This window comes from Achromobacter sp. 1011811831 (assembly GCF_059760905.1).
Genome location: NZ_JCBANG010000056.1, coordinates 1 through 41,673, shown reverse-complemented (window position 1 = coordinate 41,673; position 41,673 = coordinate 1). Strand labels below are relative to the sequence as shown.

The 41,673-nt window shown below is 66.4% G+C and carries 39 protein-coding genes; 15 read left to right on the top strand and 24 right to left on the bottom strand.

From position 1 onward, the window contains the following. Window positions 1–77 precede the first annotated feature (77 nt). The 8 genes from AC6LJ9_RS19895 to AC6LJ9_RS19860 all read left to right on the top strand — a co-directional run bounded on the left by AC6LJ9_RS19895 (window position 78) and on the right by AC6LJ9_RS19860 (window position 14,097). Complete coding sequence (locus AC6LJ9_RS19895; protein WP_498148927.1) at window positions 78–8,063, top strand: hemagglutinin repeat-containing protein; 7,986 nt, start codon at window positions 78–80, stop codon at window positions 8,061–8,063. Further along, window positions 8,060–8,425: a putative toxin gene (locus AC6LJ9_RS19890; protein ID WP_498148926.1), complete on the top strand. Its 366-nt coding sequence runs from the start codon at window positions 8,060–8,062 to the stop codon at window positions 8,423–8,425. The genes AC6LJ9_RS19895 and AC6LJ9_RS19890 overlap by 4 nt, the downstream gene beginning before the upstream one ends. A gap of 4 nt (window positions 8,426–8,429) precedes the next feature. Next, window positions 8,430–9,158, top strand: a complete 729-nt coding sequence (locus tag AC6LJ9_RS19885; protein WP_498148925.1) for a hypothetical protein — start codon at window positions 8,430–8,432, stop codon at window positions 9,156–9,158. Between the two features lie 214 nt (window positions 9,159–9,372). Continuing rightward, window positions 9,373–9,666 carry a hypothetical protein gene (locus AC6LJ9_RS19880; RefSeq protein ID WP_498148924.1) on the top strand — a complete coding sequence of 98 codons (294 nt, stop codon included), beginning with the start codon at window positions 9,373–9,375 and terminating at the stop codon, window positions 9,664–9,666. A gap of 357 nt (window positions 9,667–10,023) precedes the next feature. Then, the gene (locus AC6LJ9_RS19875; RefSeq protein WP_498148923.1) at window positions 10,024–10,389 is read left to right on the top strand and encodes a hypothetical protein; all 366 of its coding nucleotides are present in this window, start codon (window positions 10,024–10,026) and stop codon (window positions 10,387–10,389) included. A 233-nt stretch (window positions 10,390–10,622) separates the two neighbouring features. Next, window positions 10,623–13,226 (top strand): hemagglutinin repeat-containing protein, encoded by a 2,604-nt coding sequence (locus AC6LJ9_RS19870; protein ID WP_498148929.1) that lies wholly within the window; start codon window positions 10,623–10,625, stop codon window positions 13,224–13,226. Next, window positions 13,223–13,429 carry a hypothetical protein gene (locus AC6LJ9_RS19865; RefSeq protein ID WP_498148922.1) on the top strand — a complete coding sequence of 69 codons (207 nt, stop codon included), beginning with the start codon at window positions 13,223–13,225 and terminating at the stop codon, window positions 13,427–13,429. Before AC6LJ9_RS19870 ends, AC6LJ9_RS19865 begins: the two co-directional genes overlap by 4 nt. Before the next feature lie 185 nt (window positions 13,430–13,614). After that, window positions 13,615–14,097, top strand: coding sequence for a pentapeptide repeat-containing protein (locus AC6LJ9_RS19860; RefSeq protein ID WP_498148921.1), 483 nt, complete (start codon window positions 13,615–13,617; stop codon window positions 14,095–14,097). A gap of 43 nt (window positions 14,098–14,140) precedes the next feature. Here the strand turns inward: AC6LJ9_RS19860 and AC6LJ9_RS19855 are convergent. Continuing rightward, a protein-coding gene (locus AC6LJ9_RS19855) for an IS3 family transposase (RefSeq protein ID WP_498148920.1) occupies window positions 14,141–15,282 on the bottom strand; the annotation gives its coding sequence in 2 pieces (ribosomal slippage) (window positions 14,141–15,030 and window positions 15,030–15,282; 1,143 coding nt in all). 178 nt (window positions 15,283–15,460) lie between these two features. On the opposite strand from AC6LJ9_RS19855, the gene AC6LJ9_RS19850 reads away from it, so the two are divergent. From AC6LJ9_RS19850 to AC6LJ9_RS19840, 3 genes are all read left to right on the top strand, one after another. Beyond that, entirely contained in the window at window positions 15,461–15,688 is a 228-nt protein-coding gene (locus tag AC6LJ9_RS19850) for a hypothetical protein (RefSeq protein ID WP_498148919.1), read from the top strand. 3 nt (window positions 15,689–15,691) lie between these two features. Then, on the top strand, window positions 15,692–15,922 hold the full coding sequence (locus AC6LJ9_RS19845; RefSeq protein ID WP_498148918.1) for a hypothetical protein: 231 nt from the start codon (window positions 15,692–15,694) through the stop codon (window positions 15,920–15,922). Window positions 15,923–16,319: 397 nt separating this feature from the next. After that, a complete protein-coding gene (locus AC6LJ9_RS19840; RefSeq protein WP_498148917.1) occupies window positions 16,320–17,111 on the top strand; it encodes a hypothetical protein in 792 nt (263 codons plus the stop codon). 52 nt (window positions 17,112–17,163) lie between these two features. Here AC6LJ9_RS19840 and AC6LJ9_RS19835 read toward each other — a convergent pair whose 3' ends face one another. The 10 genes from AC6LJ9_RS19835 to AC6LJ9_RS19790 form a co-directional block, all read right to left on the bottom strand. Beyond that, window positions 17,164–17,637 (bottom strand): DUF2000 domain-containing protein, encoded by a 474-nt coding sequence (locus AC6LJ9_RS19835; RefSeq protein ID WP_498148916.1) that lies wholly within the window; start codon window positions 17,635–17,637, stop codon window positions 17,164–17,166. A 77-nt stretch (window positions 17,638–17,714) separates the two neighbouring features. Continuing rightward, entirely contained in the window at window positions 17,715–18,092 is a 378-nt protein-coding gene (locus tag AC6LJ9_RS19830; RefSeq protein ID WP_498148915.1) for a VOC family protein, read from the bottom strand. A gap of 158 nt (window positions 18,093–18,250) precedes the next feature. Continuing rightward, window positions 18,251–18,958 (bottom strand): M24 family metallopeptidase, encoded by a 708-nt coding sequence (locus tag AC6LJ9_RS19825; RefSeq protein WP_498148914.1) that lies wholly within the window; start codon window positions 18,956–18,958, stop codon window positions 18,251–18,253. A 178-nt stretch (window positions 18,959–19,136) separates the two neighbouring features. Next, a complete protein-coding gene (locus tag AC6LJ9_RS19820; protein ID WP_498148913.1) occupies window positions 19,137–20,405 on the bottom strand; it encodes an FKBP-type peptidyl-prolyl cis-trans isomerase N-terminal domain-containing protein in 1,269 nt (422 codons plus the stop codon). Next, a complete protein-coding gene (locus tag AC6LJ9_RS19815) occupies window positions 20,402–20,926 on the bottom strand; it encodes a YuaE family lipoprotein (RefSeq protein WP_498148912.1) in 525 nt (174 codons plus the stop codon). Before AC6LJ9_RS19815 ends, AC6LJ9_RS19820 begins: the two co-directional genes overlap by 4 nt. Window positions 20,927–21,193: 267 nt before the next feature. Further along, window positions 21,194–21,997, bottom strand: coding sequence for an IclR family transcriptional regulator (locus tag AC6LJ9_RS19810; protein WP_498148911.1), 804 nt, complete (start codon window positions 21,995–21,997; stop codon window positions 21,194–21,196). A gap of 87 nt (window positions 21,998–22,084) precedes the next feature. Next, a complete protein-coding gene (locus AC6LJ9_RS19805; RefSeq protein WP_498139692.1) occupies window positions 22,085–22,855 on the bottom strand; it encodes an amino acid ABC transporter ATP-binding protein in 771 nt (256 codons plus the stop codon). 13 nt (window positions 22,856–22,868) lie between these two features. After that, window positions 22,869–23,528: an amino acid ABC transporter permease gene (locus AC6LJ9_RS19800; RefSeq protein WP_498148910.1), complete on the bottom strand. Its 660-nt coding sequence runs from the start codon at window positions 23,526–23,528 to the stop codon at window positions 22,869–22,871. Between the two features lie 5 nt (window positions 23,529–23,533). Next, complete coding sequence (locus AC6LJ9_RS19795; protein ID WP_498148909.1) at window positions 23,534–24,196, bottom strand: amino acid ABC transporter permease; 663 nt, start codon at window positions 24,194–24,196, stop codon at window positions 23,534–23,536. Window positions 24,197–24,250: 54 nt separating this feature from the next. Continuing rightward, window positions 24,251–25,087, bottom strand: coding sequence for a transporter substrate-binding protein (locus AC6LJ9_RS19790; RefSeq protein WP_498148908.1), 837 nt, complete (start codon window positions 25,085–25,087; stop codon window positions 24,251–24,253). Window positions 25,088–25,327: 240 nt separating this feature from the next. Here AC6LJ9_RS19790 and AC6LJ9_RS19785 point away from each other — a divergent pair, with 240 nt between their 5' ends. Further along, entirely contained in the window at window positions 25,328–26,656 is a 1,329-nt protein-coding gene (locus tag AC6LJ9_RS19785) for a DUF445 domain-containing protein (RefSeq protein ID WP_498148907.1), read from the top strand. A gap of 37 nt (window positions 26,657–26,693) precedes the next feature. On the opposite strand, the gene AC6LJ9_RS19780 is transcribed toward AC6LJ9_RS19785, so the two are convergent. The 12 genes from AC6LJ9_RS19780 to AC6LJ9_RS19725 all read right to left on the bottom strand — a co-directional run bounded on the left by AC6LJ9_RS19780 (window position 26,694) and on the right by AC6LJ9_RS19725 (window position 38,700). Beyond that, entirely contained in the window at window positions 26,694–27,317 is a 624-nt protein-coding gene (locus AC6LJ9_RS19780; protein ID WP_498148906.1) for a glutathione S-transferase family protein, read from the bottom strand. 171 nt (window positions 27,318–27,488) lie between these two features. Continuing rightward, window positions 27,489–28,712 (bottom strand): MFS transporter, encoded by a 1,224-nt coding sequence (locus tag AC6LJ9_RS19775; RefSeq protein WP_498148905.1) that lies wholly within the window; start codon window positions 28,710–28,712, stop codon window positions 27,489–27,491. A gap of 139 nt (window positions 28,713–28,851) precedes the next feature. Beyond that, window positions 28,852–29,643, bottom strand: a complete 792-nt coding sequence (map, locus tag AC6LJ9_RS19770) for a type I methionyl aminopeptidase (protein WP_498148904.1) — start codon at window positions 29,641–29,643, stop codon at window positions 28,852–28,854. Further along, window positions 29,643–29,888: a ParD-like family protein gene (locus AC6LJ9_RS19765; protein ID WP_212322480.1), complete on the bottom strand. Its 246-nt coding sequence runs from the start codon at window positions 29,886–29,888 to the stop codon at window positions 29,643–29,645. Before AC6LJ9_RS19765 ends, map begins: the two co-directional genes overlap by 1 nt. Before the next feature lie 78 nt (window positions 29,889–29,966). Next, window positions 29,967–30,794: a DUF2894 domain-containing protein gene (locus AC6LJ9_RS19760; protein ID WP_498148903.1), complete on the bottom strand. Its 828-nt coding sequence runs from the start codon at window positions 30,792–30,794 to the stop codon at window positions 29,967–29,969. Continuing rightward, window positions 30,787–31,437, bottom strand: coding sequence for an OmpA family protein (locus AC6LJ9_RS19755; RefSeq protein ID WP_498148902.1), 651 nt, complete (start codon window positions 31,435–31,437; stop codon window positions 30,787–30,789). The genes AC6LJ9_RS19760 and AC6LJ9_RS19755 overlap by 8 nt, the downstream gene beginning before the upstream one ends. After that, window positions 31,434–34,835 (bottom strand): DUF802 domain-containing protein, encoded by a 3,402-nt coding sequence (locus tag AC6LJ9_RS19750; RefSeq protein ID WP_498148901.1) that lies wholly within the window; start codon window positions 34,833–34,835, stop codon window positions 31,434–31,436. Before AC6LJ9_RS19750 ends, AC6LJ9_RS19755 begins: the two co-directional genes overlap by 4 nt. A 10-nt stretch (window positions 34,836–34,845) precedes the next feature. Beyond that, complete coding sequence (locus AC6LJ9_RS19745; protein ID WP_498148900.1) at window positions 34,846–35,595, bottom strand: DUF3348 domain-containing protein; 750 nt, start codon at window positions 35,593–35,595, stop codon at window positions 34,846–34,848. Window positions 35,596–35,738: 143 nt separating this feature from the next. Next, the gene (locus AC6LJ9_RS19740) at window positions 35,739–36,383 is read right to left on the bottom strand and encodes a Vgb family protein (RefSeq protein WP_498148899.1); all 645 of its coding nucleotides are present in this window, start codon (window positions 36,381–36,383) and stop codon (window positions 35,739–35,741) included. Window positions 36,384–36,416: 33 nt separating this feature from the next. Then, entirely contained in the window at window positions 36,417–37,637 is a 1,221-nt protein-coding gene (locus tag AC6LJ9_RS19735; RefSeq protein WP_498148898.1) for a helix-turn-helix domain-containing protein, read from the bottom strand. A 22-nt stretch (window positions 37,638–37,659) separates the two neighbouring features. Then, on the bottom strand, window positions 37,660–38,145 hold the full coding sequence (locus AC6LJ9_RS19730) for a DUF6882 domain-containing protein (RefSeq protein ID WP_498148897.1): 486 nt from the start codon (window positions 38,143–38,145) through the stop codon (window positions 37,660–37,662). A gap of 42 nt (window positions 38,146–38,187) precedes the next feature. Further along, on the bottom strand, window positions 38,188–38,700 hold the full coding sequence (locus AC6LJ9_RS19725; RefSeq protein ID WP_498148896.1) for a GNAT family N-acetyltransferase: 513 nt from the start codon (window positions 38,698–38,700) through the stop codon (window positions 38,188–38,190). A 146-nt stretch (window positions 38,701–38,846) separates the two neighbouring features. Here AC6LJ9_RS19725 and AC6LJ9_RS19720 point away from each other — a divergent pair, with 146 nt between their 5' ends. Then, entirely contained in the window at window positions 38,847–39,377 is a 531-nt protein-coding gene (locus AC6LJ9_RS19720) for a MarR family winged helix-turn-helix transcriptional regulator (RefSeq protein ID WP_498148895.1), read from the top strand. Further along, the gene (locus AC6LJ9_RS19715) at window positions 39,374–40,156 is read left to right on the top strand and encodes a DNA alkylation repair protein (RefSeq protein WP_498148894.1); all 783 of its coding nucleotides are present in this window, start codon (window positions 39,374–39,376) and stop codon (window positions 40,154–40,156) included. The genes AC6LJ9_RS19720 and AC6LJ9_RS19715 overlap by 4 nt, the downstream gene beginning before the upstream one ends. A gap of 29 nt (window positions 40,157–40,185) precedes the next feature. Here AC6LJ9_RS19715 and gstA read toward each other — a convergent pair whose 3' ends face one another. Beyond that, window positions 40,186–40,785, bottom strand: a complete 600-nt coding sequence (gene gstA / locus AC6LJ9_RS19710) for a glutathione transferase GstA (protein ID WP_498148928.1) — start codon at window positions 40,783–40,785, stop codon at window positions 40,186–40,188. A 128-nt stretch (window positions 40,786–40,913) separates the two neighbouring features. On the opposite strand from gstA, the gene AC6LJ9_RS19705 reads away from it, so the two are divergent. Beyond that, a partial coding sequence (locus AC6LJ9_RS19705) for a LysR family transcriptional regulator (RefSeq protein WP_498148893.1) occupies window positions 40,914–41,673 on the top strand: 760 nt, incomplete at its 3' end.

Here is a 41,673-nt window from a genome sequence, read left to right as displayed (position 1 = left end):
CCGGCGGCAAGCTGCAGGCGGACGGCACGATCTCGGGCGAGCAGGATATCCGCCTGTCGTCCAATGCCGACACCGTGGTGAACGGCAAGACGGTCGCCAATGGCCTCTTGAACATCAAGGCCGGCACAGACCTCGTCGTGGGCAAGAACGGCCTGGCGCAAGGCAGCGGCAAGCTGTTCCTCTTCGCCGGCCAGGACCTGCGCATCGCCGGCACGGCCGGCACCGCCGAGACGGCGGCCACGGGCGGCGGCACGCTGCGCGCCGAGGCCGGGCGCGACATCTTCGTGACGGGCACGGTCACGGCCAGCTCGCCGGCCAGCCTGTCGGCGCAGCGGCACATGAACGTGGACGGCACCGTCACCGCGCTGAGCGGCGATCTGACCACGCAAGCCGGCGGAGACCTGAAGGTGGCCGCGAGCGGGCGCTTGCAGTCCTCGGGCAAGCTGGACGCCAAGGCCGGCGGCGATATCGACTCGGACGGCACGCTGGCCGCCGGCGGCGCATTGGCGCTGGCGGCCACGGGCGACGCGCGGCTGGGCGGCACCATTGCCGCGCTGGGCACGAGCGTCCAGGGCACGCCGCCCGCGCCCGGCGGACGCAGCCTGTCCGCGCCGGCCAGCGGCGACCTGTCCATATCGGGCGGACGCGACCTGACCATCAAGCAAGGCGCCCAGGTGCAGGCAGCCGGCGCCTTGAACGCCAGCGCCGGCCGCGACCTGAGCGTCTCCGGCGCGCTGGCCTCGGTGCGCGACCTGACCCTGGCCGCCGCGCGCGACGCGCGCGTGGACGGCTCGGCCGCCAGCGACGCCAAGCTGACGCTGAACGGTCGGAACATCACCGTCGCGGACAAGGGCCTGGTGCAGGCCGCCGACACCTTGACCGCCACCGCCGCCGGTTCGATGCAGATCGCCGGCCGCGCGCTGGCCGGCCGCGACCAGACGCTGAGCGCCGGAGATGGCCTGTCGATCGACGGCACCGCCGCCGCCTTGAAGGGCGACCTGACCCTGACCGCCACGCGCGGCGACCTGATCCTGGGCGCGGCCTCGCGCCAACAGGCGGACGGCACGCTGACCGCCACTGCCGGCGGCGCGTTGCAGGCGCTGGGCTCGGCCTCGGCCGGCAAGGACCTGAGCCTGCGCGCCGGCACCGACGCGCGGCTGGGCGGCGTGATCGGCACGCAGACCGGCAAGCTCTCGGTCAATGCGGCGCACGACCTCTTCATCACCACCGATGGCCGGCTGCAATCCGGCGCGGCGCTGGCCCTGGACGCGGGCGACGCGCTGAACAACGCGGGCGTCGCCTTCGCCAGCGGACGGGCCGACCTCTACGCAGGCACCTCGCTGGCCAACACCGGCTCGGTGCTGGCGGGCGGCGACCTGCAAGCCCGCACGCCGGGCCTGCTGAACAACGCCGGCCGCTTCGTGGCGGGCGTGGACGCCGACGGCAAGCTGAGCCAGCCGGGCAGCCTGACGCTGACGGCCGGCACGCTGCAACACGCCGGCACCAGCCTGGCCGGCAAGGACATGACGCTGTCCGCGACGGGCCAGGATGCGCCCGGCGGCGCTTCGTCCTTCGTGGGGCTGAACCTCGCGGGCGGCGTCTTGTCGGCAGCCAGCAGGCTGACGCTGACCACCGCCAACGATATCGACATCTCCAACGCCACGCTGCATGGCGGCGAGCTGAACCTGTCCGCCGCCAAGCTGCGCAACCTGGGCGGCAAGCTCACATCCTCGGGCGATGCGACGATCCAGCTCGGCGGCATGCTGGACAACACCGGCGGCATGATCGCCGCGGCCGGCAAGGCCCGCATCGATGCCGCGAACCTGGTCAACCGCGACGGCACCGTGGCCGGCGGCAAGCTGACCGTCACCACCAGTGGTGCCATCGACAACCAGCGCGGCCTGCTGCAGGCCGACGACACGCTGACGCTGACGGCTTCAAGCCTGGACAACAGCAATACGCTGACCGCCAGCAACGCGCCCGCCAGGGGCGTGCTTGGCAAGCTGGTCAGCATCGTGGCCGGGCGCGTGAACAACCAGGGCGGCGCGATCAGCGCCGGCCAGGACCTCGGCATCAAGACCGGCGAGCTGGACAACACCGCCGGCGATATCGCCGCGCGAGGCGCGGCGCGCATTGACGCCGACACGCTGGACAACACGCGCGGCCAGATCGCGGCCGGCCAGGGCCTGAGGGTGCTGATCAAGACGTTGCAAGGCCTGGGCTCGCTGGCCTCGGGCGAGGACCTGGCGTTCGAGTACGCGGGTTCCTTGAACCAGGAAGGCAATCTGACGGCCGGGCGCGACCTGAACCTGAGCGTGGGTGGCCACATGAGCAACCGTGCGCGCGTCAGCGCGGGCCGTGACCTGAGCATCCGGGCGGATTCGCTGGAAAACCAGGTCACGGGGGAACTGCTGGCCGGGCGCAACAACACCATCGACGTGTCGCGAGGCCTGAGCAACGACGGCCTGATCGACGGCCAGTACACGCGCATCTCGGCCGCCAGCCTGAGCAATCGCGGCCGCATCTATGGCGACACCGTGGCGATCCGCGCGGGCGAGCTCGTCAATACCGCAGGCGCACAGGGTGGGGCGGTGATCGCCTCGCGCGGCAGCCTGGACCTGGGCATAGGCTCCCTGGTCAACGAGCAGCACGCGCTGATCTACTCGGCGGCGGACCTGCGCATCGGCGGCGCGCTGGATGCGGCGGGCAGGGCAGTGGGGCAGGCGCTGCGCCTGCTGAACACCGGGGCCACGATCGAGGCGGGCGGCGACGCGCGCATCGCCGTGACCCTGCTGGTGAACCTTAACGCCAACTACACCAGCGAGACGGTGACGCAGGCGCCCGTGGGCAAGCTGTTCCTGCGGCCGGACGGATCGAGCGCGCGCTATGACATGACGGACAACTGGTTCTGCGTCAATGACCGGCCGCGTTGCGGCAAGGAAGTCGCGCTGCTGGAGAACGACTCCCAGCATGGCTTCCTGATGCCGTCGGACGCGTATCCGGCCTCACGCTATGGCCCGCCTTTTGATTACGCGCCCTGGTACACGTCCAAGGACGGCGCGCGCGGCAAGGAAGTTCCGATTGCGCCGATCCGCATGCCGCAACTGACGGTGTGCCGGGAGGTCGAGGGTAGCCAGGTCTGCGGCGGGCAGAACGATACCGGCGAGACGCTGCCGTGGTATCGCCCTCTGGTCCACGACTATGCCGTCGACGCAAAGATCTGGAAGGTATTTGGCGTTACGCCGCCCTCGGATCCGGCGCCGCGGTGGGCGCCGCGCGATTGCGGACGTGACCGCCAGTGCATGGCCGCCGAGACCGTTCGCCGCCAGGAATACGAAACCGCCTTCGCCGCCTTCCAGGCGCCGTATGCGGAGCTGGACCGTCGCATCCGCGCGTTCAACGCGGACTACGCCCGGCGCATGTCGTATCGCTTCACAATCTACGAAGTCGACGAGCTCGTTACCGAGACGCGCACACTCACGTCCGACCCTGGCCGAATCCTGTCGGGTGGCGCGATGACGCTGGCCGGCGCGGTCACCAACGACAAGAGCCAGATCGCCGCCGGCGGCGCGCTCGTCGTGCAAGGCCCGGACATCGAGAACATCGGCGCGCAGGGCCGGCGCACCGTGGCGCTCGAAGGCACGTCCACGTACACCAAGCCCAGCGGCAGCAACCAGCGCCGCCGCTCCTGGGAGACTGAAGCCTTCAAGCGCACGGTATCGGACGACCCCATGGAGGTGCCGGTGGGCACCGCCGGCGGCAATACATCCGTGCCGCTCAGCGGCAAGACGCCCGGCGCCACCGGCATCGCCTCGCCCGGCCCCGTCCTGGTCGCCAGCGTCAGCCTGCCCGGCGGCACCGTGGTGCGCACCGTCTCCAACCCGGCCAGCATTCCCGACAGCCAGCTCTTCGCCGTCAACAACCGGCCGGACGCGCCCTATATCGTCGCCACCGACCCGCGCTTCACGGGCCAGCGGCCCTACGTGTCCAGCGACTACCTGTTCGACCTGCTGCGTCCGTCTGGCGGCATGCCGGGGGCTTCGACGGGCAACTCGGTCGGCGCCGGCGGCACGTTGGCCGGCTCGCGCCTGGGCAACTGGGATGCGCTGATCCCGCCGGGTGCGAAGTTCCTCACGCCCTCGGGCCAGCCCAAGCGCCTGGGCGACGGCTTCTATGAACAGAAGGCCGTGTCCGACCAGATCCTGGCCACCACCGGCCAGCGCTTCCTGGAGAAGTACAGCGACAACGACACGCAGTACAAGGCCTTGCTCGCGGCCGGCGCCAAGTTCGCGCAGGACAAGGGCATCAAGCTCGGCGTCGCGCTGACCGAAGCGCAGCAGCGCCAGCTGACCACCGACCTGGTCTGGCTGGTCGAACAGACCGTGACCCTGCCCGACGGCACCACCGAAACCGTGCTGGTGCCGCAGGTCTATCTGCTGGTGCGCGCGGGCGACCTGAAGGGCGACGGCACGCTGCTGGCGGGCCGCAGCGTCCATCTCGCCGTGGACGGCAATGCCGCCAACAGCGGCACCATCGGCGCGCGCGAGGCCACGGTCATCACCGCTGGCAACATCATCAGCCAGGCCGGCGGCACCATCCAGGGAGGCAGCGTCAACCTGGCCGCGCGCGAGGATCTGAGCAATCTGGTCTCGTCGATCAAGGGCGGCAAGGTCGTCTTGAGCGCCGGACGCGATATCGCGCTGACGTCGACCTCGGCGTCGGAGAACTACGGCAGCAGCTGGGGGTCGTACCTGACCGGCGTGGCGCGCGTGGATGCCGGCAGCCTCTCCATGCAGGCCGGCCGCGATCTGGCGCTGACCGCCGCGCAGGTGGCCGCCAAGGATGACGCACGCTTGCAGGCCGGGCGGGACATCGTCCTGGACACGCTCACGGAAAGCCACGGCGACCGCATCGCGCGCGGCTCGCGCAACCGTCATGAAACCCGCAACAGCCGGGAAATCGGCGTCGATATCGCAGCCGGCGGCAACCTGACGCTGGTCGCGGGCCAGGACATCGACGCGCGGGCGGCGAGTGTCACGGCGGACAAGCAACTGGCCGTGGGCGCCGGGCGCGACGTCAACCTCACGGCCGGCGTGGAAACGGCCTACGCCTACGACGAAAGCTATAGCAAGAAGCGGGGCTTCCTGTCGTCCAAGACCACGCACACCATCCAGTCCACGGACCAGACGCGGGCGCAGGCCTCGACCTTCACGGGCAACTCGACGGTCGTGATGGCCGGACGCGACGCCAATGTCACAGGCTCGAACGTGGGCGCACAGAAGGATCTGGTCCTTTCCGCTGGCCGGGACGTGAACATTCTGTCTGGCGAGAACACGTCGCAGGACTATGACTACAAGAGGGTCAAGAAGTCCGGCCTGGGCGCGATGGGCGGCCTGAGTATCGGCACGCGCAGGCAGACCGATTCCGTGGACGGCAAGCAGGTCTTCCATACCGCCAGCACCGTGGGCAGCGTGGAAGGCAATGTGCTGATCAACGCCGGCAACGGGCTGAACGTCGTGGGCAGCAATGTGATCGCGCGCCAGGGCGACGTGACGCTGATCGGCCAGCAGGTCAACATCGTGGCCACGCTCGACACCGCGCGCAGCAAGGAATTCCACGAGATCAAGCAAAGCGGCCTGTCCGTCACGGCCAGCAACCCCGTGGTCAGCGCGGTCCAGACCGGCGAGCGCATGGCCAGCGCGGCGAGCAAGGTCGATAACCCGGTGATGCAGGGCCTGGCGGCCGGCACGGCTGGCTTGGCGGCCTACAACGCCTACGATGCCGTGCAGAAGATGGGCAGCCTGGACAAGGCCACGTCCCTGGACAAGGTCGGCGGGGTCAGCGTCCAGATCAGCCTGGGCAGCAGCAAGAGCACCAGCACCACCGAACGCAACGCATCCAGCGCGGCGGGCTCCACCGTCGCGGCGGGCAAGGACCTGACCATCATCGCCCAGGGCGCGGGCCGGAACTCAGACATCACCGTCACGGGTTCGAATCTGTCGGCCGGCGGCAACGCCGTGCTCAAGGCAGAGGGCGACGTCCTGCTGCAGGCGGCGCGCAACTCCTTCGAACAGAAGACCGATAGCAAGAGCAGCAGCGCCAGCATCGGCGTGGGCTTCAACGTGGGCAGCGCGAACACGGGCGTCACGCTGGAGCTGGGCGTCTCGGCCAGCCGGGGCAAGGCCGACGGCAAGGACGAGAGCTGGACCAACAGCCACGTCACCGCCGGCAACGTGCTCGCGATTCAGTCGGGCGGCGACACCACCTTCAAGGGCGCCTCGGGCAAGGCCGAGCAGATCATCGCGTCGGTGGGCGGCAATCTGCTGCTGGAGAGCCTGCAGGACACCAGCAAGTACGACGCCAAGAACCAGAGCGCGGGGTTTGGTGCGTCGATCTGCCTGACTGGCACTTGCACGAGCAACATAAGCGCCAACGCGGGCCAAGGCCAGATGAAGAGCGACTTTAAGTCGGTGACCGAGCAGACCGGCCTGTGGGCCGGCGACGGCGGTTTCTTGATCGACGTGAAGAACAACACCACGTTGATCGCCAGCGTCATCGCCAGCAGCGACAAGGCGGTGGCCGACGGGTTGAATAAGCTGAGCACCGGCACGCTGGTGACGGAGGACGTCAAGAACAAGGCCAGCTACAGCGCCTATCAGGTCTCGGTGGGCGGCGGCATCGGCCTGGGCGGCGGCGACAAGAGCGGCGGCACGGGCTTGGGCACGACCAAGGACAACCAGGTCGCGGGCGGCGCGAGCAAGGAGGCGGGCACCTCGCTGCCCTCGTCGGGCAACCTGTCGTTCAAACCGCCCACGGTCGCGGCCGCCAGCGGCAGCGGCAGCTCGACCACGAGCAGCGCCATCAGCGGCGGCACGATCGTGATCCGCGACGAGGCGGGCCAGCAGGCGCTGACCGGCAAGACGGCGGCGGAGACGATTGCGTCGTTGAACCGGGATACGTCGGACACGTTGAACGCGCTCAAGCCGATCTTTGACAAGGAGAAGATCGAGGCGGGGTTCGACATCGTTTCGGAGGCTAGCCGGCAGACGGGGCAGTTCTTGGCGAATCGGGCGGAGGAACTGAAGAATGCGAAGGCGCGGTCTGAAGATAGCACTCTGTCTTACTCCGAGCGTATCCGAGCGGCGCAGGAATATGCCGAGTTGGAAAGCAAATGGGGCAATCAGGGCTCGTACCGCCTGTGGGGCACGGTCATCTTCGGAGCAATTCGTGGCAACGTGACGGGAGGAGCAAGCCAGTTCGTCCAAGCTGCCGCGGTCAACTATTTGCAAGCCTTGGGCGCAGCCAAGATCAAGGAAGTGAGTAGCGCGTTGGGAGGGGAGGGCTCGGTTGGGCACATTGCTCTGCACACGTTGCTGGGTTGCGCAGGCGCTGCCGCACAGGGTTCGGCGTGCGGTGCCGGCAGCGCAGGGGCGCTGTCTGGCGTGGTTCTGAGCAAGCTGTTGGAGAGTGTGGATGGCGACAAGGCCAAGAAACTGTCTCCTGAAGACGCAGAAGCGCGCGTCAATCTGATCAGCAGCATCGTCGCAGGCATCGCAGCCTCGATCGATCCCTCGTCTGTTGCGGCTGTAGAGATCGCGGCACGTATAGAGGCTGAAAATAACAGTCTCTACCGCAATCGCGACAAGGTCGCTCGTTTGAAGGCCGAACTCGTTGGGAGTTTGGAGAGGACCTGCGGTGATGACAATAGCTGCCTGCAAGCGGGATGGGCGGAAGCGGATCGAATGGCGGCGGCGTATGACGAAGTGATGACGCTCGCCCATTATCCGGCGCTAAGCAAGGAGGGAACAGACGCGCTTGCTCAAGCCGTACTGGACCTGGCTCCGGGAGTGTCTAATGCCAGTTCGCTGTATGAGCTTGTTACGGGGAAGACCGCGACTGGGGATGAGGCGAATCGGTACTTTTCGGCGCTTGGTCTGGTGCCGGTGGCTGGCGGCATGCTCAAGAAGGGGGGCAAGCTGTCCACGTATTCGCGGAGGGGGAGAAGGCCCTTGATGTGGGGAAGGTGGCGGGGAAGGCAGCTGAGGTTCCGCAAGTTATATTGAATCGCCAGAACGGTGCCGCATTTGAAAAGCAGGTGGTAGAAGCGTTCGGACATATTGGAGGGGTGAAGAACACAACTCCTGTAACAGTTACGCTGCCCAGCGGCATTCAAGTAACTACGATTCCTGATATGTGGGGGAAGTCTGTTGGCGGCATGCTGGAGGTCAAGAATGTTCAGAATCTATCTATGTCCAATCAATTGCGCGCCCAGATTCAGCATGCCACGAATTCTGGTCAACCCTTGAATCTCGTTGTAAGTCCCAGAACATATAACGTCTCTGAGGAACTCACAAAACAGGTGCGCATGACTGGCGGTGATATGTATAAGTACAATCCGGCAACAGGTGAATTAGCGAAATTCTAATGCTATGAGAGCGTATATTCAGATCGCGATAAGAACTAATATCGAAACCATTGGCTGGGGGGTTGGAAGTCGATTGTTCGATTCATTAAGCTCAAGTGGTGGGTTGCTTGCTCCAGAATTTGTTTCTCATAATGCTGACAAAGTAACGGAGATTTTTGATGGCCAAGAAAAAATGGAAAGATTTTGGGCAGAAAAGGCTTCAATACAAGCAAGTGGAACCATTTCGGATTTTTTTCTCGATTTTGCTTGGAAAAAAAGGAGTTTCCTTAAAAGTTCAGGTCGTGTCAGTCATACATTCCGGAATCTTAAAAATCAAATTGTTCCGGGGGATATTTGCCTAAAATCAGAGTATGGCGACAAAATAGACTGGTATGGTTTATTCAAGAATTGGTGTGACATATTTCCGCCTCAGCTCGGAATGTTGCATTTATTTTCTGACCCGGAGCTCGGGCCGCACGAGCGGAGAAATAGCTTTCAAATTGGCTCTTTCAATGCCGCGCTGAAGCCAGATATTCCGAACATTGGTTGGGCCATGTTTTATGGGAATGAGTTTGCTGAGAAGATTGATGCTGAGGGAATCTTCCGTGCAGGATTTCCTATTGAAAAGATGGGCGATGGTTATTTGGTGAGAGTTACGGAGAGTATTCAAGACGTCGCTCGAGATTTTGAGTTGTTCGCAGAGCGACGTATTGATCTTAAGGGGTTTTTTCCGAGTGAGTTCTTTATGGCGTAGATGTAGGGTTATATTGAAAATAAAATAAATACCGTCTTACTCGTCAAGATGTTGTGCGTAATCTGAACGATAGGCTTGAAATTCAGTCGCAGTGCTAATGTGCTGAGATAAATTCACTTGCCTTCAATAAAACAAGTTTTCACTAAAATAAAAAATTTAGAATGCATCGGACCATTTTCTGTGAAGGGTTTTGATCGCGTGTGAGGTGATCATCTTGAGCAACATCGTTGCTACGATTCGTTTGGCAGATGATGTGGGTGATCCAAAATTAAAAGGAGTGCGATCCGGATATTCCCCGCATCACAAGTTTGCAGCGATGGATTATCTAGTTAGTGGTGTGCACAGATATCAAGATGATCGTCTCCACTATCCTGGAGAAGTGCTGGAAACGAAGATCCGTTTTGTAAGTTGGGAGTTTTTCAAAGACATAATAAAGGTTGGGGATGTCTTCGAAATGCTTGAGCTTGATAGGTTGGTCGGGCATGGAAAGGTTGAGATAATTCTTTGATACCTATCGATCGTCGAATAGATCGTTCCAGACAACGGTTCGGATCGTGCGGTATGCAATTGGGCTATCCTCCTGTAAAAATAAGACCAAACGCCATATACAGCGCCTACGTCGCCACCCTAAGCTCACTCTGCTCATGAATCCTTATGAGTCCGGTTTGGCGATCGGAACTGCGTAAGTTGGACACCTCTACGAGGTATCTGCATCGGCGTGCTTAGCGGTTTCTACGGGCGGGCGATTGCAGGAAGGGGTTCATCCCCTGCCGGTTCCTTACGCATCGGTTCGCCAATCCTGCTTTCTGTCCGCCCACCTCATTTGGCGATGAGTAGCGGGTGGATCCAGCGTAAGGAGTTGGAATTGGCTACCCAATTGAACGAGCACCCCCTTTCCGAACGCCGTTGGCGCGTACCGGGTATGGAAGAGTTCGGCACAGTCGCAATGGCGCGTGTGCACGATGTGGAACGTACCCGCCACGCGATAGAAACCATCGTGCGGGTTGTAGGCAACGACGCGAGTGAGTCAACTGCAGGCGGTTCGCAGTCGTTGGACCGATGGACAGTCATCAGCCTGCTCGGCGGCGTTGAAAGCTTGTGCGACTACTTGGGCTATGTGACCGAGGCAATGCTCGAACAGGCAGATCACGCGTCGGTTTCGGAGCGCAAACGCGTCTGGCGGCGTCGGCTGCTGGCGAATGGCCTTCTCGACGAACTGCGAGCCACCTAGAAGGCATTGATCTTGGAAGAGAACGGGCGGCGGCTATAAGGTCGCTGTCTTCCGGCTGATGGTGATCGTCTTTGGGTGACGGCGCTGCCAATTGGACGCGTATTTGCCGGAGTGTCTTCAGCCCGGGAACTCGCTAGTAGGCGGGCGAGCGTATTGCCGGCGTGGCAGGCAAGGTCGGCAATCCGGTGGCAGGGCTTGGCTGACGACACTGCCAGGCTGGCGGCCTATAACGCATACGGCGCTGTGCGGAGGGGGGCCAGATCGACAAGGCCACGTCCCTGGACAAGGTCGGCGGGGTCAGCGTCCAGATCAGCCTGGGCAGCAGCAAGAGCACCAGTACCACCGAACGCAACGCATCCAGCGCGGCGGGCTCCACCGTCGCGGCGGGCAAGGACCTGACCATCATCGCCCAGGGCGCGGGCCGGAACTCGGACATCACCGTCACGGGTTCGAACCTGTCGGCCGGCGGCAACGCCGTACTCAAGGCCGAAGGCGACGTCCTGCTGCAGGCGGCGCGCAACTCCTTCGAACAGAAGACCAACAGCAAGAGCAGCAGCGCCAGTATCGGCGTGGGCTTCAACGTGGGCAGCGCGAACACGGGCGTCACGCTGGAGCTGGGCGTCTCGGCCAGCCGGGGCAAGGCCGACGGCAAGGACGAAAGCTGGACCAACAGCCACGTCACCGCCGGCAACGTGCTCGCGATCCGGTCGGGCGGCGACACCACCTTCAAGGGCGCCTCGGGCAAGGCCGAGCAGATCATCGCGTCGGTGGGCGGCAATCTGCTGCTGGAGAGCCTGCAGGACACCAGCAAGTACGACGCCAAGAACCAGAGCGCGGGTTTTGGTGCGTCGATCTGCCTGACTGGCACGTGCGTGAGCAGCGTAAGCGCCAACGCGGGCCAGGGCCAGATGAAGAGCGACTTCAAGTCGGTGACCGAGCAGACCGGCCTGTGGGCAGGCGATGGCGGTTTCTTGATCGACGTGAAGAACAACACCACGCTGATCGGCAGCGTCATCGCCAGCAGCGACAAGGCGGTAGCCGACGGGTTGAACAAGCTGAGCACCGGCACCTTGGTGACGGAGGACGTCAAGAACAAGGCCGACTACAGTGCCTATCAGGTTTCGGTGGGCGGCGGCATCGGCCTGGGCGGCGGCGACAAGAGCGGCGGCACGGGCTTGGGCACGACCAAGGACAACCAGGTCGCGGGCGGCGCGAGCAAGGAGGCGGGCACCTCGCTGCCCTCGTCGGGCAACCTGTCGTTCAAACCGCCCACGGTCGCGGCGGCGAGCGGCAGCGGCAGCTCGACCACGAGCAGCGCCATCAGCGGCGGCACGATTGTGATTCGGGATGAGGCAGGCCAGCAGGCGCTGACCGGCAAGACGGCGGCGGAGACGATCGCGTCGTTGAACCGGGATACGTCGGACACGTTGAACGCGCTCAAGCCGATCTTTGATAAGGAGAAGATCGAGGCGGGGTTCGAGATTGTTTCGGAGGCTAGCCGGCAGACGGGGCAGTTTTTGGCGAATCGTGCGCAGGAGATTGACGCTCTTAAGGCACAGGCCAAAGATCCAACACTATCTAAGATGGAGCGTGACCACGCTGCCGCAGCAGCGGAAAAACTGGAGAGTGAATGGGGGCAGTCGGGCTCATATCGCCGTATTGTTGGTGCGATAACGGCGGGAGCAGCGGGCAACCTAACAGGTAGTGTAGGCAGCTTCGCGCAAGCAGCAGCAGTGAGTTATTTCCAGGGATTGGGTGCGTCGCAAGTCAAGAAGATCGCGGATCAAATGGGCGAGGGAGTTGACTCAGACGCGACGCGCACCCTTTTGCATGGAATTGTGGGATGTACAGGGGCATTGGCTACTAGCGGCAATTGCTCGGCTGGTGCTTTGGGAGCTGCATCGAGTTCCGTGCTAGCGAAGCTTATTAGCATGGCGGCCGGAGATAATCTATCTGCAGAAGAGCGTGAGGCGCGAGGCAATTTGATAGCTAGTATCGTGGCTGGTATCTCTGAAGCGACTTCGGTGGACGCCACAACGAGCACTATTGCGGCAGTAGCCGAGTTGACAAATAATTCGCTCACTTTATCGGACATTAAGAAATTCGCGGCAGAGGCTTCTGTTTGCAAAGCGTTTGACAACTGTGATCAAGTAAAGGAGAAGTTCCGGAAGCTAAGCACTGAAACTCAAGAAACCATGATCGCCGTATGTGCAGCTGACGCTAGTGTTTGCAGGGAGCGGTACGGTGATTTTGTTGAACAAGTAACGGAATATCGACAAGAACTAGATAAGCTAAGCGGCATGGATCTCCCTGTCGCCCTTAAAAACGATCTGGCTGTATATTTTCTACGGCATGCTGACGCTGTCAGTATGGTCCTTCATACAGAAGTCGCTGCGGATCTAAAGAGCAGATTCGGCATGAGTGCCGAGACAGCCGCGGGGCTTGTGGCTGCAGCAATGGCAATAACCGGGTCGGTTAAGGGAGCGAAAGGCGGCAATGGTGCAGAAAATAATATCAATCGAGAAAAACTTCATTCTCAACTATTGGCTGAAGAGGTGGCAAATGGTCATGCGTTCCAGAAGCATGTTGTCGAACGAAAGGAGTTTGCCGATCTTGGTATTAGTACAAAAAGTCAATTTCAAGGTTTTGTAGAGAAAATCGTATCTAATCCGGCGGTCGAACGTCGTTATGCTGTTGATGGGACGGTCTACTATCTTGATAATTCGACAAAGACCATTATTATTCGAGGGCAAAGAGGTGAGGCTACGGCCTTTAGGCCCGATCAGGGTGGTGTGGGTTGGGAAAATTATATTAAATCGCAGGTGCCAAAAAAATGACTGAAAATAATGAGAGTTTGGAATCGATTCGTATCGAGGTTACGCATAAGGAGTTGCGATATTTTATTGCGTGCGGTTTTGCATTGCTGCAGAATGTTCCGGAAGAATCCCTTCCGACATACTGCGGGCTAAACAAAAATGAAATTTTGGAAGTTTCTTTGCGGTTGAGAGAATTGGCTGATCGATTTGGTATTGATATGTAGGGCGGCCGTAGGCAGAGTCGTGTCTGGTGAGCCGGATGGATGAGACTAAGTGCTAGAGCTGTTCTTCGAGCGGGAAACCCAGTCGTAGTGCCTTGAGTGTGCAGTGATGGATCTATTTGGTGTCGACCCAAGCTAGTGTTTTCTCAAATCAGAAACCATGGTGGATAGCTTTGACTGGGGCATAGATGATTATCTTGAGATTTGAAACGGGTGAAAGCGTGGAATTGCCTCTTGATGATCTTGAGGAGGCAGATTTTCAAGGGATGGATCTGCATAGGGCAATATTTGAGTCGCTATTTCTGGTTGGGGCGAAATTTAAGAATGCTCATTTGAGAAACGCAATCTTTGATCAAGCCGTGTTGAATAAGGCCGATATGTCTGGTGCTGCACTCATGAATGCGAGTCTTGCTTACGCGGAAATGAAAAGGGTAAATTTGTCTAAATCTGTGGCTTCGGGGGCTGATTTTCATAACGCAGATCTTGCAGAGGCAAATATGAAAGAAATGGATTTGTATTATGCAAATTTCTCCGAAGCTAATCTGCGAGGGGCTAATCTTGATGGGACCAGAAGAATTGAAACCGCCAAATTTTCAGGTGCGGTCTATGATGAAAAAACAGTGTGGCCAAAGGGTTTTGACCCAAAATTGTATGGTGCCACTAGGGGTTAAAGGCGAAAGTCCTTATTGTTTTTGACTTGACCCTAACCCCGAATTAGTCCGGATCGGAAGTAGAGATTTCCGGCTCATTGAGGTTGGCAATTTGGCCGTCGGCCAAGTGCTGGCACGCATATTCGGCAGGTGCCTGCCACTTCAGCGCAGAGTGGGGACGAACCTCGTTATAGTACGTCCGCCAGGCGTCGATTTTCTCCTTGGCGTCGGCAAATGACAAGAACCAGTGGCTGTTCAGGCATTCCTGACGGAAGCGGCCATTGAAGGATTCGCACTGCGCATTGTCCGTCGGCTTGCCGGGCCGGCTGAAGTCGATTTCCACGCCGTTTTCGTATGCCCATTTATCCATGGCTTTGGAGATGAACTCGCTGCCGTTATCAGTTTTGATGACGCGCGGTAAGCCACGCAGTGCGCATACACGCCCGAGCGTCGCCACCACGTCGTCACCCCGCAGGTTTTGCCCAATGTCGATGGCCAGGCACTCTCTGGTGTAATTGTCGACCAGGGTCAATGCACGCAAACGGCGACCATCGAACAATTGGTCCATGACGAAGTCCATGCTCCAGATGTCATTGATCGCTTGTGCGACCGCTTTGGGCTGGCGACGTTGCGCCGACTTATTGCGCTTGGGGCGCTTGTGCCGCAAAGACAAGCCTTGTTCGCGATACAAACGGTAGACCCGTTTGTGATTGTCCCGATAGCCTTCGCGGCGCAACATCACGTGTACACGCCGGTATCCGTAGTGAACCCGTGTATGCGCGATCTCGTGGATTCGCATGATCAAAGCGCCACTGTCGCGTCGGCACGATTCGTAGCGATACAACGACCGGGAAATCATGACTGCGGCGCATGCCTTGGTCACGCCGACGCCGTAGCGCTTCATCAGATCATTCACGAGTACGCGGCGCCGCGAAGGCTTCAGAGCTTTTTTGCCAAAACGTCCTGCAACATGGCCTTGTCCAGCGACAGGTCAGCGACCAGGCGCTTGAGGCGATTGCACTCCTCTTCAAGCTGGCGCAGCCGTCGCAACTCCGAGGGGCCAAGCCCGCCGAATTTCTTCTTCCAGTTGTAGAAGGTGGCTTCGCTCACGCCCATCTTGCGGCAGACCTCGGGTACGGCCGTTCCCAGTTCGGCCTGCTTCAGCGCAAAGGCGATTTGCTCTTCGGTGTATTTCGATCTCTTCACGGCATGGCTCCTATTCCATATGGTGAAATCATGCCGGATTTCTCTAATTTAGATCGGTACTAAAAACTGGGTTAGGGTCATCATAAAGTCGCTGAAGAGCTATGGGAAATCTACATTTGCCTCGTTGACGGATGAGCGGGGAAATTATGTTCAGGTGGCGGGCGGGGGAGCGAGTTGTATGCTAGAGCGCTTCGACGCAATTCACCACAGGCGCTATCGCGCTTTTCACGGAAAACCGCAATTGAGTCGTCCAGATGGAACCGTACTTGTTTTCGGCGCGGGGGAGTTTTCGATGAAATCCGACGAATGGTTTATGTCGGCGCAAGTAGCGGCTGTCTTTATTGCATTCCTAAATGGCGCAGATTTTCCCCCAAGCATTGGTTGGCGAGATGCTCCTGGGTTTTAGATATTGGGCGACATCGCACAGGATGCTTGGTACCCCAGTGTCGAGGGCAATACCCTGATCAATGCCGGCAATGCGTTGAACATCAACGGCAGCAACGTGATCGGGCATCAGGGCGATGTGACCCTGATCGGCAGGCAGGTCAATGTTGCCGCCGCGCAGTACACCCTGAGCGAGAATGAGTTCCACGAAGTCAAGCAGCGCGGGCGGGGTGAACATCAACCTGTACTGAGATGATATTGGCCAGACACTTCCGACGATGACGATGACTCTGCGCCTATGCTGTACGGATTCTGGCGGATATCGAAGGTTCGCGAAACGGATTGCTGGATTCCGTCGCGGGATTATTACCAGCGCGGACCCTGTTTGAGCGTTGCACGGAAGATTATTTCTGGCAGTGCGCCAAGCACGACCGGCTGCGCTTCACAGTGCCCGGCGCGCAGGGCAAGTAGACGGGCAGGAAAAACAGGCAGGCAAAAAGACGGGCCAGCGATTGGACAGGCCGGGCAAGGGCCGTGGGTCACCCCAGCAAGCCCGCTTTCGAGAATTCGTAGCCCTTTAAACAATTGGTGACGCCCCGCCGGAAAAACTGCGCCACAATGCGCCACCGTATTCCCGCCCACCAGGTACCACGATGAAGAAGACCCTTGCGCTGCTGATGTGCGCCGCCTTGCCCGCCATTGCCGCCGCGGCCCAGCCCGATGTCGAAGCGTTGCAGCTGAACCCGCAGAACAAGCTGTACTGCAATGAGCAGGCCGATTGGTGCGTCGGGATCAAGCTGGACGGCGGATTCGAGGACAACGGTCCCTTTGCGTCCAGCCGTAGCCTGCGCGCCGATTACCGCATCTGGGACCTGCCGGATATTCCTAACTTTTCCCACTTTACTGTCTGGCCGCACCTGATCCGCCTGAGCGAGGAGCGCGCCCTGGTTGGCGTGATCGGCCCCGCCGAGCCGGACTACAAGCAGGAGATCCAGTTTTCGGGCGGCAGTTTCTCGCGCAAGGACCTGTACCTGTTCATGGTTGATCTGGACCAGAAGGTCTCGGGCCTGGTGCATGTGATGCCTCTTAGCGCCCAGGCGTCGATCCGGTCCTGCTTCAACGAAGCGGACCAGCAGCGACGCGAGGCCAATTGCATGGATCAGTATCGCTACGACGCCCTGCTCAAGGCGGTGGCGGGCGGGCAGTCGTATCCGGACCTGCAGGTCACCACCCAGGCCACGCGCGCACCGGCGGGGGCCAGCCGCTATGCGGATTCGAGTAAGCTGCCGGCGCCGACGGCGGCGCAGTCGCGGCCGCAGGCCGACAAACAGTGCAGCTATACCGTGACCTACAAGTGGAAAGAGGACGGTTCGGTGTATCGGCCCGCCACGCCCATGCCGGACTGCGCCGAGTTCCTGGAAGCCCAGCCGCCGAAGAAGGGCTAGGACGTTCCGACGTTCTTGACGACCCTGCGCGGGCGCGTGCCATCGCGCCAGCCTAGCGCAGCATCGGCAGGCTGCCCGTCAGTCCATTGATCCAGCGCCGCGCGCCGGCCAGCCCGATGCCCAGCATGGGCAGGCCGCGATGCGCGGATTCCCGGTGGCGCGCCCAATAGGCATGGCAGTCGTGGATGCCTTGCGCATAGACGGGAAACAGCGCCAGCCTGCCGCCGGCCGGCGGCTCCATGGGCAGGCGGTCGCACAGCGCGGCCATCTGCGCGTTACTGGCGCTGAGGATGATGATGGGCAGGTGCGAGATGGCGGAAGATTGCAGCCCCTCCACATCCCGCAGCGGCCGCGCGGCCCAGCCTGGCAGGCCCGCGCCCAGGCCGGCGGCGATGCAGGCGGCGGCGTTGGCCGCCTGGCCCAGGGCCAGGCCGGCCGACACCACGATGACGACTTTTTCCGGTGGGACGGGCGTGGACGTGGCGGGCGATTCGATGGGGCCGCCGGCGGCGGTCGGGTCGTGCATGGCGCGGTTCCTGGCAAAGCCGCCATGCTGAGGCGTCCGTCGCGCCAGGTCTTGAACGCGCGTGAAGACGGCGACGTTCAGCGCGGGCAGACGCGGATGCGGTGGCCGTCGGGATCCAGGGCGACGAAGGTCAGTCCGAACACTTCGGCGACGGGCGGCTGTTCGATGGGCACGCCCAGCGCCTGCCAGTGCGCGTGGAGGTTGCGCACGGCTTCGTCGTCGTCGACCGTGAACGCGATTTCGCTGCGGTGGCCCGAGACGGGCGGCGGCGGGCTGACACGGTGCGAGGCCCACAGGCCCAGCATGTAGCCGCCGTCCAGGGCAAAGGCGGCATAGCTCGGAAAGGCATCCAGCGGGTCGCGGTCGAGCAGGCGCTGGTAGAAGGCCACGCTGGCCAGCGGGTCGGCGACGTACAGCAGGAACAGGTTGAGGCGGGCGGGGACGGGAGAGGGCAAGATGGGCTCCGGAAGCAACAAAAGGAGCCGTCATCCTAGAGGGTAATGCTGCCAGATTATGGCAGTAGACATGTGGGCGCCTGTTCGCGCGGAAGAGGCCGTCTGCGGCGCCCGGATAGCGCCGTCGGAGGGGGCGCGTCCGTTGGCAGGCGCCTGGTTCAAGCCGCCTGCGGCGCGCTGGTACAGGCCGCCGCGTCGTCGCGCACCAGGATGTCCTCATAGAACGCGCCGAAGGGCCGTTGCGGATGGGCGATCTGGATTTCCAGGATCCAGATGCCCGTGTCCGGACAGAGACCGAAGTCGCCCAGGCTGCCGGCCTTGTAGATGGCGTGCGGGAAGTCGCTGACGCGGTGGCCCTTGATGTCCAGGTTCAGGCGCCAGCCCAGCGCCTCGGCGCGTTGCGCGGCTTGCGCGTACAGGTCGGCGCCGTTCAGGCGCTGCGCGCGCCAGAGTTCGCTGACCTCGCGCCAGAGCTGGCGCGCGGCCAGGGCGGCGGCCTGCATGTCGCGATCCGAGCCGGTGACGAAGGTATCGCCTGCGTCGCCCTCGTGGCCGTCCCAGACCGGGCCGATGTCGACGAAGTAGATGTCGTCTGCGCCCAGCACGCGCCCGGGTTCGGAGGCCTGCTTGAAGGTTTTGAGCGTGGCGGGACCGAAGCGCACGATGGTGGGATGCCAGATCCGGTCGATGCCCATGGCGAGCAGGTGGGCGCTGGCGGCCTCGCGGGCCTGCTGTTCGGTCATGCCGGGGCGGATGAGCCGGCCGATTTCCTGGACGGCCTGCATGGAACGCTCGCGCGCGTGCAACATGGCCCGCGCGGAATAGGCCTGGCCCACGGCCTCGCGCGGGTCGATCGTCTTGGTCAAAGCCCTGCTCCCTGGCCGTTCGCGGCCGTCTTGTTTCCATGTCCCGGGGCCGGCGCCTGGATCAGGCTGCGGAGGGAACATCGAAATATAGTCATCTATATTGCGGCGGCATCATAGCGTGGATTTACGACGCGCCGGGGCAGGCCGGCGCGTCGCGGGGCAGGGTAGCGGAAGGGATCTACTTGATGCCGGCCAGCTTGATCGTGATGATCGAAACGGTGCCCGGCGGGATGCCCGATGCGGCATGGGCCTGCGTCACGGGGGTGAGGATCTTCGCCGAGCCGCCAAGCCCCAGCTGCTTGACGATGCTCTGGAACAGCGGCGGCAGGTCCTTGACGTGGCTGCTGCGCGTTTCCCGGACCAGTTCTTCGCCCGTGGAGAGCTGTTCTTCGATGTCGAACAGGATTTCGTTTTTGTCCGCTACGCTCGGCGACTTGCCCTTGTCGAGAATCCTGTAGATCACGCCGTCCGGCATCTTGACGGCGCCTTTTTCCTTCGCGGCCGCCGCCAGCAGGGCCTTGCTCTCCTTTTCATTCTTGGACAGCATGGCGGTTTCCAGCTGCTGCTGCGCGCCGTCGAGTTCGGCCGAGAGCTTGGCCTGGGGCAGCTGCAGGCGGTTGTTGATCTTGTCGGTGAATCCCTGCGAGAAGGCCTGCAGGTCGAGCTTCTTGCCGATGGAGGCGAACTTCTGGGTTTCCTGCGGCGCGCTTTCCGCGTACCAGGCGCCGACGGCATAGCTGACGCGCACGTCCTTGGGCGCCGCGTCGTTGATGACGATGCGCCCGGCGCTGTCCGTCTTGTCCGCCTTGGCCTGTTGCGTGGATTGCGCGGCCTGTTGATCCCTGAGTTGCTGATCCTTGAGCTGCTGGTTGGCGGCTTGCAGCTCCGCCGCCTGTTGTTTCAGGCCGGCGATTTCGGTTCGCGCCGTGCCCAGGGCGGCGCTGAGCGCGCTGTCTTGAGAGGCCTTGCCTGCCGTCGCCGTCCTGGCGCTGGCGAGTTCGGCCGCCAGGGCGTCTCTTTGCGCTTGCGCGCCCTCAAGCTGCTGGCCCAGTTCGCGGATGCGGGCCTGGTTCTGCGCCTGCTCGGCGGCCTGGGCGCTGGATTCCGGCGAGCTGTTTCCTTGAGCCTGCCGCTGCGCAAGTTGCTCGGTGAGCAGCGCGTTGCCCTGTTCCATCGCGGCCAGCTTCTGCTCCAGTTCCTTGAGCTGTTCGTTCGCCTGCCGCAATTGGCCGACGAGTTCCGCGTTGGCGCTCGGCGCCTGTGCCGGGCTGCCTGCGCGCGGCGAGCCGGGCTGTGAGGGAACGGGATAGGCCTGGGGGCGGGCCTGTCCGTCGCCGATGATGCGGTCCTGGGCCAGCCGGTCCAGCAGGCTGGTTTCGATGGCAAACGCCGCCTTGCCGGAGAACAGCAGCGTGCCGCAAAGCGTCGCGTAGGCGTACTTTCTCATAGCTTGTTCAGGCTTTGGGCGCGGGTCCTCATATTGGAATAGACCGCGCTGTTGATTCGAACGCAAACCAGGGAGAGCATTTTCTTCACTTCCGTCAGCATGATTTCGGAAGCGTTTGAATCGATGAGCGCTTCGTTGGATTTGTAGATCCGGAAGTTCTCGTCGATGGCATTCATTTGTTCGCGGTATTTTTCATAACTCGCCGGATCCAGTTTTTTCAGCGCGGAAAACTCCTGGTAGCACTTTTCTTCCTGGTTTTGCGCCTCGGGTTCCTCGGAGACGCGGGCGGGGCTGAGGGTGTTGCAGCCCGTCAGGATGAGCGTCGCGAGCAGGGCGGCCACGCCGGATAGATGGAATCTCATTAAACGTCCTCGGGAATTTCTGATTGCTTTGCTGAGTTTCTGCGGGGAGGCGAGCAGCGGATCTTGGTCTTGGGTCAAGCCACGAGCGAAGTTGATGCATGGGTTCGAAAAATCGGCGCGCCAAAATAAATGACCTCCCGGAGGGAGGCGTGCGCGCATTGCTTTTTCTGCCACGGAATTAGACTATGGCCATCGGAATGGCGGCATAAGACAATTCTGAATTTGAGACGGGTACTCGGAGACTGCCCCGCATTTACAAGGGGAAACCCGGGCTGCGTGAAATCGATGCATTGCATCGTTTCAAATTGCCAGCCGCGAGCGCGGCCGCACCGCGCCAGCAATGCGCCATGCGCGACGGGTGATGAGTGACGAGCGGCGAGCGATGCGGGCGAAGAAGCGCGTGCGGCGGCCGTTGGCCGCCGAGGCTCAGGCGCGCGAGGCGCGCGCCGGCGAGGGGTTGAAGCCCAGTTTCTCGGAGATCTCGCGGGCCGCCCGCAGCAGGCTGTCCAGATAGGCGTCGCGGTTGTTCAGGCCGTCCTCGCGCGGCGTCACCAGGCAGAGCGTGGCGATGCAGGCGCCGTCGGCCTGGCGGACGGGCGCGGCGAAGCAGTGGGTGAAGTTCTCGACCACGCTGTTGAAGGCGAAGTAGCCGTCGCTGGCGGCGCGCCGGACCTCGGCGATGAAATCGGCGGCCGCGAGCCGGCCGCCGTCGGGCATGACGAAGTCCTCGGGCGGGATCAGCGCGCTGATCTGCGGGTCCGACAGGTGCGCCAGCAGCAGCCGGCCCGACGCGGTCCAGGGGATCGGAACCAGTTCGCCCACGCTGGACGAGATGCGGAATGGCCGCAGTCCTTCACGCATCATGGCGACCGTGTACTTATTGCCTTCGAGCAGGCACATCTGCGCGGTTTCGCGGGTTTCCTCGGCCAGGCGGACCAGCATGCGGTCGCATTCGCGCATCAGGTCGAACTGTTCGGCGTAGGCGGTGCCCAGGAAATACAGACGGCGGCCCAGGAACACGCGGCCGTCGCCGCCCTGGTATTCGAGCATGCCGTGTTCGAGCAGCAGGTTGACCAGCTCATAGACGGACGAGCGCGGCGCGCCGATGGCCGCGGCGATCTCGTTGGGGCGCAGGGACTGGCGCCGCACGCGCAGGAATTCCAGGATCTCGAACGCGCGGTCCAGCCCCCGGGTGCGTTTCGCCACGGTGTCGCCGGGGGCGTCGGCCATGTTCATCTCCAGTACCTCGTTCCGGTGGGATCCGCCGGCGGCGAATCCGTCCGCAAGTCGCGGACGGCCATCATAGGCGATCGGGCCCTAGCTGAAGCTCGACGACTTGAGGAACTCCGCCAGCCGCTCGGTCCGGGGGCGCGCGAACATCTCCCTGGGGTCGCCTTCTTCGCAGATCACGCCCTGGTTCATGAAGATGACCCGGGACGATACTTCGTAGGCGAAGCGCATTTCGTGCGTGACCAGCAGCATGGTCATGCCGTCGGCCGCCAGCGCCTTGATGACCTGCAGCACCTCGCCCACCAGTTCGGGGTCCAGCGCCGAGGTCACTTCGTCGAACAGCATCAGCCTGGGCGCCATGGCGATGGCGCGGGCGATGGCCACGCGCTGCTGCTGGCCGCCGGAGAGCTGGCCGGGGTAATGGTTGGCGCGGGCCGCCAGGCCCACGCGTTCCAGCCATTGTTCGGCGATGGCGCGGGCCTGGGCCTTGTCCAGCTTCTTGACCTTGATGAGGCCCAGCATGACGTTCTCGGCGGCGCTCATGTGGGGGAACAGGTTGAACTGCTGGAAGGCCATGCCGGTCAGCGCGCGCTGGCGGGCGATGTCCTTCTCGCTCTTGCGCCGGCGCTGGCCGCCTTCGACGTGGTAGCCGATTTCCTCGCCGTCCAGCCGGATGGTGCCGCCCTCGAACTCCTCCAGCATGTTGATGCAGCGGAGCAGGGTCGTCTTGCCCGAGCCGGACGAGCCGATGATGGAGATGACTTCGCCTTCGCGCACGGCGCAGTCCACGCCCTTGAGCACTTCGTTCTGGCCGTAGGCCTTGCGCAGGCCCGCGATGTCCAGGATGGTGTTGGCCACGATGGTGATCTCCTCAGGACGGCAGCGCGGTCTTGCGCTCGACGTATTTGCCAAGGCGCTCGATGCCGAAGTTCACGATGAAGTAAAGGCCTCCAGCCAGGAAATAGAACTGGAGGCTCATGAAGTTGCGCGAGATGATCTCCTGCGTGCGCAGCAGCAGCTCGGCCACGCCGATGACGGACAGCAGGGTGGACGCCTTGACCATCTCGGCCGCCGTGTTGACCCAGGCCGGCAGGCATTGGCGCAGCGCTTGCGGCCACAGCACCGACGAGAAAGTCTGGGTGAAGCTCAGGCCGATGGCCTTGGCGGCTTCGGTCTGGCCCCGGGGAATGGCCTGCAGCGCGCCGCGCACGATCTCGCCGACGTGCGACGAGCAGAACACCGCCAGCGCCAGCACGCCGGCCGCGAAGGGCCCCAGGTCCAGGCCGATGGCGGCCGACACGTAGTAGCTGGCCAGCACCAGGACCAGCACCGGCGTGCCGCGCACGATGTCGATGTAGGTCCGCAGCGCCAGGCGCGCGGCCCGGCCGCCATAGGTCAGGGCCAGGCCGGCCAGCACGCCCAGGACGGAGCCCGCGGCGATGGCCAGCAGCGAGATCGACACCGAGACCGCCAGGCCGTTCAGGATGACCTGGCGGGCGGCCCACAGTTGTTCAAGAAAGGTCTGCGACATGGGATTCACCTGGGCAGCGCCAGGCGGCGCTCGATCAGGCGCAGCGCGGCGGCGATGAGGAAGCAGCAGGCGACATAGAGCGCGGACGTGACGATCCAGGTCTCGATGACGCGGAAGCTCTCGACGTTGATCTTGCGCGCGGCGAAGGTCAGTTCGGGCACGGCGATGACGGCCGCCAGCGAGGTGTCCTTGAACAGCGAGATGATCGTGGACGACAGCGAGGGCAGCACGTTGCGCAGCATCAGCGGCGCGATGATGGTCGCGCGGATCTGCGTGGGCGTCAGGCCGATCGCCAGTCCGGCCTCGGTCAGGCCGCGCGGGATCGACAGCAGCCCGGCGCGGAACACCTCGGCCAGGTAGGCGCCGGAATAGAGCGACAGCACCAGCATGAAGCTCTTGATCTTGTCGATCCGGACTCCCAGCTGGGGCAGCGCGAAATAGGCGAACAACACCAGCACCAGGATGGGCAGGTTGCGCAGCAGGGTGACGTACAGCCGCGCCGGCGCGGACAGCGCCAGGCGCCTGGATGTCAGCGCGAAGGCCAGGGCCAGGCCGATCGCCGCGCCGATCAGGATGGAAACCGCGGCCAGGCCCAGGCTCAGCGCCAGGCCGCTGATCAGGTACTCGAAGTTGCGCCAGACGGCGCCGAAATTCAGCGTGTAGTCCATGCGTCGTTCCCGCAAGCAGGGTGGCGGCGGGGACGGCCCCGCCGCGGGCGAGGATCAGCGGTATTCGACCGGGAAGCCGATCTGCGGCGGCGGCAGGTCCTTGCCGAACCAGGTCTTGAACGACTTGGCGTAGGCGTCGAATTCGACGCCGGTCATGGCTTCGTGCAGGGCCGTGTTGACGAAGTTGAGCCAGTCCTGGTCGCCGCGCTTGACGGCGCAGGCGTAGGTCTGCGGGTTCCAGCCGTAGCCGGCGTCCTTGAAGCGGCCAGGATTCTGCGTCATGTACCAGGCCAGCGAGGACTGGTCGGTCGCCACCGCGTCGGCGCGGCCCGAGGCCAGCGCCTGGTAGATCAGGTCCACGGACTCGTATTGGTCGACATTGGCCTTGGGCAGCGCGGCGCGCACCATCGGTTCGGCGTAGACGTTCTGCAGTACCGAGATCGTCACGGACGAGCCGGCATTCTTCAACGCAGCGTAGTCGGCGTACTTGCCGTCGGCCTTGAGCATCAGGCCCACGCCTTCGCGGTAGTAGGGAATGGTGAAGGCGACCTGCTGGGCGCGTTCGCCCGTCACGGTCATGAACTGGCAGGTGATGTCGACCTTGTTGGTGGTGATGTTGGGGATGCGCGCGTCGGACGACTGGTTGACGTAGGTGATCTTGTCGGGATTGCCGAACAGCGCCTTGGCGATGATGCGGCCCATGTCCACGTCGAAGCCCTGCAGCTTGTCGTCCGCGCTCTTGAAATGCCAGGGCGCGTTGGTGCTGCCGGTGCCCAGGACGAGATGGCCGCGGGCCAGCACGTCTTCGAGCTTGCCGGCCTGGACGGGCGCGGCGGACAGGAGGGCGGCGGCGGCCAGCGACAGCAGGCCGGCGCGTACGGAAGTGGTCATGGCATTCCCCTTTGGATGGAAGCGGTGGTGGCGATCGTTATGTCCGGTATATCGGACATATGTCTTTTTTATTGGATCAATGCATTAGGCGTCACGGGTCATGCCTTGTCAATCAAGGGTTTCCACGGCCTGGCGCCAGCGCGCAAGGCAGGTGCGCGAGGCGGGAACGACAGGCAGCCGGCGGGCGGCGCGCGCTTGGTATGCTGCAAAGCTGATTCGTCCCTCGAGCGCCACGACCGCATGACCGACACGCCTCGCCACGACACGCCCGCCGTTCCTCATTCCTCCCTGGCCTCGGACGCGCGGCGCGCGCAGCTGCGGCGCATGAAGATCGCCGCGCTGCTCCTGCTGGCCGCCATGCTGGGCGGTTTCGTGGCCAGCCACGCGATGGGCGGGCAGGGCGTCTGGGCCTGGGTGCGGGCGTTCTGCGAGGCGGCCACCGTGGGCGCGCTGGCGGACTGGTTCGCGGTGGTGGCGCTGTTCCGCCGGCCGCTGGGGCTGCCGATTCCGCACACGGCCATCATCCCCGGCAACAAGGACCGCATCGGCGACAACCTGGCCGTGTTCGTGCGCGACCATTTCCTGGACCCGGACACGCTGCTGGAAAAACTGCGCGTGTTCGATCCGGCGGCGCGCCTGGCCCGCTGGCTGGAGCGGCCCAGGCAGGCGCGCGTCCTGAGCGAGGGCGCGCGCCGCGTGGCGCTGCAGACGCTGGATCTGCTGGACGACCGCGCGGTGCGCGGCGTGATCCAGGAGTTCGTGGTGTCCAATCTGCGGCGCTGGGACGCGTCCGCCACGGCCGGCGAGGTGCTGGGCCTGCTGACCCGCGATGGACGCCATCAAGAGCTGCTGGACGCCGCGCTGGAGCGGCTGGGCGGCTACCTGGGCACGGAAGAGGTGCGCGAGCGCGCCTCGAATCTACTGGTGAAGTTCGCGCGCAAGGAATGGCCGCGCATCATCGCGGCCGTGGACGTGATCGCCTCGGTGGACGGCATCGCCGACAACCTGGCCGACCGGCTGGCGCGCGCACTGGTGCAGGAGCTGCGCGAAGTGCTGTCGCAGCCGGATCATCCGGTGCGCCAGGACTACGAGGGCTGGCTGCAGGACTATATCGGACGGCTGCGCAGCGATCCGGCGCTGGCGGCGCAGGCCGAGGCGCTCAAGCAGCGCGCCATCGATCATCCGAAGGTGCAGGAATACGTGCGCGGACTATGGGACGACATCCACGCGGCGCTGCGGCGCGACCTGTCCACGCCGGACTCGGCGCTGGCCGCGCATCTGGAAAGCGCCTTGCTGGCGATGGGCCGCAAGCTCGCGGAGGATGCGGCGTTGCGCGAGGCGCTGAACCGCCACGTGCTGGGCGCGGCGCGCCGGCTCACCGGCAGGCTGCGCGCCGGCGTCACCGGGCATATCGCGCGTACCGTCAAGAATTGGGACGAGCGCCATCTGGTCGACGAGCTGGAACTGAGCGTGGGCCGCGACCTGCAGTACATCCGCTTCAACGGCACGCTGGTGGGCGGGCTGATCGGGGTGGGCCTGCACGCGCTGGTGCTGCTGGCGGGCGGCTGAGCGCCGGCCGCGTTGCCGCCAGGCAGGAACGCCGCGCCTACGCCACGCCATTGCGGCCATGCCGCCGGTAGCCCTCGCGTAATGCCAGCCGGTCGTAGTAGGCCGCCACCGCCGGCAGCGCTGGTTTCGCGAAAGGCGTCTCGAACCACCGGTTGACCGACAGGCCGACGGGAATGTCCGCCAGCGAGTAGCCGGCGCCCGCCACATGGCCGCCGGTGGCTTGCAGGCGCTGTTCCAGGATGCCCATGAACTGCGTCCAGGCCTGTTGCGAGGCCTGGATCGCGGCGGGATCCTGATGGGCGGGCGACTGGCGCGCCAGGGCCATGAAGGCGTAGCTCCATGAGCGGTTCAGGTCCGTGGCCTGCCAGTCCATCCATTGATCCACCCTGGCGCGCAGGCGCGCGTCGGCCGGGTAGAGCGCGCCGTCGCCGTACTGGTTGGCCAGGTAGCGGATGATGCTGTTCGATTCCCATAGCGTGAAGTCGCCGTCCTGGATGACGGGCACCATGGCGTTCGGGTTGAGCGCCAGGAAGGCCGGGGCATCGGTGGGCTGGAAGCCCGAGCCCCAGTCTTCGCGCTCGAAGGGCAGGCCGAGCTCGACGCAGGTCCACAGGACCTTGCGCACGTTGATGGATGAGGCTTTTCCCAGGATCTTCAGCATGAGGCGGACGGGGGGATGGACGATCGACCGGGCCAGTGTATGGCACGGCGCGTCCAGGCGGCAGATACAGTTTGCGTTTTCCCGGGCCGCAACAGTGCCGGCGCCGCCGGCAAACCGCCGCCGGCGAGGCCCGCTGGGCGAGGCATGGCCAGCCCGCGACCGTGCTCCGGATCAGCCGGCCACGGCTTCGGGCTGGGTGCGCAGCCTGGGGACTGGCGAGGCGCAGATCACGGCGAACTGCAGCGCGAAGCCCAGCGCCGAGACCCACAGGCAGGCGGCGATGTCCACATGCTCGGCCAGGGCCGCGCCGATCAGCGCGCCGAGGGGCCGGGCGCCGAAGGTGGCGGTCAGGATCACGGCCGACACGCGGCCCAGCATGGCGTTGGGCGTGACCGCCTGGCGCAGCGTGGTGGTGGCGATGGTCCAGAGGATGGGACCGGCGCCGAACAGGAAGAAGGCGAGCGCGGCCAGCGCGGGCGAGGGGCGCGCCAGGGTCAGCAGCATCAGGCCGCTGGCTAGCAGCGCGCACAGGGGGCCGGCGGCGATCAGCGCGCCGAAGCTCAGCCGGCGCGCCAGGCGCGGCGCCAGCAGCGCGCCGGCCAGCATGCCCAGGCCATAGATGCCCAGCGTCAGGCCCACGCCGGCGGCGTCCAGTCCCAGGTCGCGGATGGCATAGACCACGTAGACGGCTTGCAATATGAACCAGGCCAGGTTGAAGAACACGGCGGTGACCAGCACGGGCCGCAGCAGTGGATGGCGCAGCACGAAGGCGGCGCCTTCGACCAGTTCGCGTCCGATGTGGCGGTGTGCCGCCGTCGCGGCGGGCGCGTCGGCCGGCAGGCCCGCCAGCAGCAGGGCGGCCAGCAGCGACAGCGCGGTCGCCAGCGCATAGGCGGCGGACGCGCCCAGCGCGCTGACCAGCGCGCCGCCGGCGGCCGGACCGGCCGAGAAGGCGGCGCTGCGCGCCAGTTCCAGCCAGCGGTTGGCGCCGGCCAATTCGGCCGGGGGCACCAGCCGGGGCACCAGCGCGGGGGCGGCCACGTTGTAGGCGACGGTGCCGACAGCGCCCAGGAAACCCAGCGCGGCCAGCAGCGGCAGGGTCAGCTGGCCGGACCAGAGCAGCGCCAGCAGGCACAGCAGGCTGACGGCGCGCGCGCACTCGGCGGCGCTCATCAGCAGCCGGCGCTGCATGCGGTCGGCCAGCACGCCGGCGGGCAGCGACAGCAGCAGGAAGGGCAGGGTCTGGGCAGTCTGCAGATAGCCGGTCTGGGCGGCATCGGCGCCCAGCGCCAGCACGGCGGCCAGCGGCGCGGCGGCCAGGGCGATCTGTTCGGAGAATTGGGCGGCCAGGTTGGACGAGGCCAGTCGGCGGAACGCCGGAGACAGGGAGGGCATGGAGGCGATGGCAGCCGGTGCGTTGGACGGAAACCGTCCTGGCGCGGCGGTGAGCGGCCAGGACGGCGCAGACGCCATCATGGACGCCGCCGTCCGCCACGGCACTCCGCTACTTGCGCCGCCCTGCCGGGCGGCCGCCTCAGGGAATGGGCGGGTAGTCGCCGAAGCCGTCGGGCCAGGGCGTCAGCACTTCATAGCCGGTGTCGGTCACCACCACCATGTGCTCCCACTGCGCGGACAGCGAGCGGTCCTTGGTGACCACGGTCCAGCCGTCGGGCATCTGGCGCGTGGCCGGCTTGCCGGCGTTGATCATGGGTTCGATGGTGAACATCATGCCGGGCTGCAGCACCAGGCCCTCGCCGGGACGGCCGTAGTGCAGTACCTGCGGCTCGTCGTGGTAGATCTGGCCGATGCCGTGGCCACAGTACTCGCGCACGATGCTGAAGTGCTCGCGGTGCGCCACCGTCTGGATGGCGTGGCCGATGTCGCCCAGCGTGGCGCCCGGCCTGACGGCCATGATGCCGGCGCGCATGGCTTCGTAGGTGGTACGCACCAGCCGGCGGGCCAGCGGGCTGGGTTCGCCGACGTAGTACATGCGGCTGGTGTCGCCGTACCAGCCGTCCTTGATGACGGCCACGTCGATGTTCAGGATGTCGCCGTTCTTGAGCACCTTGGACGACGGGATGCCGTGGCAGATGACGTGGTTGGGCGAGGCGCAGATGGTCTTGGGAAAGCCGTGGTAGCCGATGTTGGCGGGGATGGCCTGCTGCACCTTGACGATGTGGTCGTGGCAGATGCGGTCCAGTTCGTCGGTGGTGACGCCGGGCCGCACGTGCTCGGCCACCACCTGCAGCACTTCGGCCGCAAGCGCGCCGGCCTTGCGGGCCATTTCGATGTCGGCGGCGGATTTGATCGAGACCTTCCTGGCCATCACGCGGCCTCCCGCTGCGCGTCTTGCGGTTGGCCCTGGGACAGGGCGGCGATGGAGAAGCCCTCGGCCTGCTCGATGCGGATCAGCAGCTGGCAGATGTCCGCGTGGCGCAGCTGGGGATACAGCTCGGACAGCATGCCGATGCGCATCCAGTGCTCGGCCTGGGAATTGATGGAGCGGCTGAGCGCGGCGCTGGCCACGCGCAGGTTCTCATGCATCTGCTCGGAGATCTTGACGATGCCCATGTAAGTGATCCGTATATGGTTTGTATATGGATCGTATCTTACTGCGGGCGCCGGGTCCGGCGCAAATCGGACCGGGCTTCAGGCCGTCTTGGCCCGGCCGCGCTTGGCGGCGGCAGGCTTGGCCGTCTTGCCCGCGCCCTTGGCGCCAGCCTTGGCCGAACCGCGGGCGGCTTCCCTGGCGGCCGCCACCGCGCCGTCGAACTGCTCCATCCAGGCCAGCGCGTCCAGGTAGGACAGGAACTGGTGCAGGTAACCGGGCGAGAGCTGGCGCATCAGCGCCAGCGAGCGATGGACCAGGTTGTTGGAATTGAGCGGGCCGGCATTGTCGGGCACCTGCTGTTCCGATTGGCGCAGCTGGCGGTTGGCGCTGACCTTGGCCCAGATGTCGCGGTACACGTCCAGCAGCGGCAGCTCGGGATAGGCGCCGCGCCAGGGCACGGCGTGGCCGGTGTCGAGCGCGCGGGCCAGGCTGGCCAGGGTGTCGGCGGGCAGGGGCGTGTCGACGGGCGCAAGGGCGGCCGAATCCCGCGCGTCATGGCCAGGCGCTTCCGATGATGGCCCGGGCGCGGGGCTGCCAGGCGCCGTCCCGTCCCGCTCCAGGTCCGCCGCGTAGGCGTCGAGCAGGGCGGCCAGGCGCTGGTCCAGCAGCGCGCGAGCGGAGCCGGCATGCGGCGCGGAGCGCCGCTCCAGCGCGTCCATGAAGCGGAAGCGCACGGGATCCAGGCGGTCGTCGCCGCGCTCGCGCCAGGCGTCCAGGCGCAGGCCGGCGGCGCTGCGCGGCCGGGCGAGGCGGCTGGCGGACTCGTCCACGGAGGCGATCAGGGCCTGGCGGTCCTGATCGCTTTCCTGGGCGGTCGGGACCGGATCCCGTTCGTGCCCGGGGTCGGCCTGCGCGTGGTCAGTCATTCGGTTTCTTGGCCGGGTCGCCGGCCAGGCGCGGCACCGGCGCGATTTCCACGCGGCGGTTCTTGGCCTGGCCCTCGGCGTCGGCGTTCGAGGCCACCGGCTGCTCCGAGCCGAAGGCCGCGGCGAACAGCGACGAGGACGGCACGCCGGCTTCGATCAGGGTGCGGGTGACGGTCAGCGCGCGCTGGGCCGACAGGTCCCAGTTGTCGGCGAAGCGTCGGTTGCCCTCGCGCACCTGCTGGTCGTCGGTGAAGCCGCTGACCATCAGGATCTCCTGGCGCGTGCCGAGGTAGGCGGTGAGCGGTTCGGCCAGGCTCTTGAGCAGCTCGCGGCCGTCGGGCTGGAGCTGGTCGGAGTTCAGCGCGAACAGCACGCTGCCGCTGATGCCGATGCGGCCATTGACCAGCGTGACGCGGCCCGCGGCCAGCGGGCCGGCCAGCACCTGTTCCAGGCTTTCGCGGCGATGAGTTTCCTCCTGGCGCTGCTTGACCTCGTCTTCCAGCTGGGTCGACAGTTCGAGCTGCATGCCGATCACGCTGACCAGGATCAGCACGAACGAGCCCAGCAGCACCGACATCAGGTCGCCAAAGACCGCCCAGGTGGGCGCGGTGGAGTCCACGCCGGCGTCGAAGTCCTCGCTCATGCGGCCTCGGTCCCCGCGTCGGCGCGCTGGCTGGCCAGGTGCTGCAGGTCTTCAATGATCTGCTTCTGCGACATCAGGCTCAGGTCCACCACTTCACGCGCTTGCGACACATAGTAGGAGAGCTGTTCGTCGCCACGGGCGATGGACTTGTCCAGCGCCGCCTCGATGCGTTCGAGCTGCGTGCCCAGCTTGTCGTTGGACGCGCTGAACAGCTGCACGGCGGCGCCGAAGGCCTCGCCCAGGCTGGCCACTTCGACGGCGCTGCCGGTGACCTGGGCCGAGACCTCGGCCAGCTTGCCGGTTTCGGATTCGACGCGTTCCGAGAACTGCGCGCCCACCCGGTCCATCAGTTCCGAGGTGGTGCCGACCAGCGCGTCCACGGCGGCGCGCTGCTCGGTGGAGGCGAGGTTGACGGCGTCCAGCAGGGTCGCCAGCGTGTCGAGCAGGCGGCCGCGCTCTTCCAGCATGGCATTGTCGTGGGCCAGGCTGTCGGACAGCTTCTGGCGCAGTTCGCCGATGACCTCGGCGGCGGCGCGAGGCGCTTCGGACGCGGCCTGCGCCAGGCGCTCGATCTCGGCGATGGTGGCGCTGGCGTGGGTGTGGGTGTGCTCGGAGATGTCGCGCGCGGCCTGGGCCAGCGCGTCGCAGATTTCCTGCTGGCGGCTGGCGGTGGCGGCGCCGGTCTGCTGCCATTCCTCGCGCAGCGCGGCGGCCATGCCGGCCAGCGAGCCGGTCCAGGCGTCCAGGCGGGCCTCGTCGCGGGCCACCAGGTCGCTTTGCAGGGCGACGGCGGCCTTGGGCGCCTCGGCGGCGGCATCGACCAGGCGGTTGATCTCGGCCAGCGTGTCGCTGGCATGGGCGCGCGATTGATCCGAGATCTGACGGGCGGTGTCGGCCAGCGCCTCGCAGATCTGCTGCTGGCGGCTGGCGGCGTCGGCGCCAGCCTGCTGCCATTCCTGGCGCAGCGTGGCGGCCATCTCGGCCAGCGTGCCGGTCCAGGCGTCCAGGCGGGCCTGGTCGCGGGCCACCAGCTCGGCCTGCAGGGCGACGGCGGCCTTGGGCGCTTCGGCGGCGGCATCGACCAGGCGGTTGATTTCCGCCAGCGTGCCGCTGGCCTGGGCGCGGCCTTGCTCGGAGATGTCCTGCGCGGCCAGCAGCAGGGCATCGCAGATTTCGCGCTGGCGGCTGGCGGCGTCGGCGCCGGCCTGCTGCCATTCCTGGCGCAGCGCGGCGGCCATCTCGGCCAGCGAGCCGCTCCAGGCGTCCAGGCGCTCGCGGTCGCGCGCGGCCAGCTCGCCCTGCAGGGCGAGGGCGGCCTTGGGCGCGTCGGCGGCGGCGTCGACCAGGCGGTTGATTTCCGCCAGCGTGCCGCTGGCCTGGGCCTGCGTCTGTTCGGAGATGTGCTGCGCGGCCAGGGCCAGTGCGTCACAGATTTCGCGCTGGCGGCTGGTGGCGTCGGCGCCGGCCTGCTGCCATTCCTGGCGCAGCGCGGCGGTCATCTCGGCCAGCGAGCCGCTCCAGGCGTCCAGGCGTTCGCGGTCGCGCGCGGCCAGTTCGTCCTGCAGCGCGAGGGCGGCCTTGGGCGCGTCGGCGGCGGCGTCGACCAGGCGGTTGATCTCGGCCAGCGTGCCGCTGGCCTGGGTGCGCGCCTGTTCGGAGATGTTCTGCGCGGCGAGCGCCAGCGCGTCGCAGATCTCGCGCTGGCGGCTGGCCGCCTCGGCGCCGGCCTGCTGCCATTCCTGGCGCAGCGCGGCGGTCATGTTCTCCAGCGAGGCCGTCCAGGCCTGCAGGCGATCCTGGTCGCGCGCGGCCAGCTCGGCCTGCAGCGCGGCGGCGGCCTTGGGCGCGTCGGCAGCGGCCTGCACCAGGCGGCTGATCTCGGCGATGGTCTCGCCGGCCTGCAGCTGGGTGTGGTCGGAGATGCGCTGGGCGGTCAGCGCCAGCGCGTCGCAGATCTCCTGCTGGCGGCCGGCGGTCTGCGCCGCTGCCTGTTCCCATTCCTGGCGCAGGGAGGCCGAGACCGAACCCAGCGACGCGTTCCAGGCTGCAAGGCGCTGCTCGTCGCGCGCCATCAGCGCGGACTGCAGGTCGGCGTGGGACTGGCTCACGGCTTGCACCAGCGCGGCCGATTGGCGTTCGAGCGCGGCGGCGGCCGAGGCCAGCGCCTGCTGGTTGTCGCCGGCCAGCTTCTCGCCGGCGCGTTCCTGGCGCGACAGCGCGCCGTCCCAGACATCGGACAGCTTGCCGGCCGAGGCTTCCATGCGCGTGGACATGCCGTCCATCAGCGCGGCGGAGCGCTGCGCGAAGGTGGCGGCGAACTGATCCAGCGAGACGCGCAGATCGTTCGCCAGCGTTTCGTTGGCGCGCTGCTGGCCGTCCAGCGCGCGCGCCCAGATGCCGGCCACGTCGGCGGTGGATTCGCGGAATCCGGCGGACAGGCCGTCGAGCTGGCGCTGCACCGCGTCGGACACGGTGTCGCGCAGCGCGGCGGTCTCGCGCGCCAGGCCGGTCATGGTGGCTTCCACGACAGGCTGCAGCGCCGCGCCTGCGGCGCGGGCGCTGTCGGCCACGCTGGCCTTGAGCGTCTGTTCGACCGAGGCGGCCAGGCGGCTGTAGGCGGCCTCGGCCTTGCCCTGGAAGGCGTCCTGGCTGGCGAGCTGGCGGTCATTCATGGCCTGGCCCTGGCGCTCGACGGCGTCGATCATGGCCTGCAGGCGCTCGGCCAGGGCCGGCATGGCGTCGGCCTGGCGTTGCAGCAGCTTGAGCGTTTCCTCGCGCTGGTAGCTTTGCGAATAAGGGCGCAGCGTGGTGGCGACGCGGGCGTCGAATTGCTGCGAGGCCAGGATGCGGTCGCGCCGACAGAGCGCGGACAGCAGGCCCAGCATGGCCGAGGTGGCGACGCCGGCGATCGAGGTGCCGAAGGCGAAGCCCAGGCCCTTGACCGGCGCGGCCAGCGAGGCGCGGATGGCGTGCAGGTCGGTGGCGCTTTCCAGCGCCAGGCCGGTGCCGCGCAGCGTGACCACCATGCCCAGGAAGGTGCCGAGCATGCCCAGCAGCACCAGCAGGCCGACCAGGTAGGGCGTGAGCGAGGGGCCGGGCAGGGCGGCGCGCTCGCCTTCGATGCGCAGCCGGGCGGCGTGGCGCAGGCTGGGCGGCAGGGAGTCGAGCCAGCCGGCCAGCGAGGCGGGCGGGGCGTCCAGCCCGGCCACCGCCTGGCGCAGCCCGCCGGTGGCGCGGCCGTAGCGGTACAGCTCGAAGGCGCCCGCCATGTAGAACAGGGCGATCAGCAGCGTGACACCGAGCGCCAACGGGTTCGAGCCGACATAGCCCGCGCCGATCCAGCCTGCCGCGGCCAGGCCCACAAGAAAAACGACCAGATTGATGAGGTATCGGGACATAGTGTCCTAATTAGCGGGTGCGAAGCGCCGCGAGCAGCCCTTCCACCGGTTGAAAACGAATATCCAGTTCGGCCAGCAGCACGCTGCGCATGTCCTTGCGAAACGTGTCCAGCCAGGCGCCGGGCTTGGCCGGCGGCGGCATGTCCGCCGCCTCGGCTTCTTCCTGCGCCGATTGCTCGGCCTTGCGCAGCCGCTCGAAATGCGCGCCGAGCAGCGTCGGAATGCTCGTCATGAGGGCGCGTTCGCGCACGCTGAGCGATCTTTCCATGATGGCGTCCACCATCGCCAGCCGGGTCATTTCCGGATTGCGTCCGGCCAGCATGCCGCGCAGGCGGCTGCGCATGCCGCCGATGCCGTTCTCCATCGTGTGCTGCAGCGACACATAGCGCTGGCGGAAGCTGGAGTAGTCGGCGTCGGTCGGCGCCTTGGGCACGGCCTGCGTCCGCGAGGGCGGCTGCCGGCCGCGGGGCCGGGCGGCGGTGAATTCGGTGTCGCTGGCGATGGCATCGGCCAGCGTGGTCCGCAGCTTCAGGCTTTCCCGGTCCTGCTCGCTGTCGAACGCCGGGCCGCCCGGCGCCATGGCCGGCGGCTTGCCGTCCAGCACGGCGGCGAGCGCGATGGCGTCCGTCCAGCCCAGCCAGAGGCTGAGCCGGTCGGAAAGGGATTGTCCGGATTCGGGAACGTCGACGTCCGTCAGGCGAGCAAGCAAGCGAACGAGCGTCGGGCCGCTGAAACCTGTGCGCCGAGGGGCTTGCACCATACCACCAGAGCCAAAAAGGGGGGAGTTTACACGCTGGCGAGGCGGAAGGCGGGCCCCCGGGGGGCGGCGGGCGGATGCAGGGAGGAAGGCGGGTGGATTCCCCTGGGGGACGGAGCGCCGCCGGTTTGGGCGGCGGCGTCCGTTCAGCGGCTTTCGGACGCCGGCTCGGGCTGGCGCACGGCGCGGATCCTGCCGCTGGTGCTGCCGCCGCAATAGAACACGCCGTCGCCGGCCTCCAGCCCGGAGACGTAGACGCCCGGCGGCATGAGCAGGCTCTCCTGCACCTCCCCGGTCTCGGGCGAGACGCGGCGCAGCTCGCTTTCGTCGTTTTCCCAGGTGCCGTGCCACAGGCCGCCGTTGGTCCAGGTGACGCCGGTGACGTAGCGGTCCGAGGCGATGGTGCGCAGGATCTTGCCCGTGGCCGGGTCGATCTTGTGGATCTTGCGCTCGCGGTAGTGCGCCACCCACAGCGCGCCCTCGGCCCAGGCCATGCCCGAGCAGCCCTCGGCGGGCGCGGGCAGCGTGGCCAGGATCTCGCCGCTGCGCGGGTCGACCTTCTGGATGCTCGGACCGGCGAGCTGGTACAGGTGCCGGCCGTCGTAGGCGGTGCCGGCGTGCGCCGTCATCTTGATGATGCTGACGACCTTGCCGCTGGCCGGGTCCATCGATTGCAGCGAATCGCCGGTGGCGAACCAGACCCGGCGGCCGTCGTGGCTGACGCCGTGGACATCGGTGACGCCGGGGAAGGGGCCGTATTCACGGACGATCTGGGCGGGAGCGGATTTCATGGCGGGAAGTCTCCGGATGGGAATGGAGCCATGCTAGTCCGCTGGCGGCAGCGGCGGGAGTAACAAAACCGTCGCGCATCCGGGCGGCGGCGGCGCGGCCCAGCGGCGCGCGCGTCCCTGTCCCAGCGGTTGGGCCTGACCGGCGGCCGCCAGGGTTTCCAAGGCGCGCTGCACCGAACGCTGGCTGGCGCCCAGCGCCAGGGCCAGCGCGGCGCTGGACCAGGGCTGGCCGTCAGCCAGCAGGGCCTGCAGTTCCGGGTGGGCGCCTTCATCGGGCGGGGCCAGCGTCACGGCTTCGCAGCCGGGCGGCAGGGTCAGCGCATAGCCCCGGCGGCTGGCACGGACCTCGGCCATGCCCTTCAGGGCGGCGCGCAGCCGGCCGGCCTCCACCCGCAGGCGGGCGCGATGGGTTTCGTCGGGCCGCCGCAGGCGGAAGACGGCGGCGATCAGCGCCTCGCGCGGCGCGTCGCCGGGCCAGGCCTCGGCCAGCTGGCGGGCCAGCGCGAACAGCACCGGCCGCCGCGACAGGTCCACCGTGGCCATGGGACCGCGCAGCGCCTGGCGGGCGGTGTCCGCCACCAGCGCGTCCGAGGCCATCAGCGCTTCCACTTCGTCCAGGCGCAGCAGGCGCTGCGCGCCGTGGCGGATCAGCCTGGCCGCCGGGGCCTCAAGTAGACGGGAAAGCGCGTCGGCCTCGGCCTGTAGCGCGCCGATGCCGGATGCGCGCGCGGCGGTCCGGGCCTGGGCCAGCGCCAGGCGGGCGGGTTCGGCCTGCAGGCGGCGCAGGGCGATGCCGGCGGCGGCCAAGGCATGCACCGCCCGCGCGGCGGCGGGCAGCGACGCCTGCTCCCAGCCGGCGATGGCGACGGCGGCGTCGTCGGCGCGGCCCAGCAGCAGCAGGCGCCGAGCATGCAGCAGCCGGGCATGGGCGGCGTTGGCCAGGTCGCCATGCCGCAGCAGGGCCTGCCGGGTGGATTCCAGCGTTTCATCGGGCCAGTCCAGGTCGCGCATGGCCAGCGCCACATCGGCTTCGGCCAGCTCGCAGCGCGCCCGCGCCAGTTCCTGGTCCGGGCGGAACGCGCGGGCCGCGCGCCGCAGCAGGGCGCGGGCGCGTTCCAGATCGCCCAGCTGGGCCAGGGCGATGCCGCGCAGCGCCAGCGCCGGCGGGTCGCCGCGCAGCGCGACATGGTGCAGCGCGCCCAGCGGATCGCCCGAGGCGAGCGCGCGGGCGGCGGCGGCCAGGGGCGAGTCCATGGGAGATCCCGGCGCGGCGGCCTCAGCCCTGGGACAGGGTCACGGCGCCGAAGGTCATCCACACGGAGGCGGTTTCCGACGCCTGTCCGCGATAGGTGCCGCTGGCGCCGCCCAGGCGCATGGCCACGGCGGCGAATTCCCAGGCCTGCATGTCGTCGCACTCGACCTTGCGGTTGCTGTACTCGGGCAATCCATGGGCTTCGCCGAAGGCGCGCGCCAGTTCGGCGTGTTCGGCCAGTTCCGGCGGCACGGACGGGTGATCCCAGCCCCACAGGAAGGATCCGTCGTCGCTGTTGGTGGTGCCCACGATCTGGACAGGGGCCGAGGCATGCATGCCGTCGGGCAGCACGAAGCGGATCAGCCCCTCGTCCATGTCCACCGACCAGCGCTCGGCTTGGTCCAGGTGCCAGGAACCGCAATGGGCGGCGGTGGCGGCCTTCATGCCTTCCACGCTCTGCGCGATATAGACGCGGGGATCGGCGGGGGCGGTGTTGTGGGCGTCGGTCATGAGTGGATGGTTCCAGGAAAGGGGTAAGAGTGATGGCGTGGGTCAGGCCGAGGCCGGACGCGGCAACAGATAGGCCACGGTGTCGCGCCCGTAGTGCGTTTCGGTGCCGGCCTGGACGAAGCCGAGTTTTTCGAGCACGCGCCGCGAGGCCAGGTTGTCCGGCCAGGCGACGGCGGACAGGGCCGCGACATCCAGCATGCGCCAGGCATAGTCGCACAGCTGGCGGCCGGCTGCGGTGGCGCAGCCCCGGCCCCAGGCGCGCCGTTGCAGCCGGTAGGCGAGCTGGATGCGATCGGTGCCGGGCAAGGCCGTCAGGCTGGCCCAGCCGACCGCGTCGCCGTCGGCCACCACGGCCCAGTGGCCCAGCAGGCCGGGCGCCTCGAGCAGCCAGTCGAGCAGTTCGCGGCGGCGCGCCTCGGTGGCCGGCTTGACGCCGGTGCTGTAGCGCATGACCTCGGGGTCGGACTCCAGGGCCAGCAGCATGGGCACGTCGTCCACGCACATGCGGCGCAGGGCAACCGGCGGACGTTCGGCTGGGACGGTGAGGATGGGCATGAACCGGGCGGCGGCGGACGGTCTGGATATCTGTAGCGGCGAGGATAGCAGACCTTGCCGTTGCCGGCTGTCACTCGCATCGGTTCGTGGAAATATAATTAGCTGCCATATGATATGCTGCCTTCTTATTTTTTGAGGAGCGGTACATGGACAGTCCGGACGGCATGCTGGAACCCAAGCACCACGCTTTGCTGAACGAGTCGGCGCGCCGGAGGCTGCCGTCGGCGGACGGCGTGCGCCTGTGTTTCCAGCTGCTGGCCACGGCCGGCGCGATCGACCGCGATTGCGCGGCGCGGTTGGCGCCGCGCGGCCTGTCAGAAGGCAAGTTCGTGTTGCTGTTCCTGTTGCACGGCCAGTCCGGCGGCCTGTCGCCGCATGAACTGGCCGAGCGCGCCGGTGTCACGCGCGCCACCGTTACCGGCCTGCTCGATGGGCTGGAGCGCGACGGTTTCCTGCGGCGCGAGGCCGATGAGGTCGACAGGCGGCGAGTGCAGGTGCTGTTGAGCGCAAAGGGCAAGGCCATGGCGACGAAGCTGTTCGCCGAGCACACGCAATGGATAGGCGGGCTGTTCGAAGCCCTGTCCCCGGCGGAACGCAAGCGGCTGGGTGAATTGCTGGGCAAGGTCTGGCGCGCCACGGACAGCGGCCGCGCGGCGTTGCAGGAGGTGGCGCGATGAGCAGGAAGGCAGCCAGGACGCCCGCCGCCGGACGCGGCGTGCAGGACATCAGCCCCGCGCGGCGCGCGCAGTTGGACGCTGGCGCGCCGGCATCCAACCTGACCGAGTGCCTGGCGGTGGATTTCGCCGCGCTGATGGCGGCCGCCGTGCCGCAGGCCGGCGCCGACGCGGCAGAGGCCTTGCGCGCGGCGGCGGGGCAGGGCATCTCGCGCCGCATGGCGCTGGCCGGCGCCCTGCTGCTGGAGCGTCTGGGGCCGGCGGGCTTCGAGTCGCTGCGCGGGCACGCGTCCGACACGGTGCGCGGCTGGGCCTGCTTCATGGCCGGCGCGATGCCGGGCCTGGAACTGGAAGCGCGGCTGCGCCTGATCCGGCCGCTGGCCGACGACGCGCACTTCGGCGTCAGGGAATGGGTCTGGATGGCGCTGCGTCCCGGACTGACGGTGGAACTGCGGCGCTCGGTGGCCTTGCTGACGCCGTGGACCAAGGAACCGTCGGAGCGTCTGCGCCGCTTCGCCAGCGAGTCGCTGCGTCCGCGCGGCGTGTGGTGCGCGCACATCGCCGAGCTGAAGGCCGATCCGGCTATCGGCCTGCCGCTGCTGACGCCATTGCGCGCCGATCCATCCGTGTATGTGCAGGACTCGGTGGCCAACTGGCTGAACGACGCCAGCAAGGACCAGCCGGACTGGGTGCGCGGCGTATGCGCGCGCTGGCAGGCCGATGCGCCGGCCGAGGCCACGCTGCGGATCTGCAGGCGCGCGCTGCGCACGGTCGGCGCCTGAAGCGGGCGCCGCCGAGGCCGGGCTGGCGCTCAGGCCTCGGCTTGCAAGGCCGCGAGCGTGTGCGGCCGCTGGCCGATGCGCGCCATGTAGGCACGCAGCGCCGGCCAGCGTTCCAGCGCGATGCCGAAGCGCGGCGCCCAGCGCAGCACGGTGTACAGATAGGCGTCGGCCACGCTGTAGCCGGCGTCCAGCAGCCAGCCGTCGGCGTCCAGGGCGGCCGCCGTGTAGTCCAGCCGCTTCTCCAGCCGCGCCTGCCACCAGGCGCGCGCCGAGGCTTCCAGATCGGTGTTGAACAGCGGTCCGAAGCCGCCGTGGATCTCGGCCGAGATGAAGGCCAGCCATTCGTGCAGGCGGTGACGCGCCCACGAGCCCGCCGGCGGCGCCAGCCCGGCTTCGGGCTTCAGGTCCGCCAGATACAGCAGGATGGCCGGGCCCTCGGTCAGCACCCGGCCGTCCGCGAGCTTGAGCGCGGCGACATAGCCCTTGGGATTGATGGCGAGAAAGTCCTCGCCGCGGTCGCTGCGCTTGGCGCGGTTGTCCACGCGCGACAGCGCATGGGGCAGGCCCAGCTCGCGCAGCACGATATGCGGCGCCAGCGAGCAGGCCTCGGGCGCGTAGTACAGGGTCAGGGGAGAGGGGGAGACGTCGGTGGTCATGCTGGGATCCGGCTTGGTGAAGGAGAGACGCCAGCATGAACCCGTCCTGGGCATGCGTAAAATTAACTTATCAGAAAGTAGATATAAGGCTAACTAATGCCATGATGAACCTCATCCATTGGCGGCTGCTGCAGGCGGTGGCCGACGCCGGCAGCATCACCCACGCCGCCGCCCAGGTCGGCATGACCCAGTCGGGCGCCAGCCAGGCCATCGCCCAGCTGGAAGACAGCATGGGCGCGCCACTGTTCCTGCGCGAGCGCCGCCGCACGGTGCCGACCGCGCTGGGCTTGCAGGCGGTGGCCGAGGCCCGCCTGATGCTGGCTTCGCTGGACCGCCTGCGGGCGTTGGCGCGACAGGCGCGCGGCGAGGCCGGGGGCACGCTGCGCCTGGCCAGCCTGCCCATCGTGTTCTCCACCATCCTGCCGCCGCTGCTGCGGCGTTTCCGACAGGCGCATCCGGGCATCGAGGTCGTACCGCTGGAGGCCAGCGACCACGAAATCGAGACGCTGCTGGCGGCAGGCACCGTGGATCTGGGCGTGGTGCTGAACGCGCCGCCGGACAGCGGCGTCTGTCCGCTGGGCGAGGACGACTGGGTGGCCGTGGTGCCCGCCGCGCATCCGCTGGCGCGCGGACCCGGCGGCGGCGTGGCGCTGGCCGACCTGGCGGCGCAGCCCTTCGTGCTGGCCACCGGCGGCTGCAGCGTCAACGCGGGCAGCGTGGCCGAGCAGGCCGGGCTGGCGCTGCGCGACGTGCGCGCCACGGTCACGGAATGGTCCAGCGCCTTCGCGCTGGTGCGCGAGGGCGTGGGCGTGACCCTGGCGCCCGAACTGACCCTGCCCGAAAACCGGCGCGGACTGCGGG

Excerpts from the sequence above, each read along its gene's own strand:
- AC6LJ9_RS19885 (WP_498148925.1), top strand. The coding sequence starts at position 8,430 with ATGAGAGCGTATATTCAGATCGCGATAAGAACTAATATCGAAACCATT.
- AC6LJ9_RS19865 (WP_498148922.1), top strand. The coding sequence starts at position 13,223 with ATGACTGAAAATAATGAGAGTTTGGAATCGATTCGTATCGAGGTTACG.
- AC6LJ9_RS19860 (WP_498148921.1), top strand. The coding sequence starts at position 13,615 with ATGATTATCTTGAGATTTGAAACGGGTGAAAGCGTGGAATTGCCTCTT.
- AC6LJ9_RS19850 (WP_498148919.1), top strand. The coding sequence starts at position 15,461 with ATGCTAGAGCGCTTCGACGCAATTCACCACAGGCGCTATCGCGCTTTT.
- AC6LJ9_RS19840 (WP_498148917.1), top strand. The coding sequence starts at position 16,320 with ATGAAGAAGACCCTTGCGCTGCTGATGTGCGCCGCCTTGCCCGCCATT.
- AC6LJ9_RS19835 (WP_498148916.1), bottom strand. The coding sequence starts at position 17,637 with ATGCACGACCCGACCGCCGCCGGCGGCCCCATCGAATCGCCCGCCACG.
- AC6LJ9_RS19820 (WP_498148913.1), bottom strand. The coding sequence starts at position 20,405 with ATGAGAAAGTACGCCTACGCGACGCTTTGCGGCACGCTGCTGTTCTCC.
- AC6LJ9_RS19815 (WP_498148912.1), bottom strand. The coding sequence starts at position 20,926 with ATGCGCGCACGCCTCCCTCCGGGAGGTCATTTATTTTGGCGCGCCGAT.
- AC6LJ9_RS19810 (WP_498148911.1), bottom strand. The coding sequence starts at position 21,997 with ATGGCCGACGCCCCCGGCGACACCGTGGCGAAACGCACCCGGGGGCTG.
- AC6LJ9_RS19800 (WP_498148910.1), bottom strand. The coding sequence starts at position 23,528 with ATGTCGCAGACCTTTCTTGAACAACTGTGGGCCGCCCGCCAGGTCATC.
- AC6LJ9_RS19795 (WP_498148909.1), bottom strand. The coding sequence starts at position 24,196 with ATGGACTACACGCTGAATTTCGGCGCCGTCTGGCGCAACTTCGAGTAC.
- AC6LJ9_RS19790 (WP_498148908.1), bottom strand. The coding sequence starts at position 25,087 with ATGACCACTTCCGTACGCGCCGGCCTGCTGTCGCTGGCCGCCGCCGCC.
- AC6LJ9_RS19785 (WP_498148907.1), top strand. The coding sequence starts at position 25,328 with ATGACCGACACGCCTCGCCACGACACGCCCGCCGTTCCTCATTCCTCC.
- AC6LJ9_RS19780 (WP_498148906.1), bottom strand. The coding sequence starts at position 27,317 with ATGCTGAAGATCCTGGGAAAAGCCTCATCCATCAACGTGCGCAAGGTC.
- AC6LJ9_RS19775 (WP_498148905.1), bottom strand. The coding sequence starts at position 28,712 with ATGCCCTCCCTGTCTCCGGCGTTCCGCCGACTGGCCTCGTCCAACCTG.
- map (WP_498148904.1), bottom strand. The coding sequence starts at position 29,643 with ATGGCCAGGAAGGTCTCGATCAAATCCGCCGCCGACATCGAAATGGCC.
- AC6LJ9_RS19765 (WP_212322480.1), bottom strand. The coding sequence starts at position 29,888 with ATGGGCATCGTCAAGATCTCCGAGCAGATGCATGAGAACCTGCGCGTG.
- AC6LJ9_RS19760 (WP_498148903.1), bottom strand. The coding sequence starts at position 30,794 with ATGACTGACCACGCGCAGGCCGACCCCGGGCACGAACGGGATCCGGTC.
- AC6LJ9_RS19755 (WP_498148902.1), bottom strand. The coding sequence starts at position 31,437 with ATGAGCGAGGACTTCGACGCCGGCGTGGACTCCACCGCGCCCACCTGG.
- AC6LJ9_RS19750 (WP_498148901.1), bottom strand. The coding sequence starts at position 34,835 with ATGTCCCGATACCTCATCAATCTGGTCGTTTTTCTTGTGGGCCTGGCC.
- AC6LJ9_RS19745 (WP_498148900.1), bottom strand. The coding sequence starts at position 35,595 with ATGGTGCAAGCCCCTCGGCGCACAGGTTTCAGCGGCCCGACGCTCGTT.
- AC6LJ9_RS19740 (WP_498148899.1), bottom strand. The coding sequence starts at position 36,383 with ATGAAATCCGCTCCCGCCCAGATCGTCCGTGAATACGGCCCCTTCCCC.
- AC6LJ9_RS19735 (WP_498148898.1), bottom strand. The coding sequence starts at position 37,637 with ATGGACTCGCCCCTGGCCGCCGCCGCCCGCGCGCTCGCCTCGGGCGAT.
- AC6LJ9_RS19730 (WP_498148897.1), bottom strand. The coding sequence starts at position 38,145 with ATGACCGACGCCCACAACACCGCCCCCGCCGATCCCCGCGTCTATATC.
- AC6LJ9_RS19725 (WP_498148896.1), bottom strand. The coding sequence starts at position 38,700 with ATGCCCATCCTCACCGTCCCAGCCGAACGTCCGCCGGTTGCCCTGCGC.
- AC6LJ9_RS19720 (WP_498148895.1), top strand. The coding sequence starts at position 38,847 with ATGGACAGTCCGGACGGCATGCTGGAACCCAAGCACCACGCTTTGCTG.
- AC6LJ9_RS19715 (WP_498148894.1), top strand. The coding sequence starts at position 39,374 with ATGAGCAGGAAGGCAGCCAGGACGCCCGCCGCCGGACGCGGCGTGCAG.